The sequence below is a fragment of the Anabaena lutea FACHB-196 genome, from assembly GCF_014698305.1.
GTDB lineage: Bacteria > Cyanobacteriota > Cyanobacteriia > Cyanobacteriales > Nostocaceae > Anabaena > Anabaena lutea.
Genome location: NZ_JACJST010000033.1, coordinates 1 through 53,769 on the forward strand (window position 1 = coordinate 1; position 53,769 = coordinate 53,769).

General features: G+C 38.9%; 47 protein-coding genes and 1 pseudogene. 31 read left to right on the plus strand and 17 right to left on the minus strand.

The genetic code is table 11. From position 1 onward, the window contains the following. Positions 1–864 precede the first annotated feature (864 nt). Entirely contained in the window at positions 865–2,214 is a 1,350-nt protein-coding gene (gene mgtE, locus H6G59_RS24385; protein ID WP_190719761.1) for a magnesium transporter, read from the plus strand. Between the two features lie 115 nt (positions 2,215–2,329). Here mgtE and H6G59_RS24390 read toward each other — a convergent pair whose 3' ends face one another. Further along, complete coding sequence (locus H6G59_RS24390) at positions 2,330–3,331, minus strand: SDR family oxidoreductase (RefSeq protein ID WP_190719764.1); 1,002 nt, start codon at positions 3,329–3,331, stop codon at positions 2,330–2,332. A gap of 422 nt (positions 3,332–3,753) precedes the next feature. On the opposite strand from H6G59_RS24390, the gene H6G59_RS24395 reads away from it, so the two are divergent. The 5 genes from H6G59_RS24395 (at position 3,754) to H6G59_RS24415 (ending at position 8,595) form a co-directional block, all read left to right on the plus strand. Continuing rightward, positions 3,754–4,314 carry a PadR family transcriptional regulator gene (locus H6G59_RS24395; RefSeq protein WP_190719767.1) on the plus strand — a complete coding sequence of 187 codons (561 nt, stop codon included), beginning with the start codon at positions 3,754–3,756 and terminating at the stop codon, positions 4,312–4,314. Positions 4,315–4,409: 95 nt separating this feature from the next. Further along, on the plus strand, positions 4,410–5,414 hold the full coding sequence (locus H6G59_RS24400; RefSeq protein ID WP_190719770.1) for an aspartate carbamoyltransferase catalytic subunit: 1,005 nt from the start codon (positions 4,410–4,412) through the stop codon (positions 5,412–5,414). Between the two features lie 152 nt (positions 5,415–5,566). After that, positions 5,567–5,890 carry a DUF6825 family protein gene (locus tag H6G59_RS24405; protein ID WP_127052448.1) on the plus strand — a complete coding sequence of 108 codons (324 nt, stop codon included), beginning with the start codon at positions 5,567–5,569 and terminating at the stop codon, positions 5,888–5,890. Between the two features lie 266 nt (positions 5,891–6,156). Next, a complete protein-coding gene (locus tag H6G59_RS24410; RefSeq protein WP_190719773.1) occupies positions 6,157–7,842 on the plus strand; it encodes an ABC1 kinase family protein in 1,686 nt (561 codons plus the stop codon). A gap of 18 nt (positions 7,843–7,860) precedes the next feature. Next, a complete protein-coding gene (locus tag H6G59_RS24415) occupies positions 7,861–8,595 on the plus strand; it encodes a Stp1/IreP family PP2C-type Ser/Thr phosphatase (protein WP_190719776.1) in 735 nt (244 codons plus the stop codon). 44 nt (positions 8,596–8,639) lie between these two features. Here H6G59_RS24415 and H6G59_RS24420 read toward each other — a convergent pair whose 3' ends face one another. Beyond that, on the minus strand, positions 8,640–9,239 hold the full coding sequence (locus H6G59_RS24420; protein WP_242038971.1) for an RNA-guided endonuclease InsQ/TnpB family protein: 600 nt from the start codon (positions 9,237–9,239) through the stop codon (positions 8,640–8,642). Between the two features lie 517 nt (positions 9,240–9,756). Here H6G59_RS24420 and H6G59_RS24425 point away from each other — a divergent pair. Further along, positions 9,757–9,954 (plus strand): NblA/ycf18 family protein, encoded by a 198-nt coding sequence (locus tag H6G59_RS24425; RefSeq protein ID WP_071191267.1) that lies wholly within the window; start codon positions 9,757–9,759, stop codon positions 9,952–9,954. A 496-nt stretch (positions 9,955–10,450) separates the two neighbouring features. Here the strand turns inward: H6G59_RS24425 and H6G59_RS24430 are convergent, their stop codons facing one another. From H6G59_RS24430 to kdpB (H6G59_RS24450), 5 genes are all read right to left on the minus strand, one after another. Continuing rightward, positions 10,451–12,049 (minus strand): serine/threonine-protein kinase, encoded by a 1,599-nt coding sequence (locus tag H6G59_RS24430; RefSeq protein WP_190719779.1) that lies wholly within the window; start codon positions 12,047–12,049, stop codon positions 10,451–10,453. A gap of 331 nt (positions 12,050–12,380) precedes the next feature. Further along, on the minus strand, positions 12,381–12,827 hold the full coding sequence (locus H6G59_RS24435) for a hypothetical protein (RefSeq protein WP_190719782.1): 447 nt from the start codon (positions 12,825–12,827) through the stop codon (positions 12,381–12,383). 90 nt (positions 12,828–12,917) lie between these two features. Beyond that, the gene (locus H6G59_RS24440; RefSeq protein WP_190719785.1) at positions 12,918–14,093 is read right to left on the minus strand and encodes an anhydro-N-acetylmuramic acid kinase; all 1,176 of its coding nucleotides are present in this window, start codon (positions 14,091–14,093) and stop codon (positions 12,918–12,920) included. A 259-nt stretch (positions 14,094–14,352) separates the two neighbouring features. Further along, on the minus strand, positions 14,353–14,952 hold the full coding sequence (gene kdpC / locus H6G59_RS24445) for a K(+)-transporting ATPase subunit C (protein WP_190719787.1): 600 nt from the start codon (positions 14,950–14,952) through the stop codon (positions 14,353–14,355). 94 nt (positions 14,953–15,046) lie between these two features. Continuing rightward, the gene (gene kdpB, locus H6G59_RS24450; RefSeq protein WP_190719872.1) at positions 15,047–17,152 is read right to left on the minus strand and encodes a potassium-transporting ATPase subunit KdpB; all 2,106 of its coding nucleotides are present in this window, start codon (positions 17,150–17,152) and stop codon (positions 15,047–15,049) included. 4 nt (positions 17,153–17,156) lie between these two features. On the opposite strand from kdpB (H6G59_RS24450), the gene H6G59_RS24455 reads away from it, so the two are divergent. After that, complete coding sequence (locus H6G59_RS24455; RefSeq protein ID WP_190719790.1) at positions 17,157–17,303, plus strand: hypothetical protein; 147 nt, start codon at positions 17,157–17,159, stop codon at positions 17,301–17,303. 85 nt (positions 17,304–17,388) lie between these two features. On the opposite strand, the gene kdpA (H6G59_RS24460) is transcribed toward H6G59_RS24455, so the two are convergent. The 3 genes from kdpA (H6G59_RS24460) to H6G59_RS24470 all read right to left on the minus strand — a co-directional run bounded on the left by kdpA (H6G59_RS24460) (position 17,389) and on the right by H6G59_RS24470 (position 21,424). Continuing rightward, complete coding sequence (gene kdpA, locus H6G59_RS24460) at positions 17,389–19,074, minus strand: potassium-transporting ATPase subunit KdpA (RefSeq protein WP_190719793.1); 1,686 nt, start codon at positions 19,072–19,074, stop codon at positions 17,389–17,391. Between the two features lie 538 nt (positions 19,075–19,612). Next, positions 19,613–20,284 (minus strand): response regulator transcription factor, encoded by a 672-nt coding sequence (locus H6G59_RS24465; RefSeq protein ID WP_190719796.1) that lies wholly within the window; start codon positions 20,282–20,284, stop codon positions 19,613–19,615. A gap of 9 nt (positions 20,285–20,293) precedes the next feature. After that, positions 20,294–21,424, minus strand: a complete 1,131-nt coding sequence (locus tag H6G59_RS24470) for a sensor histidine kinase (RefSeq protein WP_190719799.1) — start codon at positions 21,422–21,424, stop codon at positions 20,294–20,296. Positions 21,425–21,894: 470 nt separating this feature from the next. Here H6G59_RS24470 and kdpA (H6G59_RS24475) point away from each other — a divergent pair, with 470 nt between their 5' ends. From kdpA (H6G59_RS24475) to H6G59_RS24525, 11 genes and pseudogenes are all read left to right on the plus strand, one after another. Continuing rightward, positions 21,895–23,574, plus strand: coding sequence for a potassium-transporting ATPase subunit KdpA (gene kdpA / locus H6G59_RS24475; protein WP_190719802.1), 1,680 nt, complete (start codon positions 21,895–21,897; stop codon positions 23,572–23,574). A gap of 92 nt (positions 23,575–23,666) precedes the next feature. After that, positions 23,667–25,733 (plus strand): potassium-transporting ATPase subunit KdpB, encoded by a 2,067-nt coding sequence (gene kdpB, locus H6G59_RS24480; protein WP_190719804.1) that lies wholly within the window; start codon positions 23,667–23,669, stop codon positions 25,731–25,733. A gap of 34 nt (positions 25,734–25,767) precedes the next feature. Further along, complete coding sequence (kdpF, locus tag H6G59_RS24485) at positions 25,768–26,010, plus strand: K(+)-transporting ATPase subunit F (RefSeq protein WP_190719807.1); 243 nt, start codon at positions 25,768–25,770, stop codon at positions 26,008–26,010. 86 nt (positions 26,011–26,096) lie between these two features. Beyond that, a complete protein-coding gene (gene kdpC, locus H6G59_RS24490) occupies positions 26,097–26,714 on the plus strand; it encodes a K(+)-transporting ATPase subunit C (RefSeq protein ID WP_190719810.1) in 618 nt (205 codons plus the stop codon). Between the two features lie 318 nt (positions 26,715–27,032). Continuing rightward, complete coding sequence (locus tag H6G59_RS24495) at positions 27,033–28,376, plus strand: serine/threonine-protein kinase (RefSeq protein WP_190719813.1); 1,344 nt, start codon at positions 27,033–27,035, stop codon at positions 28,374–28,376. A 54-nt stretch (positions 28,377–28,430) separates the two neighbouring features. Further along, positions 28,431–28,763 (plus strand): hypothetical protein, encoded by a 333-nt coding sequence (locus H6G59_RS24500; RefSeq protein ID WP_190719818.1) that lies wholly within the window; start codon positions 28,431–28,433, stop codon positions 28,761–28,763. A gap of 48 nt (positions 28,764–28,811) precedes the next feature. Further along, on the plus strand, positions 28,812–29,030 hold the full coding sequence (locus tag H6G59_RS24505; protein ID WP_190719821.1) for a hypothetical protein: 219 nt from the start codon (positions 28,812–28,814) through the stop codon (positions 29,028–29,030). Then, positions 28,961–29,110, plus strand: a pseudogene (locus H6G59_RS24510) (carbohydrate porin); the annotation flags it as partial. The gene H6G59_RS24505 and the pseudogene H6G59_RS24510, both read left to right, overlap by 70 nt. A gap of 56 nt (positions 29,111–29,166) precedes the next feature. Then, positions 29,167–30,603: a hypothetical protein gene (locus H6G59_RS24515; protein WP_190719824.1), complete on the plus strand. Its 1,437-nt coding sequence runs from the start codon at positions 29,167–29,169 to the stop codon at positions 30,601–30,603. A 217-nt stretch (positions 30,604–30,820) separates the two neighbouring features. Further along, positions 30,821–31,090: a DUF7219 family protein gene (locus H6G59_RS24520; protein WP_190719827.1), complete on the plus strand. Its 270-nt coding sequence runs from the start codon at positions 30,821–30,823 to the stop codon at positions 31,088–31,090. Positions 31,091–31,163: 73 nt separating this feature from the next. Next, on the plus strand, positions 31,164–32,294 hold the full coding sequence (locus tag H6G59_RS24525) for a sensor protein KdpD (protein ID WP_422603072.1): 1,131 nt from the start codon (positions 31,164–31,166) through the stop codon (positions 32,292–32,294). 117 nt (positions 32,295–32,411) lie between these two features. On the opposite strand, the gene H6G59_RS24530 is transcribed toward H6G59_RS24525, so the two are convergent. Continuing rightward, positions 32,412–33,713, minus strand: a complete 1,302-nt coding sequence (locus tag H6G59_RS24530) for an FAD-dependent oxidoreductase (RefSeq protein ID WP_190719830.1) — start codon at positions 33,711–33,713, stop codon at positions 32,412–32,414. A gap of 12 nt (positions 33,714–33,725) precedes the next feature. Then, positions 33,726–36,245, minus strand: a complete 2,520-nt coding sequence (gene priA, locus H6G59_RS24535) for a primosomal protein N' (protein ID WP_190719833.1) — start codon at positions 36,243–36,245, stop codon at positions 33,726–33,728. Between the two features lie 746 nt (positions 36,246–36,991). On the opposite strand from priA, the gene H6G59_RS24540 reads away from it, so the two are divergent. The 8 genes from H6G59_RS24540 to H6G59_RS24575 all read left to right on the plus strand — a co-directional run bounded on the left by H6G59_RS24540 (position 36,992) and on the right by H6G59_RS24575 (position 44,617). Then, positions 36,992–38,161 carry an RpoD/SigA family RNA polymerase sigma factor gene (locus H6G59_RS24540; RefSeq protein ID WP_190719836.1) on the plus strand — a complete coding sequence of 390 codons (1,170 nt, stop codon included), beginning with the start codon at positions 36,992–36,994 and terminating at the stop codon, positions 38,159–38,161. A 417-nt stretch (positions 38,162–38,578) separates the two neighbouring features. Further along, entirely contained in the window at positions 38,579–39,073 is a 495-nt protein-coding gene (locus H6G59_RS24545) for a GNAT family N-acetyltransferase (RefSeq protein ID WP_190719839.1), read from the plus strand. Between the two features lie 478 nt (positions 39,074–39,551). Further along, the gene (gene petJ, locus H6G59_RS24550; protein ID WP_190719841.1) at positions 39,552–39,875 is read left to right on the plus strand and encodes a cytochrome c6 PetJ; all 324 of its coding nucleotides are present in this window, start codon (positions 39,552–39,554) and stop codon (positions 39,873–39,875) included. Positions 39,876–39,963: 88 nt separating this feature from the next. Continuing rightward, positions 39,964–40,881: a tetratricopeptide repeat protein gene (locus H6G59_RS24555; protein WP_190719843.1), complete on the plus strand. Its 918-nt coding sequence runs from the start codon at positions 39,964–39,966 to the stop codon at positions 40,879–40,881. A 61-nt stretch (positions 40,882–40,942) separates the two neighbouring features. Continuing rightward, positions 40,943–41,146 carry a zinc ribbon domain-containing protein gene (locus tag H6G59_RS24560; protein ID WP_190719845.1) on the plus strand — a complete coding sequence of 68 codons (204 nt, stop codon included), beginning with the start codon at positions 40,943–40,945 and terminating at the stop codon, positions 41,144–41,146. A gap of 158 nt (positions 41,147–41,304) precedes the next feature. After that, positions 41,305–43,365 (plus strand): TonB-dependent receptor plug domain-containing protein, encoded by a 2,061-nt coding sequence (locus H6G59_RS24565; RefSeq protein ID WP_190719847.1) that lies wholly within the window; start codon positions 41,305–41,307, stop codon positions 43,363–43,365. Positions 43,366–43,493: 128 nt separating this feature from the next. Beyond that, positions 43,494–44,390, plus strand: a complete 897-nt coding sequence (locus H6G59_RS24570; RefSeq protein ID WP_071191246.1) for an ABC transporter permease — start codon at positions 43,494–43,496, stop codon at positions 44,388–44,390. A gap of 65 nt (positions 44,391–44,455) precedes the next feature. After that, positions 44,456–44,617 carry a hypothetical protein gene (locus H6G59_RS24575; RefSeq protein ID WP_190648334.1) on the plus strand — a complete coding sequence of 54 codons (162 nt, stop codon included), beginning with the start codon at positions 44,456–44,458 and terminating at the stop codon, positions 44,615–44,617. Between the two features lie 82 nt (positions 44,618–44,699). Here the strand turns inward: H6G59_RS24575 and H6G59_RS24580 are convergent, their stop codons facing one another. Then, on the minus strand, positions 44,700–47,294 hold the full coding sequence (locus H6G59_RS24580) for a tetratricopeptide repeat protein (protein WP_190719849.1): 2,595 nt from the start codon (positions 47,292–47,294) through the stop codon (positions 44,700–44,702). A 330-nt stretch (positions 47,295–47,624) separates the two neighbouring features. On the opposite strand from H6G59_RS24580, the gene H6G59_RS24585 reads away from it, so the two are divergent. Further along, a complete protein-coding gene (locus tag H6G59_RS24585; protein WP_190719851.1) occupies positions 47,625–48,539 on the plus strand; it encodes an ROK family protein in 915 nt (304 codons plus the stop codon). 203 nt (positions 48,540–48,742) lie between these two features. On the opposite strand, the gene H6G59_RS24590 is transcribed toward H6G59_RS24585, so the two are convergent. Both H6G59_RS24590 and H6G59_RS24595 read right to left on the minus strand, forming a co-directional pair. Next, positions 48,743–50,110 (minus strand): DUF3370 domain-containing protein, encoded by a 1,368-nt coding sequence (locus H6G59_RS24590; RefSeq protein WP_190719854.1) that lies wholly within the window; start codon positions 50,108–50,110, stop codon positions 48,743–48,745. A gap of 39 nt (positions 50,111–50,149) precedes the next feature. Continuing rightward, the gene (locus H6G59_RS24595) at positions 50,150–50,713 is read right to left on the minus strand and encodes a pyroglutamyl-peptidase I family protein (RefSeq protein WP_190719858.1); all 564 of its coding nucleotides are present in this window, start codon (positions 50,711–50,713) and stop codon (positions 50,150–50,152) included. A gap of 69 nt (positions 50,714–50,782) precedes the next feature. On the opposite strand from H6G59_RS24595, the gene hisH reads away from it, so the two are divergent. Continuing rightward, complete coding sequence (hisH, locus tag H6G59_RS24600; RefSeq protein ID WP_190719860.1) at positions 50,783–51,418, plus strand: imidazole glycerol phosphate synthase subunit HisH; 636 nt, start codon at positions 50,783–50,785, stop codon at positions 51,416–51,418. 63 nt (positions 51,419–51,481) lie between these two features. Further along, positions 51,482–52,042 carry a 16S rRNA (guanine(966)-N(2))-methyltransferase RsmD gene (gene rsmD / locus H6G59_RS24605; RefSeq protein ID WP_190719863.1) on the plus strand — a complete coding sequence of 187 codons (561 nt, stop codon included), beginning with the start codon at positions 51,482–51,484 and terminating at the stop codon, positions 52,040–52,042. Positions 52,043–52,124: 82 nt separating this feature from the next. On the opposite strand, the gene petG is transcribed toward rsmD, so the two are convergent. Beyond that, positions 52,125–52,238: a cytochrome b6-f complex subunit V gene (petG, locus tag H6G59_RS24610; protein ID WP_083389681.1), complete on the minus strand. Its 114-nt coding sequence runs from the start codon at positions 52,236–52,238 to the stop codon at positions 52,125–52,127. A 209-nt stretch (positions 52,239–52,447) separates the two neighbouring features. Between petG and H6G59_RS24615 the strand changes: the two genes are divergently transcribed. Further along, complete coding sequence (locus H6G59_RS24615; protein ID WP_190719866.1) at positions 52,448–52,822, plus strand: c-type cytochrome; 375 nt, start codon at positions 52,448–52,450, stop codon at positions 52,820–52,822. A 219-nt stretch (positions 52,823–53,041) separates the two neighbouring features. Here H6G59_RS24615 and H6G59_RS24620 read toward each other — a convergent pair whose 3' ends face one another. After that, positions 53,042–53,512, minus strand: a complete 471-nt coding sequence (locus tag H6G59_RS24620) for a tetratricopeptide repeat protein (protein ID WP_190719869.1) — start codon at positions 53,510–53,512, stop codon at positions 53,042–53,044. Positions 53,513–53,769 lie beyond the last annotated feature (257 nt).

Consider the following 53,769-nt stretch of genomic DNA (forward strand, 5'->3'; position numbering starts at 1 on the left):
ATTTATTTAACATTAATTTCAGAAAAATATTTTAGCGATGCCTGTTTTTAACTTGGCGATCGCACTTTTTTTGCCCCACCTCACAAAATCGCGTTGCTCCCCAGCGACAGTTACTTAGTGCTTTATGAGGGTCAAGAATTTCAATTTAACTATACGTGGCAAATGATTATAAATTCAAAAGAAGTATTAAAAGATTTTCTTGTTTATTTTGGTAAAATTTTAATGAATATAGGATCGCATAATACATCTGATAATGATGATATTCCTTTCTAAAAAATCTCAATAAAAGCGTTTACAGGATTTACCAATCTAAAAACTTTTTTCATAACTAACTGTTTGAGCTTTTGTCTTTAGACATCTCCAGAAATGAAATATGCGTATCCTAGAACCCTTGTAGAGAAGTGACCTGGGTAGGGATTCTCGGCTCTACATTATTTTTCACCAGATGTCTTGATATTCCCACTTGATTACAGATAAACATATTCCCCTTTCTACCCTTGAAATTTAAAAATAAAAAAACTAATTTTTGTAAACTAAATATGTTGACTCTGTGAAGTTTGTCAGTAAATAGGCTGATTGACTTGACACAGATTAATACAGTAGTAAAATTTCTAAATTAAACAGAAATCAAGGTAGCAAAATCCGTTCTCGTGTAAAGTACTACTAGCAGAGGTATTAGTACCAGACATCTATCCGAGAAAACCATTCTGGGTTAGGATGATAAACTGACAATGCTTTGATTAAATTATCGATATTGAGTTCTTGAGATTTTATGGACAAATGTCCACCAGATGGCAGTAGCAACCTCCTCTAAGCTGGCGAGTTAGTCTCCCAGCGTGGGGGAGACTATAGGAGGTATTTATAATGCTGACACAAGACGTTCGCAATTCCTTAGACATTGCTGACTTAAACCAATTGAAATGTGATTTAAACTGTTTACAACCTGTGGATGTGGGGGAATACATCTCACAATTACCTGAAAAACAGCGCGCGATCGCATTTCGTCTGCTCAACAAAGATCAAGCAATAGATGTATTTGAATATCTACCTACAGAAGTACAAGAAGAACTAATTAATTCTCTCCATGATGTCCAAGTGGTGCATCTGGTGGAAGAAATGAGTCCTGATGAAAGAGCAGAATTATTTGATGAACTACCAGCAGGAGTAGTTAAACGGCTATTACAACAACTCAGTCCAGAACAAAGACAAGCCACAGCCACAATTCTCGGCTATGCAGAAGGAACTGCTGGGCGGGTAATGACAACTGAATATGTGCGGTTGCGACGAGGATTAACTGTAGGTGAAGCCTTAAGTAAAATCCGCCTTCAAGACGAAGATAAGGAAACAATTTATTACGCCTACGTCACAGATGATAACCGCACTTTAGTCAGTGTTGTTTCTCTGCGTCAGCTATTATTTACTTTTCCCGATGTCTTAATTAAAGATATTGCTAGTTCCCACGTTGTCAAAGTCAGAACAGAAACCTCACAGGAAGAAGTCGCCCGCATTATGCAGCGTTATGACTTAATCGCTATGCCTGTAGTTGACAGGGAAGATAGATTAGTCGGTATTATTACGATTGATGATGTCGTCGATATTTTAGAAGAAGAAGCCACAGAAGATATCCAAAAATTGGCAGGGGTAAGTGGTGATGAAGAAGCTTTATCTCCCGCACACATCACGATTCGGAAACGGTTGCCTTGGCTATTGGGGATTATGGCATTGTATATTGGTGCTGCCAGTGCGATCGCTCCCTTTCAACAAGTCATTGCTGCTGTACCAGTCCTCGCTGTGATCATGCCCATATTTTCTAACACAGGCGGAACTGTAGGTATACAAGCCCTCACAGTCACCATTCGCGGTTTAGGTGTGGGTGAAGTCACACCCGAAGATACTCCAAAAATTCTCCGCAAAGAACTTTTAGCCGGTTTAGGAACTGCCTTAGCTTTGGGGATGACAATGATTTTCCTTTCCTTGATTTGGGCTAAACCCGAAGAACGATGGGTAGCTTTGATTGCAGGGGTAGTTATGGCCACAAATACAATGGTAGCTGTTACTCTGGGAACTTTGCTACCAATGGGTTTGAGGCATCTCAAACTAGATCCAGCTTTAATGAGTGGTCCGTTAGTGACAACACTCCTTGATACAATTGGCTTTTTAACCTTTCTCAGTATGATTTCTATTGCTTTAAAGGTATTTAATTTACAACCTTAAATTCAGCTATCAGCCTACACAGGTTATTTTTTATCTAGTTTAGGCTGGTAATTGCTCATGTTCTTGCTTCTTGCTTTTTGGCTATTTCCTAACTAGCAACTTAAGGTTATTTAAATTATTTAATAATACCTTGTTGGCGATACCAATTAACTACATCATGCAGGGTTTCTTGGAAAGGACGGAAATTTACACCTAGTTCTTTAATGGCTTTTGTTGACGACAATTCTATCTTGTCGTGCATAATTTTAATGCCTTCTAGAGGAATTACTGATTTTGTCCCTGTGAATTTCGCGTAATTATCAGAAAACCAAGCTAAAATCACTGTCAATTGATAGGGAAGTCGCAGTTTAGGCGCAGGAACACCGCTAACTTTGGCTAAGTTGTAGAAAATATTTTCTAAAGTAGAATATTTTCCAGCGACAATATAGCGCTCACCACTTTTACCCTTTTCTACTGCATTAATCATTGCCTGTGCAACATCACGGGCATCAACTATACAAGCACCACCGTCAATAATCCCCGGAATTTTTCGTTTCATATAATCCTGCACTAACTGTCCGCTGTTTGTCGGTGCAGTGTCTCTGGGAGCAAACATCCAACCTGGTAAAATTAAAACAACTGGTAATGAATGCTGTTGTAAAAATTTATAAATTTCTTCTTCAGCTAACACTTTGCTTTTAAAGTAAAGATTGGTCATGGCTAGGGAATTATTTGGTGTATTTTCATCACCTGGAACACCAGGAAATTTCATTCCCAATGGACCTGATGAACTCACATATATAACTTTTTTAATGCCATGATTTTCAGCAGTATTCAATAACTTAATCGTCCCTTTGACATTAATATCTTTAAGTATTTGCCAGTGATTACCCGGTTGATAGTATTCTCGAAAATAAGCGGCTGTATGAAATAAAATATCACATCCTGCTAATTTTGATGCAAAGCTATCAACATCCAACATATCACCTTGAATTAACTCGATATCTAAGCCCTGAAAAAGTTTAGCTGCTTTTTCTGGAGAACGAACTAAAGCTTTTACTGTATAGCCTTTTTCAACTAATAAACGCACCAAATTATTACCTAGTAATCCAGTGCTACCAGTTACAAATGCTTTCATATTTTCCTTGTTGTTATTTACAATGACGTGGACGGGTAATATCGTTTCACTTGAAGATTGATACAAATGGACAGACGCACAGACGCGGGAATTCGTTGGTAGCTTTAATTAAGTGAATTGATAGAAGATATCCATCTCAAAATAGTTAAATAGAGTTACAGCAGATTGCAGATCAATGAGGTACAGAATCAAAATTGAAACCTAGACAGCAAGCCAGTTTTACTCCTGACTCCTGCTGTAAGTGAATTGATAGAAGACTAAGTAGGAAGGCACAAAAAAACAGAAGTATGTAACGAAAAGTAAATTTAGCTCAAACTCTCTTCCCTTCTGCCTTCTGCCCTCTGCCTCCTGCCTTAAACTTTGTTACAGTGTGATAACTCTATACCCAACTATATCTTAAAGATATATCTCTGATAAAGATAATGTCAAGAGAAAATAAAAGTAAATACGCGATTCTAGGAATCTTAAGTTTTGGACCTTTGTCGGGTTATGACATCAAAAAAAAGATTGAACTTAGCACCAGCAACTTCTGGAGTGAGAGTTACGGACAGATTTATCCTATTCTTAAACGTTTTGTTGCGGAAGGATTAGCGACTCAATCTATACAAACGCAAGTAGGTAAACCAGATCGTCACGTTTATCAACTTACAGAAAAAGGTATTGAAGAATTGCAACGTTGGTTAATAGAACCTATTGAACCGCAGGTAGACAGAATTGAAATTTTGTTAAAATTGTTTTTTGGTAGGCAAATGAGCCTAGCTGATAACATTCGTCATGTAGAACAATTCCGGGAATTGCAACAGCAACTACTAAAAAAGTATGTCGGGATTACTGAAGACGTGAAAGCAAAGGGAACAGAGAATCCGAATCTTCCCTATTGGTTGATAACTGCTAGTTATAAGCTGTATGTAACTCAGGCACTAATTAGTTGGTGTGATGAAACATTAGTTAAACTGAATCAGATGGCACAAAAAAAGTGCTAGAACACAGGTGTTATCATTGGCACAACATATACAAATTCACAAGCTGTAGAGAAACACTCGGTATCATTCTCTACAACGTCAACTAATAGCTATTTATGCCTACGACTACCTGGAACCGTCATCACATTCTTTCTCTCGCTGACTTCACTAGTGCTGAATATAATGCGGTTTTGCAAACAGCGGCCTCGTTTCAAGAGGTACTATCACGACGCACAAAGAAAGTCCCAACTTTACAGGGACAGGTGGTAGCAAATTTATTTTTTGAACCCTCTACGCGGACTCGTAGCAGTTTTGAAATTGCGGCCAAAAGACTAAGTGCAGATACATTGAATTTTGCTGCGGCTACATCTTCCATGACGAAGGGAGAGACAATTCTGGATACAGCCAAGACTTATTTGGCAATGGGAACTGATATTATGGTGATCCGCCATAAGGATGCAGGAGTTCCCCAAGCGATCGCCCAAGAAATGGATCGTTTAGGTGTAAAAGTGAGTGTTCTCAATGCTGGTGATGGACAACATGAACATCCATCTCAAGGATTACTTGACTTATTTACTATTTCTAGCTTAATTGACTCTGCCCAACCCCGCATCGAACTATTAGCAGGTAAAAAAATTGCTATTGTTGGGGATATTCTTCATTCTCGTGTAGCCCGTTCTAATATTTGGAGTTTAATTGCCAGTGGTGCAGAAGTCCATCTAGCCGCACCTCCCACACTATTACCTAAATTCTTTGCTGAATATTTAGGAGCCACAGAAAATTCTCAACGGTTATTTACCCATTGGCAACTAGAACCAGCTTTGGAAAATGCTGATTTTGTCATGACACTGCGTTTACAAAAAGAACGGATGACAGCCCATTTATTACCAAGTTTAAGAGAATATCATCAACTATTTGGCATTACGCGCACCAAGTTAAAACTCTGTAAACCTAACGTTAAAGTTTTACATCCAGGGCCAGTTAACCGGGGTGTAGAAATTAGTTCTGATTTAATGGATGATCCTGAATTTAGTTTAATTCAATCGCAAGTTACCAGCGGTGTAGCGGTGCGGATGGCGTTGTTGTATTTTATCGGTAGTGGTAAGGTTTCAGGAATTTAATAGTTCAAGCCCTTCAGTATAGTTTTCTAACCTAGAGAGCAACTGCTAGATGTGGATTTGAGCAAGTTGCTCCCACTCAAAACTGACAGAGAGAAGCATTCCCGTATCCAGGCAAGCTATAATTTTCTTGCGGAGCAACTTTACAAAAATTTATGAGTAATCCACTTGTGCAAGCCTTTTTTGTAGGCAGAGCAGTAGCTGAAGTGATTAATGAACGGGTAGAGGTCGCTTTGACCGATGCTTTGAGTGAATTGGGCAAATTTGATGCTGAAGCCAGAGAACAGCTGCGCCAGTTTACAGATGAAGTTATAGCACGAGCTAATCGGGCGGCTGAAGCGGCGCAAACTGGTACAACCACAGGTACTACTCCCACTGGTTCAGGTTCAGGTGACTTGCAAGCAGATATCGATGAATTACGGGCAGAAATCGCCTTGTTGCGAACTGAAGTGCAAAAATATCGCACCAGTTCAAAATAAAGGGTAATTGGGAAAAAGGTAATTGGTCAGAATTTTTACTAGTACACAACGGCTTAACTCAACCAACCATTAAAAATTTCCCAAAAAGCTGGTGTCATCTGCTTTTTTAATTTTTAATTCCGAGAAAGCGGTACTAGTCTCCAATCACCAGTCCCCAGTTAACCCTTCATTGGCTTTTGCTCAAAGTTGAGAAAAAAAGTTTAGAACTTAGAGTGTCTTTTTTTACTGGAGATTCTATTAAAAACCAACGGTACGCGAAAAATAATATGGAACAAGGTTACTCAGATAAGGCATACCGTTGGAATCGTGAAAGCTATTCTAGCAAAAGGCGCTTTATAGACATTTGGTCTTTTGTATTGACCTTGATGTTTAAACTTTGGCGCTTTAACAAAGCTTGGAGTTACCCTGGTGGTGTGACTGAATTGAAACAAGCTGCTAGACGCAAAGCGCAAGCCATCTGGATTAGAAATACGTTTTTGGACTTAGGTCCGACTTTTATTAAAGTAGGGCAATTGTTTTCTACCCGCGCGGACATCTTCCCTGGTGAATACGTGGAAGAACTATCTAAGCTACAAGATAGAGTACCAGCATTCAGTTATGAGCAAGTAGAAGCGATTATTGAGCAAGAAGTTGGTAAAAAAATTCCCGAACTATTCCAGAGTTTTGAACCGATTCCCCTAGCTGCTGCTAGTTTGGGGCAAGTTCACAAAGCTGTGTTGCATTCTGGCGAATCAGTAGTTGTCAAGGTGCAGCGTCCTGGACTGAAGACGTTGTTTGAAATCGATTTGCAAATTCTCAAGGGTATTGCTCGTTATTTTCAAGGCCATCCCAAATGGGGACGGGGACGAGATTGGATGGGCATTTATGACGAATGTTGTCGCATTCTTTGGGAAGAAATCGATTATCTCAATGAAGGTCGGAATGCTGATACTTTTCGCCGCAACTTTCGCGCTTATGACTGGGTAAAGGTGCCACGGGTTTACTGGCGTTATACCACCTCTAGAGTCATTACTTTGGAGTATGTTCCGGGGATTAAAGTCAGCCAATATGAAGCTTTAGAAGCTGCGGGTGTAGATAGAAAAGCGATCGCTCGTTATGGCGCTCAAGCTTATTTACACCAGCTACTTAATAATGGTTTCTTCCACGCCGATCCTCACCCTGGTAATTTAGCAGTTAGCCCTGATGGAGCTTTGATTTTCTACGATTTCGGGATGATGGGGCGGATTAAATCCAATGTCCGCGAAGGACTAATGGAAACCCTGTTTGGTATCGCTCAAAAAGATGGCGATCGTGTAGTTCAGTCTCTCATCGATTTGGGTGCGATCGCACCAACAGACGATATGGGGCCTGTACGACGTTCTGTCCAGTATATGCTGGACAATTTCATGGATAAGCCCTTTGAAAATCAATCAGTTGCCGCTATTAGTGAAGACCTTTACCAAATAGCTTACGATCAACCATTTAGATTTCCTGCAACTTTTACCTTTGTGATGCGGGCTTTTTCTACCCTAGAGGGGGTAGGCAAGGGACTAGATCCAGAATTTAATTTTATGGAAGTTGCCCAGCCCTACGCAATGCAGCTGATTACCGACAACAATAGCTCAGAGGGGAATAGTTTCTTGAATGAATTAAGTCGTCAAGCAGCGCAAGTCAGTAGTACCGCCTTAGGATTACCACGAAGATTAGAGGATACACTAGATAAACTAGAACGTGGAGATATTCGCGTGCGGGTTCGCTCTGTAGAAACAGAACGATTGCTACGCAGGCAGAGTAACATTCAACTAGGAACAAGCTACGCTCTAATAATCAGTGGATTTACACTTTCCGCTACGATTCTATTAGTGAATCATGAACTATGGTTGGCAATTCTGGCTGGTTTGATAGCAGCAGCAGTCTCAGTCATACTAATTCGTCTGCTTTTACGCCTCGACCGTTATGATCGTATGTATTAATTGTTTCCAAAAAAATTTATGAAACTTAACTTTACCGGTTGTACCGATCCGGGACTTATTCGTTCTAATAATCAAGATGCTTACCACATAGACCCAGAAGGGCGATTTTTCATAGTTGCTGATGGTATGGGTGGTCATGCAGGAGGTGAAGAAGCTAGTCGCATTGCTACCCAAGAAATTCAGAATTATTTGGCAGCCAATTGGCAATCTTCCCAATCTGCACAAGAATTATTAGAGCAAGCTTTGTTGGCAGCTAATGCAGCTATTTTGCAGGATCAGCAAAATCACCCGGAACGGTCTGACATGGGGACAACGGCTGTAGTCGTACTTTTTCGTTCACCAGAACCGCCTCTGTGCGCCCACATTGGCGATTCACGACTATACCGGTTTCGTGACTCCCAACTAGAGCAAATTACAGAAGACCATACTTGGATAGCCAGAGCAATCAAAATTGGTGATCTCTCTGTCGATGAAGCTAGGTTGCATCCCTATCGCCATGTTTTATCCCGCTGTTTGGGACGTGAAGACGTGCATCATGTTGATGTGCAACCACTAGAACTACAAGTTGGCGATCGCTTGTTGCTATGTAGTGATGGACTCACTGAGGAACTCGTTGACCAAAAGATTTCTAGCTACCTCCAAGATACACCAAGACTTGACAAAGTAGCCTTCTCTTTAGTTGAAGCTGCTAAGGAAGAAGGTGGTCACGACAACATTACCGTCGTCCTTGTCGCTGTAGAGGAAAATTCTTAATTTCATGGTTGACATACTCACCGGCGTGAACGCACGGGGATTCTTCACGCTTCATTGACAAATACCACCGAAGTGGTTTTACTCCATCTCGACGTGCATTTATAGTCGTGGCAATGCCCTATCCCGACTCTGTTTATATTTTTTGCAGCATTCTCGTCTCGGTCGTGTTCAGTTCCACAATTTAAACACTGAACTGACCGAATTTTTAAATCAAGTTTGCCCCATTTGTAACCACACTCAGAACAAACCTGGCTAGTGGGTTCCCATCGGCTTATAACGTGAAAATCTCGGTTAAGTTTCTCAGACTTGCCTTCGCACAAAGTTCTAAATTCTCTCCATCCTTGCTGACTAATAGCTCTAGAAAGCTTGCGGTTTTTAACCATTCCTGACACATTCAAATCCTCCAAAACAATAGCTTGATTTTCACTCACTATTTTGGTAGATAGCTTATGCAAGAAGTCTTTTCTGGTGTCGGTAATTTGATTGTGCAGTTTTGCAATTCTAATTCGAGTTATGTTCCTACGTTTTGAGTCCCTGGCTTGACGTGCTAATTTTTTCTGGAGTTTGCGAATTCTCCTGTCTAGATTTGAGTAGTTAGGACTTTCGGCTTTCGTTCCATCTGACATTACAGCAAAAGTTGTCATTGGGAATGAGGGAGTGATACCCGTTCCTCGTTCTCAGTCATTGGTTCAATCATGAATATTTGAAAAATCCAGTAAATATACTCAGCATTTTGTTCAATCTGAGCATTTTTCCTATTTACAAATTGATAAAAATATCTTTAACCTCTAAATTTACCTAACGAGGCTAAATTTACATAATCTAGAAAATAGACATCTTGCACCTTTCACCCTTGTAAGTCTCAACTGCAACTTGAGTTAATTAAGCCAATCCAGGGAGCGTCCTGAAGCCCACTTGAGTTGCAACATCGGTTTATTTACCCGAAATACACCTGATCAGACTTGAGTTGTATATTAGTAGCTCTAGGTGCAAAATATCTCAACATAAAAACCAATCTTAGGGAACTAGGCGTTTTGTCAAACAATTGTTATCTTTCTTAATACGGATCAACAAATGTCAGGCATATACTGTCCTAAGCATGATCCCTTTGGCTCTTATGTAAGCAATATCACTTTTACGCGTTGTTTTTTGGTTTTAACTATGAATCAACCAGTTGAGCTTTCCTTAGAACAGCAATTTAACATCCGCTCATTTGCTACACAAGTTCAGCACATGAGCCATGAACAAGCCCAAGACTTTTTGGTTAGGCTTTATGAGCAAATGGTGGTGCGGGAGGCAACCTATAAAGAACTTCTCAAGCATCAGTGGGGACTAGATCCAGGCTCCACTATGGCATAGAGTAAATATTCTTGTGTCGCAGTGGGCGACCTCCTTCTCTTGCTAGGTTCCAGGGAGGAAAACAGCTGGGGATGCTGGGGCGTCAACTTCGATCAGCGATCGCAACTTCCTTTTATCCAGAAACTTGTCTCAGTAAATTAATTCGCATTTTCATCAAACTTTTACGAGTCTTTATATAGAGCCGGTTGTAAGTAGTTCACTCAAATCAATAATTAGCCTTTATATTCGATTGGCCCATTTGACCCAGCCACAATCATATGATTTGGCTAAATAAACTTTTACGACCTTTTATACATTAAGTGTCTGTACATCTCTAGTATAAATTTCCAGCTTCTATACTGGACTCATACTGGATTAGATATTTACTATTCTTCGCTTCCAAGTTTTATATAACTATAATTTCCCAATCTAGAGATATTTTGTTTATAAAAGTTTACTTTTTAGGATTAAGTGCTATAAAAATACATATATTTTTTGTAACATAATGAAATTAACTTTAACCAGACAGGTCAAATGGTGAATCGGTATCCATTGCTTCCAGCTTGGCTAGGATTAGCGGTTTAATCTTTTCATACTCTTTTTTGAGTAACTCCTTACTGTATTGTGCGTCCCCAGATGATGCCAATATCTTGCTCATTTGCAGCCACTCTTGCAGTCGCTCACATTGAATGGAAGCAATATTGGAAGGTAGAACATGAGTACAGCGACTGGGTCTCTCTCGTGCAAAGAATAGCAAGCGATAATTACCTGTATATTGCAGTAAGCGGACGATCTCCTGGCCAAAGGTGGTTTTGAGATTAATGTAGTAAGGTAACCATTTAGCTCCATGTTTGCGGTTATAGATGACTGTAATCCACAACAGCATTGGGTGAGGAAGGGAAATGAAAAGAAATTGATTGTAGCGGGTACAGACTAAGCGCTTGCGAATTTCTTGTTCAGGTAGCATTACCCACAAGGCTGGTAAAGCTTCGCCATGATTATAGATAGTTTGGGGAAAAAAAATATCAGCGATTGGTTTATTTGAAGGCCAAGAAGCCAGACGAGCAATCTCATCGCTGATGGGGGATATTCGCAGTTCAGTTTTGTTTGTTTTGTCAATTGCTGGGGCTAGGCGCTTTTCAGGTTTTGTCTGTTTTTCAATATTGGTATGAGTTGTGAAACTTTGATTGACTAAAGGAATATTTTGACTATTCTTTTTACGTATCTTGTCCTCCTGTTCTGCGGCTACTAAGACAGCGAGGATATCATTAATACTTTGAGGGCGATCGCTTGCTTTTTTTGCTAAACAACTCATCACCAAATCTTCGACTGGCTTTGGTATTTGTAATGTAGGATTAACTTCAGCAAATGACAGAGGTTTTTGAAACAGATGAGTTTGATACCATGCTCCAAAAGTCTGAGTCAACGCCATCAGTGGCATTTTACCTGTGAGCATTTCAAACATCATCACACCCAAACTATAGATATCCGAGCGATTATCTAATTCTTTACCCTCAATTTGCTCTGGAGAAGAATAAGCGAGAGTACCCAAATAGAATTTCGTCTGATCACTATCCGACATGATTAACTTGGCTATGCCAAAGTCTAATACCTTGACTAATTCCCCAAAACTGGCATCTTGAATTACCAGCATATTGCTAGGCTTAATATCACGATGGATAATTGGGCAGATTACTCCATCTACGGGGATACCATTATGAGCGCACTGTAAGCCCAGACAAATTTGCCGAGCCATACTGAGGAATCTAGATATAGGTAGATTTTGGTTGCGGATTACAGTATTTAGGCTTTGTCCTTGCAAGTATTCCATTACGTAGTATGGAGTGTTATTTTCATCTACGCCATAGTCCATCACGCGGACAATATGAATGCTTTTCTGACCTAGCAAGGCACAGGTTTTTGCTTCTCGCTCAAAACGTTCTTGCAAACGCATTTTTTCGTTTTGCATGGATAAGGCGAGAAACTTAATTGCAACGGGTACACCTCCCAACAAAATATCCTTAGCACGATACACCCGTCCCATTGCTCCAGTCCCAATTAGTTCTTGAAGCTGGTAGCGTTTGCTGAGTAAACGACCAATGTTGGGGTCTGACATAGATAATTCGACTCCAATGTTCAATAATCGTGGATTAAACCTTGATAGAGGTCTAATTTTTGCATTTTTCTTTCTTTTAGTAAAAAACCAGTAGGGTGTTAATGGAATTATCCGGCTATTTAAGTATATTCACTCACACAGTTTTGAATATTGTCAATATTTTTTTGCTTTAGCAGCTGATTACTTAGAAACTAACTGTCTCATCTCTAGTGCAATTGTCTTTTTTTTACTTTTCTTGGGGTAAATTCAAACACTGGAGATTCTGTAGCCCTTTGAGCTAATTTTAATTAACTAAAAATAGACAAGATTCACTTTTCTAGAATCAGGTTCCCTATGTGGGTTGACGCGCTAGGCTGGCTTCCATTGTACTGGTTAAAAAATGACCTGCTAGGATACCGCTAGTGAGATAGTAATTATCATCGGAAACCTGGTGTAAGGTTTCAAAACCGCTACGACGTTCACGATCGCCCAATACCCAGTAACGCTGTACGATGGTATCTGGACAAATCCAACCTTCACCTTCAACCTGTCCTAAAAGATTGTGCTGGAGTAAAAAAGTATATTGACGATCGCCATCATGCAGTCTTCCTTTATATTGGCAAGATATTTCTGAGCGATCGCTGCCTGGAAAGACCAACTTTGTGGCCATAGAAAACCAGTTGTCACGATTCCAAACTACTAAAGTCATGCCCTTAAAGCTGATTGGCATACCATTACGTTCTAACCAACTTCCTTGCATGATCCAGCGTCCTGGTTCTAATAAAAAAGTGTGAGTCACCGAATATAGTCCTTGTGTTGAACCAATACGTAAAAATAGAGATATATATTTAACATAGTCTACCAAGGATAAATCAGCAAAGGATATTGTTCATGCAGTACTATTACTGTGAACTTCTCCTAAAAGCACTTCTTGTTCCGCTCCAGTTGCAGCGGGTAAGTTACCAGGAATACCTAGTTGTCGCCAGTATGCTAAGACGGCGAAGGCGATCGCTTCTTTAAAAGCCGCACTTAAGCCGACATCATCTGTAGTTAAAACTGGAATTGATGCCAATAACAACTCTAACCGATGTTTTAAATAAAGATTTCGACTACCACCGCCACATAATAATACTCTTTGTGGCATTTGTGGTAGAAAGGTTCGATAACTGTGAACAATTGAAGCTGCGGTCAGTTCTGTAATTGTCGCCAACACATCTGCGGGGCTGAGTTGGTAAACTTGGGCATCTTGTAAACAATTATTGAAGTATGTGACACCAAATAACTCACGCCCAGTAGATTTAGGTGGTGGTAAATGAAAATAATCTTGACTGAGCCATTTTTCTACCAATGGCTGGTAGGGAGTACCACTAGCTGCCCAGGTTCCGTTTTCATCGTAACTTTTAGCACCATCTGTAAAATGTTGTACAGCTAGATCCAACAAACTATTTCCAGGGCCTGTATCCCAACCAAGAATTTGAGAGAGCCAGTTGTCACACCGAGCAGGTATATAAGCAACATTACCAATACCACCAATATTTTGAATACAACGCCCTTCCTGTGGATGACCCAGCAAATAGGCATCGACTCTAGGAACAAGAGGCGCACCATGTCCACCAGCGGCAATATCAGCCACACGGAAATTACTGATAGTAGTAATACCTGTAAGGCGCGAAATTAAATCACCACGACCAAGTTGCAAACTATAGCCCAATGAAAGATGGAGAGAAGTTTTCTCCCCATTTATCTGCGGTGGTCGATGGTAAACTGTTTGACCGTGGGAGCCGATTAAGGTAGCTGGTGGATGACCAATTTGAATATTTTGGGCGGCTTGGGAAAAAGCTAGAGCGATCGCATCATCTAGTTCTGCTAATTCTGCCATTGAGATGGCCGCACCAGCGCAAATTGCCAAAATCTTTTCTTGTAGTTCAGCGGGGTAAGAATATGTTTCCCCTGCTACTAATTCAATTTTTAGATCCAAATCCGTACCAGAAATCTCTACCAAAGCGGCATCTATGCCATCTACGGAGGTACCACTCATTAAACCGATCACGCGAGTTGGGTGCATTGGCAGAGATTTTGATTTAGATTGCAAGAGTAGTTTAATTCATACTCTGGCCGATGTCAAAACCTGCAACACCCTACTTAATTCGTAATTCGTAATAATGCCTACGGCAGGCTACCGCCAACGTAATTCGTAATAGTGCCTACGGTCCAGCTAGGGATACGTAATTAAGTTTTGTGACGGAGAAGTAGACCCCGACCCAAAACTTGCCGGTTATTGAACCGAGGGATTTAAACCCACGGTACTCGGTTAAAACTAATTATTAATTTTGGTTACGGTTCACATCTTGTAAATCAAGAGCATAATTTAAACGTAAAATATTTACTCCGGGTTCACCAAATATTCCTAAAAACCTGCCATCAGTGTACTTATTAATTAAAGGTATTATATCATCATCTTGGATGCCTCTTGCCCGCGCTACTCTTGCTAACTGCTGTCGCGCTGCTTTCAAGGAAATATGGGGATCTAAACCAGAACCAGATGTGTAAATTAAATCTGCCAGCGGTTGTATATTGTCATCTTGGAATTGAGTGGCTTGCTCCCGAATCCTATTAGTGAGGTCTGGATTACTAGGAGCGAGATTACTAGCTCCAGATATACCCGTTGGCTTGGCTTTCCTGCCTTGACTATATCTCACTGCACTTGGACGACCCTGAAAATATCGTTCTGATGTAAAAACTTGACCAATCAAAGCCGAACCAATTGGTTGATTATCAATGTTTAACATGATGCTACCTTGGGCTGAAAATGGGAAAGCAAACTGACCAATTCCCAGGATTGCCAGAGGATAGATAATTGCTGTTAATAACCAAAGCAACAGAGTCATCCGTATGGCTCGGATAGCTTCTTGAATAAATACCATAATTAAATTTTAGTAATTGGTGATTGGTAATTGGTGATAGAATAAGCGTTTTAATCTTGTTTATCCTTAAATCCTGGAAATCCTGATTCAGACATTAAGCTAACCCTAGCAATGTAATTAGCATATCTAATAATTTAATAGCAATAAATGGAGCAATCACACCACCTAATCCATAAATCAAGATATTGCGTTGCAGAAGTTGATTAGCTGTTAAAGGTTTAAATTGTATACCCTTCAATGCCAAAGGAATCAAAGCCGGAATAATTAAAGCGTTATAAATCAGTGCCGACAGTACTGCCGAATTAGCACTGGTTAACCTCATAATATTCAAGCTTTCTAGATTAGCAGCCGTAAAAATCACTGGGATAATGGCAAAATATTTAGCAATATCATTAGCGAGAGAAAATGTCGTTAAAGCTCCACGAGTTATCAACAATTGTTTACCAATACTAATGATATCAATCAACTTAGTGGGGTCAGAGTCCAAATCCACCATATTAGCTGCTTCTTTGGCGGCTTGAGTGCCTGTATTCATGGCCACGCCAACATTCGCTTGTGCTAAGGCGGGAGCATCATTTGTCCCGTCTCCTGTCATCGCCACCAGTTTACCCTCAGCTTGTTCCCGTTGAATGACGCTGATTTTCTCTTCTGGTGTGGCTTCGGCTATGAATTCATCTACTCCAGCCTCTTTAGCAATGACAGCAGCAGTAATGTGGTTGTCTCCAGTCAGCATGACGGTACGCACTCCCATTCGCCGCACTTGGTCAAACCGTTCGCGGATACCAGGTTTGACAATATCTTTGAGATAAATAACACCGTAAATTTCATTATCTAGGCAAATTGCTAGGGGTGTACCTCCTTGCTGGGAAACTTGTTCGTAAGCGGTATCTAGTTCTGGGACTATGCGTCCATTGCGGGAAGCGACAAACCCTTTAATTGCTGCAACTGAGCCTTTCCGTACTTCCCTCCCACCAGGTAAATTAGTGCCACTGATGCGGGTTTTGGCGGAAAATTCTACTCCTTGTGATTTTTTGCGGTCTAAGTCAAACTTTGCGCCTAATCTTTCTGCTAGTCGGATGATAGATTTACCTTCTGGAGTATCGTCCAATATACTAGCGGCTAAAGCGATATTGGCAATTTCGGCCATTGTATGACCGTTGATGGGGATAAATGCTTCTGCCAAACGGTTACCGATAGTGATTGTACCTGTTTTATCTAATACAAGAGTATTAATATCTCCACAGGCTTCCACAGCCCTTCCTGAAGTAGCAATAACGTTAAATTGGGCGACCCGATCCATACCTGCGATGCCAATAGCGCTGAGTAAACCGCCAATAGTTGTGGGAATCAGGGCAACTAACAGGGCAATTAGTGTGGGTACACTGACTGGACTGTTCGCATAATAAGCAAAGGCAGGTATTGTCGCGACCACAAATAAAAATACGAGGCTGAGAACTGCCAGTAGTACCGTCAAGGCTATTTCATTGGGTGTTTTGCGGCGTTCTGCACCTTCGACTAAGGCAATCATCCGGTCAATAAAGCCTTTACCGGGGTCAGCGGTGATGCGGATAATTAATTCATCGGAGATGATGCGAGTACCACCAGTAACGGAACTGGCAACATCTGAACCTGATTCTTTGAGAACTGGTGCAGATTCCCCAGTAATTGCTGATTCATCCACGGAAGCAACACCCAAAATCACTTCACCATCAGCGGGGATGATATCACCTGCTACGACGTAGACAGTATCACCTTGTTTGAGGCTGGTAGAAGAGACTTTTGTAATTGTGCCATCGACGACGATTTTTTTGGCGATGGTTTGTGATTTTGTTGAGCGTAAAGCATCGGCTTGGGCTTTACCGCGTCCTTCGGCTACAGCTTCCGCAAAATTGGCAAACAAAATGGTGAAGAACAAAATCACTGTGATCAAGCCGTTGAAAAGTGCCGGGTTTTTTTGGTTAACTGTCCCAAATAGTGGGGGATATATCGTTGCAGCTAGGGTGATGATGGTTCCCACCCAAACCAGAAACATGACAGGATTTTTGATCACATATTTGGGATGCAGCTTAACAAAGGTATCCCTAATTGCCCTAGTGTATAGTCCCTGGGTACTTACCCGTGTTTTTTGGCGTTTTTGACGGCGATCGCTAGGACGAGGACGGGAAGATTTAGGTTTTGGGGTAGTTGCGGCTGGATTCATATATTTGGTCATTGGTAATTGGTCATTGGTAATTGGTAATTGGTCATTGGTAATTGGTAATTGGTCATTGGTCATTGGTCATTGGTCATTGGTCATTGGTAATTGGTCATTGGTCATTGGTCATTGGTCATTGGTAATTGGTAATTGGTAATTGGTCATTGGTCATTTTCTCCGCGTCACCGCGTCCCCGTGTCTCCCCATCTCCCCATCTCCCCATCTCCGTGTCACCGCGTCCCCTAACTTCCCGAAGCTAGTTTAAAACCTTCAGCTATAGGGCCTAAAGCTAAAACTGGGAAGAAAGTCAGTACTCCTAAAATGATGGTTACGCCGGCGGTGACAGTTGTAAATAGGAGAGAATCGGTTCTGAGGGTAGCACGGGTTTCTGGTTGTTTCGGTTTGCGGGACATACTATCAGCCAAGAGGAGGATGGCAATAATGGGAATGTAACGCCCTACTAAAATGCTGAAACTGGTACTCAAGTTCCACCAGAGAGTGTTGTCCTTTAACCCCTCTAAGCCAGAACCATTATTTGCCGAGGCTGAAGCGTATTCATAAACTACTTGAGAAATACCATGAAAGCCTGGGTTGCTGATTCCTGCTAGGGAGATAGGATAGGCTAAAGCTAACGCACTGGGAATCAACACCATCATCGGGTGAATCAGCAGCACTACACTGGCGAGGACTATTTCCCGTTTTTCTATTTTGCGCCCGAAAAATTCCGGGGTGCGTCCTACCATTAACCCGGTGATAAACATGGTCAGAATTAGGTAAATAAATAAGTATGCTGTGCCTATTCCTTGTCCTCCCCAAATAATTTGGAGAAATAAGTTGAATAAGGTGGAAAATATGCCTTGAGGCATGAGGGAATCGTGCATCCCGTTGACAGCACCGCACATGGTAGCAGTAGTTGTGACTGCCCATAGTGCAGTTTCTGCCCAGCCAAATCGCAGTTCTTTACCTTCTAAGTTCGGTAGTTCTACCCCCAGGTTTTTGTTAATGATGGGATTTCCTTGCAGTTCGCCAACGGTAGTTACCCAAATTAGAATTACAAAGATAATAAACACCATCCAAAATAGTAACCAAGCTTGTTTGAGGTTATTGGCGAATATGCCGTAGGTGTAAATTAATGATGTGGGGATAGAAATCATGGCGATAATTTCTATTAAGTTAGAAGCGCCATTAGGATTTTCAAAGGGGTGGGCGGAGTTAGCACCAAAAAAACCGCCGCCGTTGTCACCTAACATTTTGATGATTTCAAAGGAAGCAACTGGACCTCTAGGTATATACTGAGTTCCTCCCTCTAAGGTTTGGAGAACTAGAGTTTCTTTTAATGTTTGCGGTACACCTAAGATAATGAGTGCGATCGCACCGATAATAGACAGAGGTAGCAATATTCTGGTTATTCCACGAGTGAGATCCACATAAAAATTCCCTAACTTTCTCCCTGTCAACCCGCGAATAAAAGCAATTCCTACCGCTAAACCTGTGGCTGCTGAGGTGAACATTAAAAAGCCTAAAGCAGCAGTTTGGCTAAAATAGCTTAAGCTTGTTTCTCCTACGTAGTGTTGCTGGTCAGTATTAGTCAGAAAAGAAATAGTAGTATGCAGTAAGGTATCCCATTTCATCGCCCCAAAACCGTTAGGATTCCAGGGTAAAAGTCTCTGAAAAGAGATTAGTAAATATACAGAAATTCCCATGACTAGATTGGTGCATATTACTGCCCGGATATACTGCCAACCTGTCATTTCATCTTTTCTGCGGACACCCCCTAGTATATAGAGAATTTTCTCTATTGGGTTCATAATAGGATCAAGCATTGTGCTTTCTCCCAAAAATACACTGGCTATGTATTTTCCCAATTTGGGAGTAATGAATATGACGATACACAGCGTTAACGCAATTTGTAAAAAACCTTGTCCCATTTAGTTTTTACTCAATTAAACTGAAGTTTTAGCCTGTCAATACTTAGAGATAACAGATGAATGAATTACTCGTAAATTTGATGGTTAAGAATTGGGTGATTGCTCTGAATCACCTCAAGAGAGTAAATCTGAATTTACTATTTTCTAGATGTTTCTTGAAGTTGATGTTAAAAATATTTCTATCTTACTCTTATTCATTTTTTCGCTAGTTAGCATTATCTATAGGATTCCTATATTTATACAACACATTATCTCTCCTGCCTCTCAAGATATAGAAACCAATGATAACTTTTTTACACTATTACTGGTTTCTAGTATAAGATTACACCCTTTAAAATATCTCATGCCAAACATAACCGAGATTAGCTGATGATTATATTCTATATTTTCGAGTTTTGGTGAATATAATTAGTTATGCCAGGACATATTGCCAGATTAAAGCTGTAAAGTCTAGTACCACAGGTCGTAATTCGTAATATTTCCTTCGGTTCCGCTAGGGATACGTAATTCGTAATTCGTAATTTAAAGACTATTTCAGTTATAAGGGATTAATTAACTGTTTTTGTAAAGCAACAACAACAGCACTTTGACGATCACCAACTCCTAACTTATGCAGTATTGCATGAACATGAACTCTGACAGTTCCATCTGTAATGTAAAGAGTTTCAGCTATTTGATGATTGGTTTTGCCGGCGGCTAGAAGTGTGAGAATTTCTTCTTCTCTGTGAGTAAGAGGATTAGAGGCTTTTAAAATATTTTCTGACCGGATATTATATGAATCAAATGCAAAAGAAGAACGAATTTCTTTAGTTGCAGTTTCATCCCACCAAGATGCTCCAGCAGCTACAGAACGGAGAGCTAAAAGCAATTTTTCAGCGGCAATTCCTTTGAGACAATAGCCTTGAGCGCCCGCTGCAATTAACCGCGCAATTAGGGATTTTTCAGCATGGGAAGTGAGGACTAAAACTGGCAAATTGGGATATTTTTGTTTAATTTGGTGACAGGCTTCAATTCCCCCGATTCCTGGTAATCCTATGTCTAAAAGAACAACATTGAGAGGATGCTGGTTTACTAACTCAATAGCTGTTTCACCATCTTCCGCTTCGGCGATAATCTCCAAACCAGTTTCCTGCTGCAATCGCACACGCAAGCCCAAGCGGAAAAGTTCATCATCCTCAACTAGGAGGATTTTTATTTTGCTAGAAGACATCTCATGTATTTAAGACTGAAATGGCAAAACAGGGAGCTTGAAACCAAAAATGGCACCATTGGGAACTCTGTTTTCTGCCCATATTATACCGTTATGGGCTTCAATAATTTGCCGAGATAAGTAAAGCCCTAATCCAGAACCTTTAGCTTGACGTTGGGAAAGCCCACCGCGATAGCGCAGCGCTCCGTAGGAATCGCTATTTCCTTGGTAAAATCGTTCAAATAAGTGGGGAAACTGTTCGGGTTGAATACCTGCACCTGTATCTAAAATTTTCACAACTTGATAGGAAGTTTGGGGTTCTAAGACAACTTCGACATGATCACCGCGTCGAGAATGGTTGATAGCATTAATGAGAAGATTGCTAAAAACTCGTTGCAGTTGCAAAGCATCGCCATTAACCCAGAGCGATCGCCTCCAATCGGAGTTACCATAGTTTAAGGATAGATGTATGCGACGATTTGCCGCTAATTCAATCAAAGTAGCCGCTGCCGTTTCTGCTAATATGCTTAAATCCACAGGAGCTAAATCTAGTTTTAAGCCTTCAGTATCATTGCGATAGACATCTAACAAAGTTTCTAATAAATCTAGAGAAGTTTCATGACTGCGTGCCATTGTTGCCAAAACTTTTTGCTGAGTTGGTGAAACTGCACCAAATTTTTCTTGTTGAAAAGCTTTAATAGTTTCAATTGCACCTAAAAGTGGTGTTTTTAAATCGTGGGTAAGTGTGGAGGCAAAATCCTCTCTTAGTCTTACTAATTGGGCTTGGGATTCGAGTTGAGTTTGAGTAAGTGCAATAGCTTTTTGAGATTTTCGCAATCGCTGACTTAAAAATCCTGTGACTATCAACGCCATTGCGGCAATTACTCGACTAGCAATAGTAGAAGCCTGAATGACTTCCCTTACGGGTATCCACACATTTAACATGGTTAGAAAAACAGCAACAAATGTTGCGCTTGTTGTTGCCATTCCCCCAAACCAAGAATTTACTAATAAAATTGCTCCACTGTAGAGATATCCAAAAACATAGTCATTGGGGGTGGAATACTCTAAAATTCCTAGAAAGATAAATATAGTCACAATCAGTAATATTTTACTGATTTGTAAGTTATTGTTTATTAATTTATTTTTTAAATATACCATTTATAAAGCTACCTTTGATTATTTTAACTAAGTATATAGCACTCCTATTTAATTTGTGTTGGACAAGGAGTTTTGTTTCACGCAGAGGAGGACACTTGCTTGGGCGGGTTCCCCGACTTGTGCAAAGTGTCCATCGCACAGAGAGAATAAATATCAAATACTACTGAATTATATTAATAATAGATAAATTATATTAGTTAAATATAGTGTTTACAGAGAATTATATCTAGCGTTTAGATTTATCCTAAACCTGCTAAACACTGATATATATTTCTGGGTAAACACCTATATATGAAAATAAACGATTTTTATACTCTTGTATTCCTTGTTTTTCTTTCATCAATAATTGATGATATGAATTAATCATCTCAATATCACTGTCTGGTAGCGCAAGCCATATCAGGATTAGCAGGATAAACATGATTGATTCTGAAGAAGTTGAAAGATTTTTTGAGGAGTTTTTATAATTCATGTTACAAGGTTGGATGCAAATTGCATTGACATTAATTATTGTCATTGCCACTACTCCTTTTTTAGGGAGATATATAGCTCGTGTTTTTCTAGGAGAAAGAACACTGCTCGACTCTGTGTTAAATCCCTTTGAGAGAATAATTTTCTTATTAAGTGGAGTTCGCCCAGAAGATGAAATGACAGGTTGGCAATATGCAAAAGCGGTGATTTATAGTAATCTTGCTATGGCGATTTTGGTATTTTTGATATTGATGACTCAAGGATTTTTACCGCTAAATCCTACAGAGTTAAAAGCGCCAAGTTGGGATTTAGCATTACACACTACTCTCTCTTTTTTAACCAACACAGATCAACAGCATTATTCTGGAGAAACAACCTTTAGTTATGCCAGTCAAACCTTTGCTTTGGGTTTTTTAATGTTTACTTCAGCCGCGACAGGTTTAGCGGTGGGGATTGCCTTTATTCGCGGTTTAACAGGGAGAGGATTAGGTAATTTTTATGGTGATTTAACTAAAGCAATTACCCGGATTTTACTACCTATGTCTGTTGTTGGGGGATTATTATTAATCATGGCTGGTGTACCCGAAACCCTTGCAGGAGTGGCAACAGCGACAACATTAGAAGGAGCAACACAAGCGATCGCACGTGGACCAGTTGCCCATTATGAGATAATTAAACAAATTGGTGAAAATGGCGGCGGTTTTTTTGGTGTTAACTCAGCCCACCCCTTTGAAAATCCCAATGGGTTTTCTAATTTATTAGCAACTTGGGCGATGATTTCTATCCCTTCAGCTTTTATTTACACCTATGGAGTATTTGCTAATAATCTTAAACAAGCTTGGTTAGTATTTTGGATGGTATTTATCATCTTTGTTTTCTTAGTAGTCATCACAGTAATTGGTGAATATCAAGGCAATCCTCTTGTTAATTCTCTATTAGAATCACAGCAACCCAACTTAGAAGGAAAAGAAGTCAGATTTGGTTGGGCGCAAACAGCACTTTGGGCAGTAATGACAACAGCAACAATGTGTGGTGCTGTCAACGGAATGCACGATTCATTAATGCCTCCTGGAGGATTTTCCACACTCTCAAATATGTTTTTACAAATTATTTGGGGAGGACAGGGAACCGGCACAGCCTATTTATTTATCTATTTAATTTTGGCAGTATTCCTAACTGGTTTAATGGTAGGACGCACACCAGAATTTTTAGGACGCAAAATAGAGAAACAAGAAATAGTTCTTTCCAGCGTAGTTTTATTAGTTCATCCTTTCGCAGTTTTAATTCCTTGGGCGATAGTTTTTGCCTTTCCCGATACTCTTTCAGGTATTAGTAACCCCGGTTTTCACGGCGTTTCTCAAGTAGTTTATGAATATGCTTCCGCTGCTGCAAATAACGGTTCTGGTTTTGAAGGTTTAGGAGATAATACCCTGTGGTGGAATCTTAGTACCAGTGTCAGCATTTTAGCCGGTCGTTATATTCCTATCATCGCTTTACTGTTACTAGCAGATGGTATTTCTAGAAAACAACCAGTTCCCATGACTGCCGGTACTCTCAGAACCGACACTCGTTTATTCACCGGAGTTACAGGTGGAGTAATTTTAATTCTTGGGGCGCTAACCTTTTTCCCCGTATTAGTTTTAGGTCCTATTGCTGAATGGTTTTTGATCGGTAAATGAACTATATATTTTTTCCTCACGCAGAGACGCAGAGGCGCAAAGGAAGAAAGAAATTAGGTTGGAGTTGTGAATTTAAAAGTAACTAAATTTCCATGAAAACTACAAAAACTCGACAAGAACGTAAACATACTCCCAAGGTTAAAAAGACTGGAATTTATTCTAGGGCATTTAAACAAGCATTTGTTAAATTAGACCCACGCAATATGCTAAAAAATCCAGTTATGTTTTTGGTATGGGTCGGTACAATTATTACAGCATTAGTAACAGTTGAACCTAATCTTTTTGGTGTTACTCCTGGTAATAATCCGCGACTTTTTAACGGTTTAATTACCCTAATTCTGTTCTTTACTCTTGTGTTTGCAAATTTTGCGGAAGCTGTTGCTGAAGGAAGAGGAAAAGCGCAAGCTGACTCATTACGGGCGACAAAATCTGATGTTACAGCCCGAAAACTTCTTCCTGATGGTTCTATTCAAGAAGTTAATTCTACTACGTTGCGTCGTGGTGACCAAATTAAAGTTATAGCTGGTGATGTTATCCCCGCAGACGGAGAAGTAATTGCTGGGGTAGCTGCTGTTGATGAATCTGCTATTACTGGAGAATCTGCACCAGTATTAAAACAACCGGGAACTGATATTGCTAGTTCTGTAACAGGAGGAACTCGCATTAATTCTGATGAATTAACTATTAAAGTAACATCAGATCCAGGTCAAGGTTTTATTGACCGCATGATTGCTTTAGTTGAAGGGGCTGCTCGTACTAAAACCCCCAATGAAATTGCTTTAACTGTACTTTTAGCAGTGCTAACTCAAGTTTTTCTAGTAGTAATTGCCACTTTACCTACAGTCTCAGTTTATGTTAAGTCACCTGTAAGTATTGCGGTATTAATTGCCTTATTAGTGGCATTAATTCCCACCACAATTGGCGGATTATTGAGTGCAATTGGGATTGCAGGGATGGATAGAGTTGCTCAATTTAACGTCATAGCTACTTCTGGAAGGGCTGTAGAAGCCTGTGGAGATATTAACACTTTAGTTTTAGATAAAACGGGAACAATTACTTTAGGAAATCGCATGGCAGAGGAATTTATTCCTGTTAAAGGTCATTCCCTAGATGAAGTTGCCCAAATTTCTTTAGCATCAAGTGTTTTTGATGAAACTCCTGAAGGAAAATCAATTGTTAAATTAGCCGAATCATTAGGAGCAAAATTAGATTTTAGTTCAAAAAATGCGGAGGGAATTGAATTTTCTGCAAAAACCCGTATGAGTGGTATTGATTTACCTAATGGTGTAGAAATTCGCAAAGGTGCTGTAGATGCAATTAAAGGATTTGTGCGTTCTCGCAATGGACAATTAACTCCAGAACTTGATGCAGCTTATGAACGGGTTTCTAAATTAGGAGGAACACCATTAGCAGTTTGTAAAGGTGATGACATTTACGGTGTAATTTATCTTAAAGATATTATTAAACCAGGGATTAAAGAACGATTTGATCAAATGCGCCGCATGGGAATTAAAACTGTAATGCTGACAGGAGATAACCGTCTTACAGCTTCTGTCATTGCCCAAGAAGCAGGTGTAGATGACTTTATTGCGGAAGCAACACCAGAGGATAAAATTGAAGTAATTCGTAATGAACAAGCTCAAGGAAAATTAGTCGCAATGACTGGAGATGGTACTAATGATGCACCAGCTTTAGCTCAAGCAAATGTAGGTGTGGCAATGAATTCTGGTACTCAAGCTGCTAAGGAAGCTGCAAATATGGTGGACTTAGATTCTGACCCTACCAAATTAATTGATATCGTCACTATTGGCAAACAATTACTAATTACTCGTGGTGCTTTAACAACTTTTTCAATTGCTAATGATGTCGCCAAATACTTTGCAATTATTCCGGCAATTTTCCCTGGTATTGGTGTAAGTGGTTTAAATATCATGGGTTTAGCAAGTACCCAATCAGCAGTTTTATCAGCTTTAATTTACAACGCTTTAATTATTCCCGCGTTAATTCCTTTAGCATTAACTGGTGTGAAATTCCGTCCTCTCACTGCTGACCAACTTCTGCAAAGAAACATCTTTATTTACGGATTAGGTGGCGTGATTGCTCCTTTTATTGCGATCAAAATTATTGACGTTTTTATTGCATCTGTAGGACTAGCCTAATTAATTTTAGATTTTGGATTTTGGATTTTAAATTATGGAATATTTACCACCGGAAATTTCAGAAGTATTTGCATTGGCAATTTCTAAACGAAATCGAGTTCCGCTCAGTCTGTTTTTACTGCTTTGCTTTAACTTATTACTCGCACCAGCAGTACAAGCAGCGACACCGATATCAGAATCGCGTTTTTCGGCTTACACAATTACATTATTGGGACTTGTTACCCTGAGTCTTTGTATTTATTTATTTGTTGTGATTTTTCAACCAGAGAGGTTTTAATCACTAATTTGTAATTCGTAGGTTGGGTTAAGCAACAGCACAACCCAACAAAAAGGTTAATATTTTTCACCCTGGGAGATTTAAAAATGAGTCAGAGACATCAAGTTAGTAAGGCGATTCGTTCGACTTTAGTTTTGTGGGTGATAACGGCTTTTATCTATCCATTATTTATGTTGGTTTCGGGACAAGTTGCTTTTTCTTATCAAGCGAATGGTAGCTTAATTACAAATTCCCAAGGTGTGATTATTGGTTCAGCATTAATCGGTCAACCTTTTACAAGTGAAAGGTATTTTTGGAGTCGTCCCAGCACGACTAATTACAGCACAGCAGATCCTAAAAAGGATGAAGCTGGTGTTTTGAAAACTGGAGTATCTGGTGCTAGTAATTTAGCTCCCAGTAATCCTGCTTTGTTGGAAAGAATTAATGGTAATGAAGGTGAAATTAATCGTTTAAAAAAAGCAGATATCCAACCGACGGCTGATTTAGTTTATACTTCTGGCTCTAGTCTTGATCCTCACATTACTCCTGAAGGTGCAAAGGTGCAAATTGCACGCATTGCTAAAGCAAGAGGAATAGAACCACAGCAACTAGAAACTTTAATCTCTCAAAACACAGATGGGCGTTTTTTAGGTATATTTGGTGAACCTGGAGTTAATGTTTTGAAGTTGAATCTAGCATTAGATTTTTTAACGTCTGCGAGTTGAATTAGGATCAATAAGATCAATTTCTATGCTTACAACAGAAAAGATTAAAATATTGATTTGTTTGAACTTTATTACTTGGATGTTATTTACGCCTTGCTATTCCTATTTCATATTAGGGTGGTTAAAATATCAAACTTTTTCATTGTCACAAAACCCGATTTTATTACCTAATATTCAAGAAATAAAATTGTTTCAACGTGAACGTGGAGGTGTCAGAAGAATAGGAAGAAATGGGATGATAAATATCACAAAGACAAGTTTGGAAAAATTTTTGTACCCCATTTAGTAAATCATTTAATTTAAGGAGTAATCCGTTGTATGTGCAGCGGTTTTCCCGATAAACAACAATACCTAAAGTTTTCAGAAGAAAATAACAATTCTGGATTTATTCAGTCAAATACTCTCCTGAGTAGCCGCTATCGTCTCATAAAAACTATTGGGCAAGGAGGATTTGGCAAAACTTTTCTGGCTGTTGATGAGCAAGATGTTAAAAGTAGGCAATTTTTGGATGATTCAGTATCTAGTCTATGTGTCATAAAGCAATTTTTTTCACAACCAGAAACAGACTATTTTCAACAAAAAGCTAGAGAATTATTTCAGCAAGAGTCTGTGCGTTTAGCAGAACTAGGTCAACATTGTCAAATTCCTCAATTCCTAGATTTCTTTGAGGAAGAAGGTAAGCAATATTTAGTCCAGGAATGGGTTGATGGACAAAATTTAGAACAAGAATTAGCTGACTCTGGTCCGTTTAATGAAGTAGAAATTTGCCAGTTACTTGGTGAGTTGTTACCTTTATTACAGTTTATTCACACTCATCAAGTAATTCATCGGGATATCAAACCTGCTAATATTATTCGTCGCCAAAAAGATGGCAAATTATTTTTAGTAGATTTTGGTGCTGCTAAATATAATTGGCAAAGTTGGGAAACTGGAACAATTATTGGTAGTGCGGAATATGCTGCACCGGAACAAATTCGAGGTAAAGCTGTATTTGCCAGCGATCTTTACAGTTTGGGTATTACTTGTCTACATTTATTAACCCAGATGTCGCCTTTTGATTTATATGATTGTAGTGAAGATGTGTGGATATGGCAGTCATATTTAATTGAACCGATAAGTCTTTCTTTAGAGAAGATTCTCTGTAAGCTAGTACATCCAGCAACTAAACTACGCTATCACTTTGCAGCAGAGGCACTAATAGATTTGAATAGTTCATTAGGTAATGCCAAAACTACAAATACAGAGGACTATTTTGAAACTCCTTTTTTTGAGTTGAGTCATCAAAAAAATTCACCTACTTCTGTAAGTGCGATCGCAGATAATTCTGTTTACTCCAGCACAGTTTTTGATCCTGAAACACAAGATTGGTATTACTTTCCTGCGAGAACTGAAGGTGAAGAACTGACGCGAAAAGTAGCAGAGTTTTTAAGTCCTCGTTTAGCGGCTGCGGCGACTGTACCTCCTGTAAAAGAGAGAAAATCAACTGCTGCTTATAGGAAGAATAAACACAAGTTAAACAGGATGTGCCATATCAGTGTCACTGCGCTCGCTTTTACTATTGCTTGTCTGATTTTAGTCGTTGAATCAAATTCAATTTCTAGCAAATTGAAAATAGAAATCTCAAAAATTGTTCACCAAGTTCTGAATTTAGAAAGAAATTAAAACCCACTTCATAATTGCGGATCTCATTTGTAATTCGCTATTTATAGCTATGTTATGAACTTCAATAACTTTCATCTTCAGCCTACTTTTTCTATTGGTATTGTCCCTCAGCCTAGTCAGGCTAAATCTGTAAATCATCCTGAACCATATATTGGTTATCTGGCAGTATCTTTTGTAAGTTTGGCAATTATTGGCCTGAGTTTAGGATGCTTTTTAAGGTATAGAAATTGCCAAAAACAGGCTCGTCTGCCTTCAAGAGAAATAATCCACCAAATTGAGCTATTAAATAATAGCCAAAAGCGAGTACCTGATATCGCTCAAAAAATGACTATTGAAAGAAGACAGCAAATAGAGATTTTAGAAAAAATCTGGAAGAAGTCTTCTTAGCAGTAAGTAAATTTTTGTCTACATAAACCAGGTGTGAGGAAAATCAAAATGTCTCATTTATTTTGCAAAAATTCAGTGTTAATTTCCGTGAGTTTAATGACTACTTTGTTAGTATCAATTAAGGAAATTGATAGCGTCAACGCTGAGGTTGATCAGCCATTAACTAATCAAAAACAAGTAGCAACAATAATGCTTTCATTCCATATCACATTGAAGGCTTTTATAAATATCGTCTCAGCGACAATATTTCTATCACTCCAGGAATAATTTGGTTAACAAATCCTGGTCAAAGTTCCAACAATGATGATGCAATAATTGGCACATTCAGAACCACTTTTAAATTTTAAAAGTTACAAGAAAGTGTAATTTTTTTCAACTTCACGTGAAATAATCAAAGGCAATTATGAAATCAAAAGAAACTATCTTTGTAATTCCCACTCATAGACTGAGAGATGTAGCTGAAACTATCGAGAAATATGATGAGAATTTCTGGGTAAACGGACACGCAATCAAAATGATCGTTTTTGATGATTCAACTCTTGGTAATTACGAAAAATACTACCAACTTTTAGAGCAAACGAAGACTGTCAACGATCTATATTATGTTGGACCTCATGAAAAAGAGCAGTTTATTACTTTTTTAAATGAAAGACTACGCGATCGCAAATTGGAATCACTTGTTAAAAACTTATTTCGACCTAGTTATGGTGGCAATCGTAACTTCACATTAATGTACACTCTTGGGCATTTTATGGTCAGTGCAGATGATGATATGCGACCTTATGCTTTGATGGAAACTAAACCAGAATCTTTATCAAGTTCCGAAATATGTCGAGGTAAATTAGTCAAACCTAATGACGAAGGATTTGTCCATAAATCTTTTGATTTACTCACTGCTTTTGGTGATGTTCTTGGTCAAAAAGCCAGTCATGTACCAGAGAATTTCGAGACAGGAGAATTTCTTGTTGATACAGCAATGGATTTAGAAACTAATGCCACAATGGGTTACTTTCGCGAAAATAGTCTTTTCTTAAAAGAAGGAACGGTATTAAATAATGCTGTTGTCAAAATTGCCCAAACATTTCGCACAGGAACTAACGATATTGATACCATTGATTTCGTGAATATGTATCTTCATGATGAAACTCAAATCAGTCCCAATGACTTGAATGATTTTTATATTCTCACCAATTTTAGACCAGTAATTACTAACAAAAACTGGAGAATGGATTGCGGAGTCGCAGGATATGATAATCGCTTGGGTTTACCACCCTTTTTCCCAACCAGACTCAGGTTTGAGGATTATATCTATAGGTTATGGATACAGCAAGAAGGTATTGTCGCTGCACACGTTGATGCTGTCCAAAATCATATTAGAAATAACTATATGCGTAATCCTCTAGCAAGTGAGATATTTAATGAGGAAATATGTAACCTGCTGAAAAAGAAAATTAAGAACAGTGTTTATGAGCTTAGTGATCTGGGAATAAAATTTCATTACTCAGGGGAAGTAACCTTACTGGACTCTGAGGAAATTTTGGAAAAAATCTCAGCAATACATACTCAGGTAATCAAAGCTTCAGAATCTACTCAAAATGAAGAACGTAAACAATCTCTCGAACTATTTGCTAATAATTTATCAAGAGTATTCTATGGATTTGAGCCAGACTTTTTTCAACAGAACGTTTCCAGAATTATCGATGATGTCATTAGTCAATTTCATGGTTCTCTAGAAATTTGGACGACGCTGGTTGAAATCTGTTATTTATATAAAGATAAGAAAAATTTGCCACAAATTAAAGTCAAAAATCAGAAACTAAAGTCTAGAAATGGAATATAGATATCTAAAATAATCGCTCAAGTTGCTTGTTATTCATTTTTGAGGTTTTTCTAGTCTGTAGGGTGCATCAGACACAATAGCAATAGAGAAAACTTTAAGTCTGGTTATGAACCCGATTATAACAACCCAGATAAAGGGCATTTACCAACTTTTGAAAGAGGCTATAATTTTCAGTACAGTTTTGATGCTACCTTAGCCCAATGTGGCTTATGTAAATATGAAAGTACCAAATCAAAGAGACAAAGATAATTTTCTCTACCCCCGCAGTTGCTACTATGGTCAAGTTAAGCCACAAAACCTAGTATTTAATGCCAACCTACAAATATTTTCTCAAAAAGTTGCTTACATAACTGCCTTAGAAACAGGTGGTAAACTCTCTCCAGAGGAAGCCTATGACCAGATTGAAACACTTTGGAAAGAATTGAAAAGCAGTAAAAAAGAACTTGGGCTTGGGATAGAATTAAATAAACACTCTGGTGGGTTGTAAATAAAAATAATTCTTTAGGAGCTTTTTAGTATCAAACACAAGTAAGATAATTGTTATGAACTAACAAACATTGATGATCTTCATGATTCATCCCAATAACCTATCCCCTGACAGTTCTTATATCCGCACAGCCAGACGAGGAAAGCATAAGATATTCATTGGTATGGCTCCCGGTGTGGGTAAAACTTATAAAATGCTGGAGGAAGCACATCAACTTAAACAAGAAGGGATTGATGTTGTTATTGGTGTTTTGGAAACTCATGGACGCAAAGACACGGCTGCAAAAGCTATGGGATTGGAGGTAATTCCTAAAAAAGCCATTATTCACAAGAATATCAACCTCCAAGAAATGGATACGGAGGCAATTTTGGCACGCTCTCCCCAACTGGTTTTAGTTGATGAATTGGCTCATACAAATATACCCGGTTCTCTGAGAGAAAAACGTTATCAGGATGTAGAAGTAATTTTAGCAGCCGGCATAGATGTTTACTCTACTGTCAACATTCAACATTTGGAAAGTTTGAATGATTTAGTAGCCAGAATTACGGGTGTTGTGGTGCGAGAACGCATTCCCGATATTCTCCTAGATGAAGCTGATGCTGTTGTTGTTATTGATGTCACTCCAGAAACTTTAGAAGAGCGTCTGCGGGAAGGTAAAATCTATGCTAATGATAAAATTGAGCAATCTTTAGAAAACTTTTTTCAGCGTCGTAACCTGATTGCTTTGCGGGAATTGGCGTTAAGAGAAGTAGCTGATACTGTTGAGGAAGAAGCAAATACTTCAACTAATACTGGACACAGTTGTAATATCCATGAACGAGTTTTAGTATGTGTATCTACTTATCCAAATTCAATTCAATTATTGCGTCGTGGGGCGCGGATTGCCAGTTATATGAATGCCAGGTTGTATACTGTATTCATTGCAGATCCTGAACGGTTTCTCACCAAAGAAGAAAGTTTACATATTCATACTTGCGAGAAACTATGCCAAGAATTTGGTGGTGAATTTATCCACGTAAAAAGTAATAATGTTCCTCAAGCAATTGCCCAAGTTGCTGCAACTCATCATATCACCCAAATAGTTATTGGTGAAAGTCAGCAACCTCGATGGAAAAGATTTTTTAAAGGTTCTTTTACGCAACGATTGATGGAGTTAATCAGAGATCAAAAAATAGATTTACATATTATTGCTACTGAAAAATAATTTTGTTTCGCAGACACCCGGAGGGTAGTTTCCCGTAACGTAGGAACAAAGGACAAGATATATTCACTTCCATAAATGAATTCAGGGGCTTGTATCCTTTTTGAATTTTGAATTTTTCTATTCCTTGTCATTATTTTTTTTGACTTTGGATATCCAACCTTGGTATTTATGCAAAATTTCTCTATAAGGAATATCGTCTGCAAATACGGACTCAAATATAGGTGGTAAGAAAGTTTTGGGAAAGATTTGATGGAGAATTTTGGCTAAGGTATTGCGAATAATAAATTCAGTAAATAAATGCTTGGAAGTAGGGAAGGAATAATCGCTTAACTCTCTTAAAGCAAAAGCATCAGGTTGACGACGCAAGCTATATTCTGTTAATGATTGTGCTAAATTATCAGCATATTCATCTAAAATTTTATCAAAAATTAGCACATCTTCCAAAGCTGAATTGCACCCTTGTCCAATGGAAGGAGAAACTGCATGAGCAGCATCACCAATTAACAATACACTATCTCCTAAATGATAGGGGTTACAGCGCACTGTTAAAACTCTCGATATCGGCCTTTTAGCAAATTCTTCTGCTTCAAATGCTGGCATTAATTGCCCAATAATTGGGAAATTATCTTGAAAGAATTTCTGCACTTCTTCAGCATTTGCGAGTTGTTCAATGGGATTCTTAGCATATGGAAAAAGGATGACTCCGTTCATGTTTCCATCTATTTGATGTAGCATGAGTATGGAGATACCATTATTTATTCGCCAAGCGTGAACTTTCCGTTTTTGTAAATCAATTCCTGGTATTTGATCTGGATTGGGAAGAAAAATAGATTTATAAGCATTGGGAACGTAATTTTGTTCAAATTGAAAATTATCCGTATTGAGAAAGGCTTCTCGGACTACAGAACGCGCTCCGTCAGCACCAATTAGTAAGTCATAATTGCTAGTAAATTCTGTTATATTATTTGAGGATGTACTTTGGGAAAATTTAATTGTTTTGTTTGCCAAATCTATTTCTGTACATTGACAATCAAAGTGAATATTAATGCGGCTGTTATCATATTTTTCGACTAATTTCTCTAAAATGACAGTTGCTAGATTAGTTCTATCTAGGGTAATAAGAGGTATTTTTCTCTTGATAACTTGAGTTTTGCCGTTCTTTCCATGCAGAATTGAACCTTGTATTTCTAAGCTTACGGCTTTAACTGCTTCCTCTAGTCCGGGAATTTGACGTAAAGCATTCATTCCTCTTGCACCAAGGGAAATGGGAAAGGTGCGGGTTTTGTCAAAGGGAATTCCACGGGGATCGCTACGACGTTCATAAATATCAATTTGGTATTGGTGATGACGACGTAGTAGATAATGAGCTAGAAGAAGTCCGCTAGGGCCAGCACCGATAATTGCAACTTTGTTAGCCATGATTTTTGATGTTTACATAATATTGATAGGATCTACATCAATCGTTAAGCTGACTGAGGAAGGACAAAGCGCCCTGACTTCTTGCCAATCTGGTAAATTGGGTAATGCATCGGGGGCAAATTTTAGTAATATCTGCCAGCGATAACGATTAGCTACTCGTAAAATATTAGCTGGTGCTGGCCCCAATATTTCAAATCCTTCTGTATCATTGAAATTTGTAGCTATAATTTGGGCTGTATTTTGGACTTGAATGGGGTCAAGACTACTCAAGCGCAACAAGATTAATCTACCATAAGGCGGATAATTAAGTGCTTGTCTTTGCTCTAATTCTGCATTAGAGAAAGATTGATAATCATGGCTTTTAACTGCTTCAATTACTGGATGTTCTGGGGTGTAGGTTTGCACGATTACCCTACCGGGATCTTCTCCTCTTCCCGCACGTCCCGCAACTTGGGTTAAGGTTTGAAATGTGCGTTCATTGGCGCGATAGTCTGATAAATGTAGTAAACCATCAGCAGCGACTACACCAACAAGGGTAACTTGGGGTAAGTCTAAACCTTTGGTGAGCATTTGTGTTCCCACTAATAAATCTGCTTCTTTGTTCGCAAATTGGGTGAGTAAGTTACGATGTGAACCTTTGTTGCGAGTGGTGTCGCTATCAAAGCGAATTAATTTAAGAGCAGGAAATTGGCGGTTTAATTCCTGTGCTACTCGCTGAGTTCCACTCCCAAAGAACTTTAAATAGGGGGAACTGCATTCTGGACAATGTGGCGGGTGCGATCGCCCATAATTACAATAATGACACCTTAATAATTGCGGCGCACCCTCTTCTACATGGTGATAGGACAGAGAAACATCACAATTTGGACATTCCAGGACATAACCACAACTGCGACAAGAAACAAAGGTGCTATGTCCCCGACGATGAATAAATAAAATTCCCTGTTGTTTTTTCTCTTGTAGCTGTTCTAAAGCTTCTTGTAGGGATCTACTAAAAATAGACCGATTTCCCTCCTGTAACTCCCGACGCATATCCACGATTTCCACAGGTGGTAACGGACGAGAATTGATGCGTTCAGGAAGTGAAAGATATTGGGAGGTGGGGAGGTGGGGAGGTGGGGAGGTGTTCTCTGCTTTAACAGAAATCCAACTTTCCAAAGAAGGAGTCGCGGAACCTAAAATGAGGGGACAATTTTCTAATTCAGCCCGCCATTGTGCGACAGTGCGGGCGTGGTAGGTGGGAATGGGGGAATCTTGTTTAAAGCTGCTGTCGTGTTCTTCATCCAAGATAATTAAACCCAAGTTGGGTAAAGGAGCGAAAATGGCGCTGCGAGTCCCAATTACTACTTGAGCTTCTCCCGTGAACATTTGTCGCCAAGTGTCGTAGCGTTCACCGTCGGAGAGGGCGCTGTGATAAACCTGGACTCTGTTTCCAAATCGGGCGCGAAAACGATCTGTGAGTTGGGGTGTGAGTCCAATTTCTGGAACCAATACCAAAGCAGATTTACCTTGGTTGAGGAGAGGTGCGATCGCTTGCAAATATACTTCTGTTTTCCCTGAACCTGTTACCCCATGTAATAAAACTTGAGCAAATCCATTTAAAGATTGTATTAATTCTAGGGCGCTAGTTTGAGCATTTGTTAAAGATTTTGCTTGATCCCCAGCCATGAGGGGACTTTGTTCTCTGCGTAATATTTCTCGTTCTTCAATTACTATATAGCTCTTTTCTACCAAAGCTTTGAGGATAGAAGTACTGGCGCTACAAATTTGTAATAATTCACTTTGCCATAATTCTCCACCTTGTCGTCGTAGCACTTCCACAATTTCTCTTTGACGGGGCGTTAAATCTCGGTCATTATTTTCTATCAGTGTTACCGCTTTTTGTAGTTTGGGTTGATTTTGTCGTGGCGGTTCTAGGTAGTTTTCTGCTAATCCCAAGCGGATTAATTCACGAGTTCCCCGATAGGAAGATTTAACTTTTTGTTGAATATAGTAATAACTGTAGTCACCTGTAGGGGTTTTTTGTAAGAGTTGTAAAACTTGTTGCGCTGTGGGTGACATGAACACAGAAGTATTGTTAGAGACATCTTGATCTTTTCCTAAAGATGTCAGACGCAGACGACGTTGAGATCGCCCTAATAATCCTGGTGGTAGAGCCACCCGAATTACTTGAATTAGAGGTGTATAGTAATAAGCGGCGATGCGATTGAGTAGTTCCCAATAAGTGCTAGGGAAAAATCTTTTGCTGACTACATCTTCTACTTCCCGAATTTTGTCTGCTGGTAGATCAACATTAGGCTGTGTCAGTAAGCGAATTGCGATCGCTCCTACCTGTTGTGTCCCAAAGGGAACAGTCAAAATATCCCCTGGTTTTATTTCTAACTGGGGTGGTATTTTGTATGTATATAAGTCTGAGCTTCCTGGACAATCTACGAGTACTTCAATCCATCCATAAACAGTTGTTTTTGACTGGTAGGACTCCCCCGGTTCAGCTACGGCTACAGAAGATAATTTTACGCTCTTAATATACATGATTATCGACTTTTTAGACAGATATTTGCTCACATACCTGGATCAAATTAACCAAGCTTCACTTAATTTTAACTTGTTAGATTACTACAAGCAAACGGTATTTCGCAATACTTTTATTACCAATCATACTTGATAAGTTTTAACTGGTGTAATCTACTAGACAAATTAATTTCCACAGTACGTGCAATAAATATTTAATGCTAATTACACAAATGACATCCTCTTAGATATTAAAGAATCAATTGCTTAACTACGAAATAGGGAATACTATTTTTTCCGCCCATTGATAGATATTCAATATTTCGGCTATATGAGATGCTTTTATACAATTAATATTTTCCGGATTTTCATTCAGCATTTTCGTAATTTGTATCATTTGCTAGACTTACACTTCCATCGTTAACCCTACTAAAAATATAGAAAAATACATGAAAATTTAAGCTCTAGGGTTCTTTAGATGGAATTTTTATATTTGTTAAGGTTGAGAATGTTTGAGAGGGGTTTGACATATTTGGTGATTAAGAAAAAAATGAGGAATATGTCTGCTGGTACTCTGAGAAGATGGTATTTTGGGTGCAAAGCCCATATAGCTTGTATCTAAACATAACCGAAAAACATGACATACAGGTACAGATTTTCGTTCCAAATCAGGAATTCTTGAGAAGATTGTATTTGTCTAGGTAAATGGATGTATTTATCTCTTAAGAAAAACTACCAATCCTCAAACGAGCATCTGTCACTAATTTATGTACCAAACAAAGCAACAATCCCTAAAGGAAACTATGAATCTTGCTGAATTGGGAACAATGGAAATACTGGAGAACGCGGCTGATAATGAAGAACCATCACTAGATAGTTTAGAGGCAGTAGTATTTGAAGACTCTTCAATTGTAGAAAATTTGGAGTCAGATGAACGCGATGGTGATGAGATGGCAGCCGCTCGTCCTTCGGGATACAATAAAACCGAACATGACGATGCTGTTGGCGCGTTTTTTAAAGAAATGGCGCGTTATCCTCTCTTAAAACCTGATGAGGAGGTAGAGTTAGCGCGACGAGTTAGGTTTTTAGAAGAAGTAAAAGACTTACAAGCTGCTTTGGAATTAGAACTAGGACAGGAACCGAGCAAAAGCGAAGTAGCCGCCAAGTTTGACATGACAGAGAAACAACTGGAAAGTCGCTTGTATCAAGGAAGAGTAGCGAAGCGGAAAATGATTCGCTCGAATCTGAGGTTAGTGGTATCTATCGCCAAGCGTTATCTCAACCGGGGAGTTCCTTTTCTAGATTTGATTCAGGAAGGCGCAATGGGGTTAAATCGCGCCGCAGAAAAGTTTGACCCTGATAAAGGCTATAAGTTCTCTACTTATGCTTATTGGTGGATTAGACAGGCGATTACACGAGCGATCGCTAATGATGCCCGCACTATCCGCCTACCAATCCATATTGTTGAAAAACTTAACAAACTTAAAAAAGCCCAAAGAGAACTCAAGCAAAAACTTGCTCGCAACCCCTCGGAAGCCGAAATGGCAGAATCTTTGGAAATTAGCGTTCAACAACTGCGTCAACTCCAACAACTGCGCCGTCAAGCATTATCCCTCAATCACCGCGTCGGTAAGGAAGAAGACACCGAATTAATGGACTTGCTGGAAGATGAGGATAACCAATCTCCAGAAGCCAAAATGAATGAAAACATGATGCGTCAGGAGATTTGGGAAGTCTTAGGTGATGTCCTCACTCCACGGGAAAAAGACGTAATTTCTCTGCGCTATGGACTGACAACCAGCGAACCCTGCACTTTGGAAGAAGTTGGGAATATGTTTAATCTTTCCCGTGAACGAGTGCGTCAAATTCAAAGTAAAGCCATGCGAAAATTACGCCGTCCCCACATTGCTAAACGTTTAAAAGGTTGGTTGATATAAGTCATTAGTCATTAGTCATTGGTCGTACCATTTTGGATTTTAGATTTGGGATTTTGGATTGTGAAAGACTTACTGGATATGTTTTTCAGATTTCCATTTGTCCGATTCTTTTTTCAAATTGGTATCAGTTGTGATTAGTTAGGATTTGCTGAGAAAGTCTTTTCGTGGAGGTAGGTGACAGGTGACAGGTGACAGGTGACAGTTTCAAGAGTTGGATGGGAACGATTTTTCCTTTGAGTAGGAATTAAATGCAAGGTTTTTCAGTTTCCACCTCGTAAAAGCTTGCACTTTTTTTTACCGGAAAACGGCTCAAACCCTTTACCTGCAAACTTTTCATATTTATTAAGCAAGCCCTAGTTAAGAAAATTTACGCACTTAACTATAAACTATGGACTATCGACTATGAACTAAAGACTAATGACTTCTCATAGCAATTTAATTGTCAGGTTTGCTGAACCCAGTGATTGCACTACACTGTTTGCATTAATTCAGGCGCTGGCAGAATACGAAAAATTATCTCATGCTGTCACTGGCAATGCTCTATTACTGAAGGAGCATTTATTTGGCTCACCAAAATATATAGAGGCGATTTTAGTAGAATCTGCGGGTCAAGCTGTGGGATTTGCCCTATTCTTTCACAATTATTCTACATTTCTGACTAAGCCAGGAATTTATCTAGAAGATTTATTTGTTCTCCCAGAATTTCGCCGCCAAGGTATTGGTAAAGCACTTCTAACTAAATTAGCCAAAATAGCTATAGAACGGGATTGTGGGCGCTTAGAGTGGAGTGTTTTGGACTGGAATGTCTCAGCACAAGCATTTTACCGCAGTATGGGAGCAGATATTTTAGATGATTGGCGAATTTGTCGTGTTACTGAAGAGGCAATAAAAAAGTTAGCAGATAAAGGATGAAGTTTTGAGAATAAAGGATAAAGTTTTTGATACACTTTTCCTTTTATTCTTCATTATTAATTTATTCTTGCTAGTCTTAAATTTCCATTTACAGCCGTAGACAAGGTGGTTAGGACATCAATTGATAATAAAACTCCCACTACAAGAGGGTTTTACTCCTGACTCCTGACTCCTGACTCCTGACTCCTGCCATACATCAATTTATATTTTTTATCCATCCTCAAATTAGTAGCGCAGGACGGAAATTAAAAATTGAAAAATTAAAATTTAAACATTAAAACACTTGTTTTCTCAACTTTTCGCCTATTTTAAATAGTAGGTGGATTTCCACCGCAGTTTACTACTAACTCAGTCAATCTTGAATCCTTAATTGTTAGAGCCAAGTTTGACACGCTGTCGTTTGACACAAGCAACTGCTCAACTCACAATTATAAGGGAGATTTGACAGAATTAGCCGTTGTTGTAGAGAGAACACGACATGAAAAAGATAATTTCAGTATTACTGTTAGGCATAGCTATCTTCACTTTTGCCTTCAGTAGTCCAGCTTTGGCAGATGGAGCTACAGTATTTAGTGCTAACTGTGCTTCTTGTCACGCAGGTGGTAAGAATTTGGTTAACGCTGCTAAAAGCCTCAAGAAGGCGGATTTGGAAAAGTACGATATGTACTCAGCAGAGGCAATTATTGCCCAAGTTACAAACGGTAAAGGTGCTATGCCTGCTTTCAAGGGTCGTTTAAAACCAGCCGAGATTGACGATGTAGCTGCTTACGTATTTGAACAAGCTGGGAAAGATTGGAAGTAATCCCATATCTAAGGTGATTAACTAATAATTTGCGGGGCTATTTGTCCCGCTAATTTTTGTAATTCTGAAATTATCAAAGGAGATGTGTATGACTTATTTCTGGCGATTAATTTTCAGTGTAATTATAGCTTTTACTCTAGCTTTTTTAACCCCAAGTGCAAATTCATTACTTCTTGCGAACACCCAAATTCCCGCCCGTGATTTTTTAAAATTGGGTGTAAACCAAATGCAGCAAGGTAATTACCAATCAGCAATTGAGAATTTGACTTTGGCGATTCAAATGCAGAGTAACTTGAGTGCAGCTTATAGCGATCGCTGTTTGGCATATCTACAGCTACAAGATTACCATGCTGCGATCGCAGATTGTACCCAAGCACTAAATTTAGCACCTGATAACTCCCAAGCTTATCTCAACCGGGGACTAGCACACTACAGACAAGGGAATTATCCCAATGCTATTGCTGATTACAATCAAGTAATTGCCCTAACACCAGCTAATTTTCGCGCTCACTACAACCGAGGGATAGCCTTTGCAGAGGAAGGTAATTACTCCCAAGCGATCATTGATTATAACCTGGCATTAACTCAAATTTCCCCCACTAACACGCTACTGTTAGCAGATATATACAATGACAGAGGTTTAGCTAATTTAGAGTTGCAAAATCTAGCAGCGGCTATGAAGGATTTTAATTTAGCAATTCACTTCAACGCTGAAGATGATAGAGCATATTTTAACCGAGCTTGTGCCTGTGAGCGTAGCGGTGATATCCTGGGAGCAATGCATGACTTTTCCCAAGTTATCAGGCTGAAACCCAGTAATGCACTAGCTTACGTTAATCGGGGAGTAGCCAACTATAACTTAGGGTATTATCAAAGAGCGATCGCTGATTTACAAAAAGCATCAGCATACTTTGAACAGCAAAAAGAAACATTGGCCTCCAAGAAAACCTTATATTTGCTGAAAACTGTTCAACAAGAAATCTCATCAGTCATGGAAATTGCTTAATTTTTGAAATATACGTAGGGTGGGCATTGCCCACCGTAGCAATGGTGAGACTTAAAATTTTATGGCTACGCCACGCAAGCTATCAAATATCATTTACGATTCCTATAGTAGTCAAACTTGCTCTAATTGTGGTGAGAAAAAATCATCGCTGTCACTATCTCAACGGGTATTCCAATGTGATGACTGCGATATTGAAGTGACAATTCTCGAACCCATACCCCAGGAAAGTATCGCTGTCACTATCTCAACGGGTATTCCAATGTGATGACTGCGATATTGAAGTGACAATTCTCGAACCCATACCCCAGGAAAGTTCTGAGTATTGATGAATTCAAGTATGACAGCTTGTCTTTTGACAGTATTTGTATTAACAGTAGAGAATCGCAAATACTATTTGTTTTTACCGGGTGTGAGTTCAGAAATATGAATAAGAATTTGTTTTTCCTGCCAGTTTCTTTATTGAGCTTACTGGTAGCATTTCCTGCTGTAGCTTCTGAAAATGAAAATCAAAAAACCTCAATAAATTCAGATATTCCTAGTTTAAGTGAAATTGAACTACCCGCCACAAATGCTGAATTATTAACTCAACAACCAGCATCAACTGAAGTTAAGGAAGACACTCAGCCAGAAGCAGATATATCCATAGAAACAATTGGACAAAAAGACCCTTTACCTGAATCTACTCCTACTTATGTAATTGAAAAAGAAGAAATTCAAAAACAGGGTGCAACCAGCGTTGCTGATATTTTGAAAAGAATGCCAGGTTTTGCTATCAATGATGTCGGACATGGTGCAGATATTCACACAGGTACATATTACCGGGGTGCATCAATTAACCAATCTGTATTTCTGATTAATGGTAGACCAATTAATAGTAATATCAATACATATCATGGTGCAACTGACTTAAATAGTATTCCTATAGAATCTATAGAAAGAGTTGAGTTGTATAGTGGGGCTGCTTCCTCTTTATATGGTTCATCGGCTTTTGGGGGAGTTGTTAACATCATTACTAAAGAAGGTGATGGTAAACCTAAATTAAATGCTAGTGCAGAATTTGGCTCATTGAATTTAAATAATCAACAGATAACTTATGGTGGTTCATCTGGTGCAGTCAAGTACAACTTTAGCTTTGAAAGATACTTTATCGATAACCGTTATCGTGTACCTGTAGGAGCAGCAAACCGTGATGCTGAAGGATTTTTATCCAATGCAGATACAGCTACAAGCACTTATTTTGGCAGCATTGGTGTAGATTTAGATCCCAAAAATTCGGTCAATTTAGATGTAACTGCACTAAGTAGTCGTCGAGGTTTAATTTATTTCGGTTTTCCATTACAAAAAGACCGACTTGATCATGATGGTTTAAATATTGGTTTATCTTGGAAAACTCGACTTGGTAAGGGAGAAAACTCTAATTTAACAACTTCTATTGGTTATAACCAAGATTACTTTAGCACTTATGGTCCGACCGCAGGCACATTTTACCGCACCGGAATTTTAGATACTCAACAAATTACAGCCAGAGTAGATCATGATTGGAAACTTGGCCCTAATAATCAGTTGCGTTGGGGTTTAGATTTAAAAAATACTAACTTAAATGGGGATGTTTTTAGTACAGCACCTAATAGAATTGCCAACAATGAAAAAGAAAATCGCAGCCTCTTAAATACAGCTTTATTTGCTGTCAATACTTGGAATATTAGCGATGTTTTTCAAGTTGATTTAGGGCTAAGACAAAGCTTTGATGAGCAGTTTGGTAATTATCTTAACCCTAGTTTTGGCTTACGTTATGCTGTGAATCCAGCCGTTGCTGTGCGTGGAAGTTGGGCCGGAGCGCAGCGCAATCCAGGTTTAGATCAGTTATATGTTTATGATACTGTTCATGCTTGGCAACCAAACCCAGATTTAAAACCAGAAACTGGTTCTGCTTGGACTGCGGGAGTGGATGTGAGATTGTCTAATAATTTGCTGGGACAGTTTACATATTTTGGCAGTAGTTTAGATAATCGGTTAGGAGTAATTAGTGGAAGATGGGAAAATATAGGCTTAGTCGATACCAATGGTTTAGAAGCAGCATTGCAATTAAAAATTGCTCGTGAATGGTCAACTTTTCTCAACTACACTTATACAGATGCCCAAATTAAAACTGGAACTGAAAAAGGATTACAATTAGGGTTAATTCCTTACTCTTTACTTCAAGCTGGAATTGGTTATGAAAAGGCGGGATGGCAGGCTAATATGTATGTGACTTACAATAGTGGTTCCCGTCGCTCTGTTTTCACCAATACTGCTGGTGGTGATAAAAATACAGACTTCTCAGCGTCTTTTGTAAATTTAGATTTGAGTGGTCGAATTCCTGTCAGTAAAAATTTGGGGTTGATTATTTATTTGGAAAATTTACTCGGTGAGCAATATGAGCGAGTTAATCGTATTTATAGTCCTGGGTTTACTTTTCGAGTAGGTTTAACTGCAAATATCTAATTTCTCCTCCATCAAAAGCAGCAGATACCCGAATTTTTAGAGAAGTCGGGTATCTGATTATTTAATGTAGCGTTGACAATCTGCTAAAGTATCTGCTAATTGATAGGCTGGTTTTAGTAGGAAGCGACGTGACCATTACAAAACGCCAATTACCTAATTTTTTCAAATTCAGTAAAAATCCTAGCCTTTCTCAGCGATTAATGCTGATTGGGTTAGGAATTACTCTGTTTTTCATCTTTTTAGCCTTCTTCGCACCCGTATTTCAGGCTTGGGGATGGCTACAAAATCCTAAAGAATTTCTCTCTAACCCCATTCACGAAGCACCCTCAGCTAAACATTGGTTTGGGACAAGTCGCTTGGGTTATGATGTATTTTCCCGAACTGTATTTGGTGTCCAAGCCGCACTGCAAGTAGTGATTTTGGCAACGGCGCTAAGTATGGTGATTGGTGTACCGTTGGGGATGGTGAGTGGCTATCTGGGTGGAAGATTAGATAAAATATTGCTGTTTCTCATGGATAGCATTTACACCCTACCAGGATTATTACTTTCCGTCACACTGGCATTTGTGGTAGGGAGAGGAATCTTGAATGCTGCGATCGCTATTAGTATCGCCTACATACCCCAATATTATCGCGTTGTTCGCAACCACACCGTCAGCGTCAAAACCGAAGTCTACATCGAAGCCGCGCAAGCAATGGGCGCTTCTACCTGGGTGATATTATCCCGCTATCTATTTTTTAATGTCATTCAAAGCGTACCCGTCCTCTTTACTCTCAACGCCGCAGATGCCATATTAGTTTTAGGCGGTTTAGGATTTTTGGGTTTAGGATTACCAGAAGAAGTCCCCGAATGGGGATACGATTTAAAACAAGCCCTCGAAGCACTACCCACAGGCATTTGGTGGACTACTCTTTTCCCTGGTTCAGCGATGACATTCCTTGTGGTAGGGTTATCACTACTTGGTGAAGGGTTAAACGAATTTGTCAATCCCCGTCTGAGAAGAGAAAATAGTATTCGCAAGTAGAGGGAGAAAAACCCGGTTCTTGCTAGTCACGTAAGAATAGACAACTAACAAACTGAGAGATTCGTGTGAAAGATAACATTTCTTTAATTGCTGCTGCTGCTGGTGGGTTAATGCTTTCTGTTGCCCTTTCTGGGATTTTAAGAGGTACACCAGTCACCGAGTGGGAACAGGTAAGCAATAGTTCCTACCGAGTTGCTAATGTGCAAATGATTAGTAACCACAAATGAATAGGGATTATTGGCATCCACAAAACCCAAGTTACATTTTTTTCTGCGTACCTGTAAACTATTTTCTCTCAAATATCCCTTTTTAATTGATACCTGCTAGTTGCAGCAGGTTTAATAAATTTTTACTATTGATGAATATATCTTCAGTAAAGTTTTGAGGATAAATAAAATGATGAAGATGCCAACCAGGGAGAGTTTCACCTGTTAAATAATAGTAATCTAAACCTACTAAATTACTAATCCACCAATAGCAATGATAAACGTAATTTGGTGAAAATAACTCAATAACTTGAGTTCCCGGTTGGCAAAAGACCAAATTCGTTAAACCGCTACCATGAGGAGAAATAATGACTTCAGCTTGAGAGAATAAAGCAGCTTGTTCTAATACAGACATTGATTCTAAAATTACTGTTTCAAATCCATAATCTTCAAGTAAATTTAAAATTTCCTCTTCATTTAACAGTCTTCGACTTTTAGCAAGTTTCCTAGTAATATAAATTCGCTTTTGCGGAGATGTCAATTTGATATATTCTGGTTTCAGAAACTGCTGCTTTAAAAAATCACAAGTCCACTTTGGCATCCATGCTACACAACCTGGAAAAGAAGGAACAATTAACTTAGTTGCTTGGATGTGATGAATTTTCTTAATATTAATTTGTTTATCTTCGGGAATTTCTAGTACATTTAAAGTTTCTTTTTGAAACGGTAAACGATTATCAACTATAAAGTAATCAATTTCACTAAAATTTATGCCTTTTATTCTTAATAATTCCCATCTGGGTAAAACATCCAACATCCAATGAAAATAAATGTTGTTTGCAAGTCCAGCTAAAACAGCTACAGTTCCTTCAAGCAAATGAATTGGAGGTAATTTTTGGACAGAAAATACAGCGTGTTGACTCGGATTTTTATCAGGATGATTAGGGCTTAAAATCGGAAAATCAGGAGAAATATCAGCTAAAAAATGGGATTCATCCGTCATAATTGCTGATTGAGTTTGATCTGAACTTAACCAAAATCTGCCTTGAGGAATTGTCGCTACAAATGAAGATGGTAATTTAACTATACTACCAAATCTAAAACTAAAATGTATGGAATTATCTAAAGATTTTGGATAATTTAAACTGACATCAATTTCTGGATAAATTTCTACATAATTAGATTGTCCCAAAAGATAATTTTGTACCCAGTCTTGAGTCGATTCATAAAAATGAGCAGGAGGAGAAATCGGTTGAATTTGGGATAAATCAAGATTTTCAATTAATGTTTTTGTTTTTTCTTGATGAATAACGTTGATTAATGTTTCTACAAAAGCAGTAATATCTGAGTGAGTTTCTATAGCTTTTTTTAAAAAATCAATACCCTCTTCTAACTGATTATTTTTCGCTAAAATAAAACCTAAATAAGCCAAAGTTATAGGAGAATTCGGCTCTTTTTGTAGTTGCTGTTTTAAAATACTAATTGCTTCTTTTATATTCCCACTTCTAAACAATGCCATTCCTAGTAGGTAATATGATTCAATAAAATTAGGATTAATTGCAATTACTTTTTTTAAGTAAATAATCGCTTGTTGATAATTCTCTAATTTTAACCAACATTGACTCATTACATAATAAATGTCTTCATGATTATCAATATTCATAATCTTGCTTAACAAAGCCATTGATTCTGTTATTTGATTTTGCTCTAACAGAATTTTGCTTAATGCTAAGGAGATATCTAAATTTTGTGGATCTATTTCCACAGCTTCCTGGAGTAGTTTATCAGCAATTTCAGGATATTTAAAATAGATGGTTTGACTTAAATAAAAATACAAGTCACTTTTCTGATTGTGAGGATTATTTATTAAATTTATAAATTCAATTCCCTTTATGTTAGTATTACTTAATGTTATTTTTTTAGATTTTAAAATATTTATTAAATCTTGAGCAAATTGACAATCAAGTTGAATAGCTTTGTCTAGATATTCAATTCCTTGATCAAAATTTCCTATCTGAATCAATGCTAAAGCTAAATCACCATAAGCAGGTGCATAGTCTGCTTGCATTTGGATAGATTTTGCCAAATAATTAATAGCTAAATCCCACTCTTGAAGGTGGGTATAACAAATGCCAATTTGATAGTATATTAAATTATTTTCTCTACCTAATGAAAGTATATTATGATAGCATTTAATTGCCAACTCAAAGTTTTCTAGCTTATACCATATATGGGCTTGATTAAGATAAGCATCAACCGCATCAGGTTGAATTTGAATAACAGTTTGCCAATGTTCAATCGCTGTGTCTAAATCTCCCTGCATAGCCACAGCATGACCTAAATTATAGTAAACTTCAGCGTTATTGTTGTCCCACTCTAAAATCGCTTCATAAATTCGTTGAGCTAGTTCAGGTTTGTGTACAGATAAATATTGATGGGCTGTATTGTTTAATATTTCAATAAATTCTTGTAAATCCTGTTCTTGTAAATCAAAATTTGTGTTTGTGAAAGTCGATAACCAAATTGATTGAGCTTGAGATTCATTTCCTTGTAATAACCAAGATAATCCTAAATACCAATAGAAAGAAACTAAATCAGGAGCCAAATCAATACATTTTTCATGGAGGCTGATAGCTGCTGAGAAATTTCCTTCTTGCAGATTTAAATCAGCATTATGTTTAAGATGATTAATATCCATTTATTTAACTATATAAGAATAATATTTGATTTTTTTGTTCACGTAGCTTGGCGTTAACCAAAGTGGCCTGCACTCTGCGCTGAAAAAACTTATAGCATTTCCTAGTCTAATGAAGTACAAAATTATCTGCGTTTAATTATTACTGTTTGTACCTCATGACAATGGGAATTGCTATAGCCCTCTTCTGTCACTTTGCTGATCAAAAAAACTCTCCGCTTCAGCCCTAGTCATAAGTATATCTCTAGCAACCAGCGAAGCTAACCACCAGACACGATATGATTGGTATGATTTTTTGGTTTTATCTAAAATAAAGATTTGGGAATCAGCCTTGTGCAGCAAGTAATTGGTATTGATTTGGGGGGAACAGCGATTAAGCTGGGGCGTTTTACAGCAGATGGTACTTGTTTACAATCTTTAACGGTAGCAACTCCCCAACCTGCAACACCGACAGCGGTAATGATGCAGATGGTAGATGCGATAGCTACGCTGACCGAAGGTATCGCTCAAATTGACCCAGATAATCAAACTATAGCTATAGGTGTGGGAACTCCTGGCCCTGCTGACGCAACTGGACGCATTGCTAAAGTTGCCATTAACCTCTCTGGATGGCATGATGTTCCCTTAGCAGATTGGTTAGAAGCCAAAACTGGTAAACCAACCATCCTCGCTAATGATGCTAACTGTGCAGGGTTGGGGGAAGCTTGGTTAGGTGCCGGTCGTCACTTTCAAAATCTGATTCTCCTGACTTTAGGGACTGGGGTTGGTGGTGCAATTATTCTCGATGGTAAATTGTTTGTCGGACATCAAGGCGCAGCCGGAGAATTAGGTTTAATCACCTTAAATCCTCATGGGTCAATGTGTAATAGTGGTAATCAAGGTTCTTTAGAACAGTATGCGTCGGTGACAGCTATTCGTCGCCGTACTGGTAAAGAACCAGCAGAATTAGGCGCACTTGCTCAAGCTGGAGATGCTGAAGCTTTGAGTTTTTGGCAAGAATATGGCAGAGACTTGGGAATTGGTTTAACGAGTTTAATTTATGTACTTACACCACAAGCAATTATTATTGGTGGTGGTATCAGTGCTAGTTTTGACTTTTTTTTACCAGCTGTGCAGGCAGAAATTGAAAAGCGGGTTTTACCTACATCGCGTCTAGGTTTACAAATTTTGCCCGCAGAACTTGGTAACTCAGCAGGAATGGCAGGTGCAGCTAAATTAGCAATGACATTGTCTGCGGTTAAAAGCTGATAATTTCACTTATTTTCAGGTTGAGTAGGGTGGGTTAAGACGGTAGTCCGTAACCCACCATAAATAATCTCCTCTTTAAAATTGTCTAAAGCTGATAATTTCACTTAATTTTCAGGTCGAGTAGGGTGGGTTAAGACGGTAGTCCGTAACCCACCATAAATAATCTCCTCTTTAAAATTGTCTGCGGTTAAAAGCTGATAATTTTACTTATTTTCAGCTTGAGTTGAAACAGTTAAAACTTGAGGTGGTGAAGCATCTGGAGGATAGAGAAAGTCTACTTCTACTAAAGAGCGATCGCCTGACTTCATATTTAATGATACTAATGGTTTCCCTTGTTGACCTCTGGTTTGCACTAAATGTACAAATTCAGTTTTTGGTTTACCTTGGTCATCTTGATAACGTACTCGCACTGTTCCTCGAAAGAAGACTTGACGCGCTGCTGTGGTGAAAAAGCGTAGTCCTGATTTATTCAACTGATCTTCTTTGATGGGAGTTTGCACCGACACAGTTACAGTTTGCTGTTTTTGAGTTGTATTGTATAAAGGCAACCTGAGACTATACTGAATTCCATAATTGCCATGAGCGCGATAAGCCGTATCAGGATAGCGGACTAACATAGATGCGCTTTGAATTTGACCAGTACCAAACGTGCCACCATGCAGTGTGCTTAAAGGGTAAGAAAAAGCTTGACCGGGTTGAGGAATTGTCAAATAATTAACTTTAGGATTATCGACTAAGAGCGATCGCCATTGAGAACCACTCGCTACACCTGCTACCCTTCCATAAATTCTTGGTTTACCAGTTTCTTCAAGGGGAGTTGGGACTTTATCTCTGGGTGTAGATAATTCACCGTTATCTAATAAATTTTGCCACTCTGCTAAATTTGGCGCACGTTCACTACCATCAGCACTTGTCTGTGCAAACATAGCTAAACTAGCTGCATAAACAGTTCCATTACTCGACAAGCGCATAAATGTAGATCGACCATTCAGTGGCGGTGTCAATCCTTGCACGGGAATTGGTAGATTTAATAACATCTGACTTTCCCCTGGAGGAATAACAATTTGAGCCGGGAAAATTGCTTGTCTTCTTCCTCTTAGCACATCAGACATCACCCGACTACCAGGGCCTGCAAAAACTGTACCTGCATTATTGGGCAGAAAAGAATCTAACTGAATAAATGGTGCATCTGGTTGACTTAAATAACTTGCTGCTTGCAATATATTGACTTTCACTGGTTTAGCACCAGGGTTATGCAACATTATTCCCTGGTAAAGAGAACGTAAATTTTCCGGTGGTTCTGCTTTGGCAACATGATGAGCAAAGATATCAAACCTTCCCCGAAAAGGAAAATTTAAATGTGCCGTTGGTACTTTTTTCCCATTTCCTGGAAAGGTAGAAAGTAAAATTCCTTCTTTTAAAACCAATTCTGGGCTATTGCTATTAAATACTGGCACATTATCTAACTGCCCTGGTAAAGGACGAACTTCTTGTGGTTGTACCACTTCTTCCGGTGGTGGTGTGGCTGGAGTTGCTTGCGCGAGAGTCAAACCGAGTAATAGTGGCAACATAATACAGAGGAAAATTTTTCTAAAAAGACGCTGACAACCCTACACAAGTGCCAGTTGATTAATGATTAAAACAAAATCAGCAAGAATGCCTATCAAATTTTCTTGATTCAAAATTGGAACATGAACAAAGATGCAAGGAATGGGGAGTTGAGATTGACTCAGGTAGTCCAACACTGAATGATAAAGACCTTCGCACACAAATTTACCACAGTCATAGCTAATCTCAACTGCCTTTGTCCCAGCTACTAATTGTTCAACATCAACAGTAGTTTGCAAAGTTGTTTGCCAAAAACTTTCTGCACAATCTAGAGATGAGATATCCGTAGACTGTACAGACACGATACGAGCAATGACTTCGATACTTAATTGTGTACGACTTGCTGCCATGCCACAACAAATAACGTAATCTGGTTTAAGTTCATTGATTTTGGCAATGACGCGAGAACTAGCAAGCTGAACATCTACAGGTAGTCGGCGCAAAAAAAATAAATCATGAGGGAGACAAGCCATTTTGGCTAATTCGAGTAACAAATCATCAGAAGAATTTGACTGTTGTTCACTCAGCCAAGTGTCAAAAGAAGTTAATAGTATTTTTTTCTGCATAATAAATATTAATTAGAATTAGAATATAAATGAAATGCCCTCCCTAATAAATTTACAAGGAGCAGGTAAATGCCAGTAATTGCAGTCGTAGATTACGATATGGGAAATTTGCACTCAGTCTGCAAAGGTTTAGAAAAAGCTGGGGCAACTCCTAAAGTAACTTATTCTGCCAAGGAATTAGAACAAGCAGATGCAATAGTTCTGCCAGGAGTGGGAGCATTTGATCCCGCAGTGCAACATCTACGATCGCGTAGTTTAGAACAACCGATTAAAGATGCGATCGCATCTGGTAAACCTTTCTTAGGCATTTGTCTAGGACTGCAAATTTTGTTTGAATACAGCGACGAAGGGACTCAACCAGGACTAGGAATTGTGCGCGGAAAAGTGCGGAGATTTCGCTCAGAACCAAGTATTGCTATTCCCCACATGGGTTGGAATCAACTGCAACTTACTCAGCCAAAAAGCATTTTGTGGGAACATTTACCTTCCCAACCTTGGGTTTATTTTGTCCATTCCTACTATGTTGACCCCATTGATCCGCAAATTAAAGCAGCAACAGTCACTCATGGTAATCAAACTGTCACAGCTGCTATTGCTTATGAAAACCTCATGGCAGTCCAATTTCATCCCGAAAAATCCTCTAATATAGGATTGCAAGTTTTATCTAATTTTGTGGCTCAAGTCCGCGAAAAGATTCCTGCTTAATAAAAATTTGCAATTTTATTAGTTGTCTAAAACTCACAACCAATGACCAAAGACTAATAGCTAATGAGTCTGAGAATTTACGGGAATCGACTGCTTAAAACTTTACCAGGGCAAGAAACCAGACCTACCAGTGCGCGAGTACGGGGGGCAGTTTTTAATATTTGGCAAGGGAAAATTGATGGTTGTTGCTGGCTGGATTTGTGCGCCGGTAGCGGTTCAATGGGGGCAGAGGCTTTATGTAGGGGAGCTAGATTGGTCGTAGGAATTGAACAATCTAGTAAAGCCTGTGCAATGATCAAACAAAACTGGCAGTTAGTAGCTAATAACGACCAAAAATTTGAGGTATTGCGAGGAAATGTACTCCAGCAGTTAAAAAACTTATCTGGTAAGCAATTTGACAAAATCTATTTTGATCCGCCCTATGCCAGTGGGTTATATCAGCCAGTTTTAGAAGCGATCTCTCATTATCAAATTTTAGATCCTGATGGAGAAATAGCCGTTGAACATCGTCCTCAAGCTTGGGAACCACCACAAATCCCTAATTGGCAAATCTCCCATCAAAAAGTTTATGGCAATACAGCGCTAACTTTTTACAGAACTATGGAATTAGAAGAGATGGAGTGATGGGGTACTAGGTTGATAGGATTCCAATTCTTTCTAACTCCCCACCACTCACAACTCAGGACTCAATACTCAGCACTCAGCTTTAGCCTCCCAATTCGTTGGGGCGCTTATATTGCCTATAAGCAGCATAAAACAGTCCGCTAAGGGTGACGAAAATCAGACCCAACACAATACCTGAGAGCAGGGGTTCAACCACTGTAAATCTCCTCTTTGCAATTATTCAACATTCGTTTCCTGTTTTTGATTTTACCAAATCCAGCATCAATCCCGCGCCCTATGATGTTTTTGGAATCTAAATACTATATAAAAATCATTATCTGTACTTGCAGACACAATCAAGAACTTTTAAGCTATGTGTAGGAAACGAAAAGTTTTTTGTACACCTAGACTGTAACAGCAACCCTTTTGGATAACCAGCTTACCAAACCTGAATCAAAGTTTCAGTGGATCGTTTTGTCGGCTTTGGCGATACTCATAGTAATCCCTTTGACCATTCTTGGTGTTCAGATGGCTCAAGCCTCCGATCCATATGTCAAGAATGTCCTATCGCTGATAGGAAACCCCCGACAGGGAAAGGCTATCTTTCAAATCAACTGTGCTGGATGTCACGGTTTAGAAGCAGATGGACTAGTAGGTCCAAGCTTACAAGCTGTCCCCAAGCGTAAATCTCGATATGGGTTAATTCACCAAGTGATTAGTGGTGAAACACCTCCTATGCCAAAATTCCAGCCCAGCGCCCAAGAAATGGCAGACCTTTTGAGCTATTTGGAACGTCTTTGAATGTTAGTACAAATTAACAATGATAATCAGAAAAATGCTTTCATACCACTATCAGTCCTGACAGATGGAATGTTGAATTTTTAATTTGGAATTAGAAAACTTTGCTTTTAGACTTTTTTGAAAGCCGAGGAGCGTGGAGTTAACGCACCTGTGCTAATTTTCAGCGCTCCTTTACACCTTAGTTTATATTAATCTGCATTTTGAATTGCAGTAATAGGTTTAACTTAGTTTGAGCGTACATTCAAGAATCAATTTTTGATTCACCAAGGAATAAGGTTGAATTTTTAATGCTTGTTGAAAAGCTTCGATAGCTTCACTATACTTTCCCAGTGCTGCATAACACAACCCCATACCGTGAAGTGCGCCAAAATGCACTGGATTTAACTCGACAACCATCTGGCAGTCATCTAGCGATTTTTTATAATTGCCTATACTATAGTAGAGAAAAGCTCTTCGATTCCAAGCTTCAGCGAAATCTGCTTGTATGCTTATCAATTCAGTTAGTATTTTTTCAGCGGATATCATCTCCCCTGCATCAATCAACTTTTGACTGTGGTCAATTTTTTCCAGTCCATATATACCTTTTTGCTGAAACCAAAGCCGCCAAATTTTTCGAGTCGCTTGCTCACGGACTATAGAATCAGGATTTTTCAAGTCGTCAAGTAGGGAATTGATAGATAAAGAATCCATGAATTTCAGATAGGTAGGTTTATCTTAGGAACAACTTTTGCACAAGATTATCTCCTAAGATGGACGTAAAGTCATCCTTGAATTCTCTTAAGTTAATTAAGAATTTTTCGTGCTATGTTTTGCTGGGAATAAAAGTGAGAATGTTAAAAAACAAAACCCCCCCGGTGTGAAGGGGGAGGGGGGTTTGTGGTAAGAATAGACCTGGCATCGAGCTATTTTGGCGTGGGGCAACCCCCAGACTATCGTTGCCGCAACAG

Coding starts and splice junctions, on each gene's coding strand:
- H6G59_RS24400 (WP_190719770.1), top strand. CDS start 4,410: ATGCCTACGACTACCTGGAACCGTCATCACATTCTTTCTCTCGCTGAC.
- petJ (WP_190719841.1), top strand. CDS start 39,552: ATGAAAAAGATAATTTCAGTATTACTGTTAGGCATAGCTATCTTCACT.
- kdpA (WP_190719793.1), bottom strand. CDS start 19,074: ATGGGACAAGGTTTTTTACAAATTGCGTTAACGCTGTGTATCGTCATA.
- H6G59_RS24415 (WP_190719776.1), top strand. CDS start 7,861: ATGAAACTTAACTTTACCGGTTGTACCGATCCGGGACTTATTCGTTCT.
- H6G59_RS24470 (WP_190719799.1), bottom strand. CDS start 21,424: ATGGTATATTTAAAAAATAAATTAATAAACAATAACTTACAAATCAGT.
- kdpF (WP_190719807.1), top strand. CDS start 25,768: ATGGAATATTTACCACCGGAAATTTCAGAAGTATTTGCATTGGCAATT.
- kdpC (WP_190719810.1), top strand. CDS start 26,097: ATGAGTCAGAGACATCAAGTTAGTAAGGCGATTCGTTCGACTTTAGTT.
- H6G59_RS24420 (WP_242038971.1), bottom strand. CDS start 9,239: ATGACAACTTTTGCTGTAATGTCAGATGGAACGAAAGCCGAAAGTCCT.
- H6G59_RS24500 (WP_190719818.1), top strand. CDS start 28,431: ATGAACTTCAATAACTTTCATCTTCAGCCTACTTTTTCTATTGGTATT.
- H6G59_RS24620 (WP_190719869.1), bottom strand. CDS start 53,512: ATGGATTCTTTATCTATCAATTCCCTACTTGACGACTTGAAAAATCCT.
- H6G59_RS24565 (WP_190719847.1), top strand. CDS start 41,305: ATGAATAAGAATTTGTTTTTCCTGCCAGTTTCTTTATTGAGCTTACTG.
- H6G59_RS24560 (WP_190719845.1), top strand. CDS start 40,943: ATGGCTACGCCACGCAAGCTATCAAATATCATTTACGATTCCTATAGT.
- H6G59_RS24425 (WP_071191267.1), top strand. CDS start 9,757: ATGAATCAACCAGTTGAGCTTTCCTTAGAACAGCAATTTAACATCCGC.
- H6G59_RS24515 (WP_190719824.1), top strand. CDS start 29,167: ATGAAATCAAAAGAAACTATCTTTGTAATTCCCACTCATAGACTGAGA.
- H6G59_RS24580 (WP_190719849.1), bottom strand. CDS start 47,294: ATGGATATTAATCATCTTAAACATAATGCTGATTTAAATCTGCAAGAA.
- H6G59_RS24465 (WP_190719796.1), bottom strand. CDS start 20,284: ATGTCTTCTAGCAAAATAAAAATCCTCCTAGTTGAGGATGATGAACTT.
- H6G59_RS24555 (WP_190719843.1), top strand. CDS start 39,964: ATGACTTATTTCTGGCGATTAATTTTCAGTGTAATTATAGCTTTTACT.
- kdpC (WP_190719787.1), bottom strand. CDS start 14,952: ATGGTATTTATTCAAGAAGCTATCCGAGCCATACGGATGACTCTGTTG.
- H6G59_RS24395 (WP_190719767.1), top strand. CDS start 3,754: ATGTCAAGAGAAAATAAAAGTAAATACGCGATTCTAGGAATCTTAAGT.
- hisH (WP_190719860.1), top strand. CDS start 50,783: ATGCCAGTAATTGCAGTCGTAGATTACGATATGGGAAATTTGCACTCA.
- priA (WP_190719833.1), bottom strand. CDS start 36,245: ATGTATATTAAGAGCGTAAAATTATCTTCTGTAGCCGTAGCTGAACCG.
- H6G59_RS24540 (WP_190719836.1), top strand. CDS start 36,992: ATGTACCAAACAAAGCAACAATCCCTAAAGGAAACTATGAATCTTGCT.
- kdpB (WP_190719804.1), top strand. CDS start 23,667: ATGAAAACTACAAAAACTCGACAAGAACGTAAACATACTCCCAAGGTT.
- rsmD (WP_190719863.1), top strand. CDS start 51,482: ATGAGTCTGAGAATTTACGGGAATCGACTGCTTAAAACTTTACCAGGG.
- H6G59_RS24520 (WP_190719827.1), top strand. CDS start 30,821: ATGAAAGTACCAAATCAAAGAGACAAAGATAATTTTCTCTACCCCCGC.
- H6G59_RS24430 (WP_190719779.1), bottom strand. CDS start 12,049: ATGTCAGACCCCAACATTGGTCGTTTACTCAGCAAACGCTACCAGCTT.
- kdpB (WP_190719872.1), bottom strand. CDS start 17,152: ATGAATCCAGCCGCAACTACCCCAAAACCTAAATCTTCCCGTCCTCGT.
- H6G59_RS24495 (WP_190719813.1), top strand. CDS start 27,033: ATGTGCAGCGGTTTTCCCGATAAACAACAATACCTAAAGTTTTCAGAA.
- kdpA (WP_190719802.1), top strand. CDS start 21,895: ATGTTACAAGGTTGGATGCAAATTGCATTGACATTAATTATTGTCATT.
- mgtE (WP_190719761.1), top strand. CDS start 865: ATGCTGACACAAGACGTTCGCAATTCCTTAGACATTGCTGACTTAAAC.
- H6G59_RS24390 (WP_190719764.1), bottom strand. CDS start 3,331: ATGAAAGCATTTGTAACTGGTAGCACTGGATTACTAGGTAATAATTTG.
- H6G59_RS24590 (WP_190719854.1), bottom strand. CDS start 50,110: ATGTTGCCACTATTACTCGGTTTGACTCTCGCGCAAGCAACTCCAGCC.
- H6G59_RS24505 (WP_190719821.1), top strand. CDS start 28,812: ATGTCTCATTTATTTTGCAAAAATTCAGTGTTAATTTCCGTGAGTTTA.
- H6G59_RS24405 (WP_127052448.1), top strand. CDS start 5,567: ATGAGTAATCCACTTGTGCAAGCCTTTTTTGTAGGCAGAGCAGTAGCT.
- H6G59_RS24595 (WP_190719858.1), bottom strand. CDS start 50,713: ATGCAGAAAAAAATACTATTAACTTCTTTTGACACTTGGCTGAGTGAA.
- H6G59_RS24410 (WP_190719773.1), top strand. CDS start 6,157: ATGGAACAAGGTTACTCAGATAAGGCATACCGTTGGAATCGTGAAAGC.
- H6G59_RS24545 (WP_190719839.1), top strand. CDS start 38,579: ATGACTTCTCATAGCAATTTAATTGTCAGGTTTGCTGAACCCAGTGAT.
- H6G59_RS24440 (WP_190719785.1), bottom strand. CDS start 14,093: ATGCACCCAACTCGCGTGATCGGTTTAATGAGTGGTACCTCCGTAGAT.
- H6G59_RS24525 (WP_422603072.1), top strand. CDS start 31,164: ATGATCTTCATGATTCATCCCAATAACCTATCCCCTGACAGTTCTTAT.
- H6G59_RS24530 (WP_190719830.1), bottom strand. CDS start 33,713: ATGGCTAACAAAGTTGCAATTATCGGTGCTGGCCCTAGCGGACTTCTT.